The following is a 57671-nucleotide window of genomic DNA, read 5'->3' on the forward strand; positions in this document are numbered from 1 at the left end:
GGCGCGCGGCAGGGCATCAAGGACGATGCCGAGTTCATCATCCCGACGATGAACTGAGGCCGGTCCGGTTCTCGATTAATGCAGAAAGGCCGCGGTCAACCGCGGCTTTTCCCTTTTCGAGACGTCTATCTCCAGAGCCTGCCGTAGGGCAGCGCCAGCTTCTCGCCCGGTCCATAAACCGCCGCAAAGAGCAGGCCGGCCATGAACGAGAAGTGGTCGACGAAGAACCCGAACTCGGCCTGGTTGCCTTGCCAATGGGACGGGCCGTGGAAGGCGAAGCCGAGGAAGATTACGTATGCTGCGGCCAGCAGGGATGCTTCGCGGAAGAATGCGCCGCTGAGGAAGCAGGCGACCAGCGCCACTTCGAACAGCGCAGCAACCCAAGCCAGGAAAAGCGGGAACGGAAAACCGGCGGCGGCGATGTAATCGGCCGTGGTCTGCATGCCCGCAAACTTGAATGCGGCTGCCATGAGAAAGATGGCCGCAAATATGAGCCTCGCGATGATGACGGCGATGCTTTTGCCCATGAGTCCTCCTTTATCTACCTTGCCTGCAGCGGCCGAAGCTCTCGTGCCGCGCGGATCGGATGAAAGACGCGCGAGCCGGCGCGTTTCCGACATGAGACGACATTTGGCTTACCGCATCGCAGCCGCCTGCGCGTGCAGCCGCAAGAGCGCCATCAGCCTGTCGGCCTCGGTGGCGGCCGCATCTTCGTCGCGATCCAGGATCGCGCGGATGAGCGCCACATGGTTGCCGGCGGCTTCGGCAAGCCCCGTGCCGCTCTGAAAGCGATACCAGAAGCGGCGGCTGTGGGTCTGCAGCGGGGCAGCCAGGCGGGCGGCGAACTGGTTGTCCGCCGCAAGGGCCATGGCCTCGTCGAGAGACTTGTCGGCCTCGAGATAGCCGATCACGTCGTTGGCGAGAACCGCGCGGTGCATGGCAAGCGCCGTCGCCTGTAGCCGGGCCGCGATCTCCGGCGTGGCGAAGCGCGCCGCAGAGCGGGCCAGGATGATCTCCACCCCCCGCCGCACGTCGAGAACGCGCAGCCAATCGGCCGCGTGCAGCGGCGCGATTTCCAGACCCGCGCGCGGGCGCACCGAGATAAGCCCCTCCCAGGCCAGCCGCTGAATGGCTTCGCGGACCGGCGTACGGCCCAGCGACAGCTTTTCGATGAGGACGCGTTCGGTGATGACGCCGCCGGGCGCAAGCTCCAGCGTGACAATCATTTTTTCCAGCGCGTGATAGGCCCTCAGGCTGACCGGCTCGGCCACATCCGCGCGTTCGGCGATGGTGTCGTTGGTGTTCAAACTGTGCAGTTCCGATTGGGAATTTTTGATATATCAGAGCGGAAAGCCAATTGACAGCCGGATTTCTGGAGAGATATATCTGTGATATATCAGATGGAGAGCCCGTTATGTGGACCGGAGTATTCCCAGCCGTCACAACCAAATTCACCGAGGACGACGCCCTCGACCACGCCGAGATGGAGCGCTGCTTTGCGATTCAGATGGAGGCGGGGTGCGACGGCATCATCGTCGCCGGGTCGCTCGGCGAAGGGCCGATGCTCTCGACCGAGGAGAAGCTGGCCGTACTGAAGACCGCGCAGGGCGTGGCCAATGGCAAGCCGGTGCTGCTCACCATCAACGAGGCCGGCACCCGTGAGGGCGCCGAGGTCGCCAGGAAGGCCGCCGCAGCCGGCGCCGACGGACTGATGATCGTGCCGAGCCCGATCTACCACACCAATCCGCAGGAAACCGTTGCCACGCTCAAGGCGGTGGCTACCGCAGGCGGCCTGCCGGTGATGATCTACTCCAACCGCGTGGCCTATCGCGTCGACGTCACGGTCGACATCATGGAGGAGCTTGCCGCTGATCCACTGTTCGTCGCGGTCAAGGAATCCTCCGACGACATCCGCCGCTCGACCGAGATCATCAACCGCTTTGGCGACCGCTTCGACCTCTTCACCGGGGTCGACAACCTTGCTTTCGAGGCGCTCAGCGTGGGCGCAATCGGCTGGGTGGCCGGCCTGGTCACCGCCTTCCCGCGCGAGACGGTTGCCATCTACCAGCTGATGAAGCACGGCCGCCGCGAAGAGGCACTGGCGATTTACCGCTGGTTCCGCCCATTGCTCGATCTCGATGTCTCGACCTATCTGGTCCAGAACATCAAGCTTGCAGAGGTCCATGCCATCGGCACCAATGATCGCGTTCGCATGCCGCGCCAGCCGCTGACGGGCGAGCGCCGCAAGGCCGCCGAAAAGGTCATCAAGGATGCGCTGGCCGTGCGCCCCGCATTGCCGCAGTTCTGAGGTTCGTTCCAAAGGCCAATCATGTTCCCTCATCCGGCCACCGCATCGCCTGCTCCGCTCCCTGACGGGAAGGATAGGAGCTGTGCGACAAGCCGGGTGAAGGAAGGGCGGAGGCACGGCCGATGAGCGCTGAGGCGGCCCCCGACATCGCCATTATCGGCGCGGGCATCGTCGGCATTGCCGCCGCCGCCCATCTGGCGGAAGCCGGCCTTGCGGTTACGGTGTTCGACCGCAGCGGCGTGTGCGAGGAAACCAGTTCCGGCAACGCAGCCGCCTTCGCCTTCTCCGACGTCCTGCCGCTTGCGCACAAGGGCATGATCGCCCAGGTGCCGAAATGGCTGGCAGATCCGCTCGGTCTGCTCGCGATACCGCCGGCTTATTTTCCGCAGCTTCTGCCCTGGCTTTATCGTTTCTGGCGCGCCGGCGCGGCCGCCAACTACGAGAGTGCGCTCGCCGCGCAGGCCGGGTTGATGAAATTCGCCGAAGCCGCCTGGGCCGGCCTGATGGCGCGTTCCGGCACACGCGACATGCTGCGCGAGGACGGCTCGCTGGAACTCTATGAAAGCGAAGCCGAGTTTCAGGCATCGCTTCCGGGCTGGGCCGCGCGGGACCGCTTCGGCATCGAATATCAGCATGTGGCCAAGGACGAGTTGCCCGGCCTTCAGGCGGGCCTGTCGCCGCGGTTCGTGCGCGGCACATTCGTCCCCGGATGGAAGACGGTGGCCGATCCGAAACTGCTCGGCAAGGCGATCTGGCGTTACGCCGAGCAATGCGGCGCGAAATTCGTCCAGGGCGATGTGGCGCTTGCCCGACGGGCAAACGATCGCATTGCGATACAGTTGAAGCAGGGGCGCACCTTTCTGGCACGCAAAGTCGTCATTGCTGCGGGCGCATGGTCGCATCTTCTGGCGCAGCAGTTCGGCGACCGCATCCCGCTCGAGACCGAGCGCGGCTACAATACGACCCTGCCGGTCGGCGCCTTCGACGTAAGGCGCCAGCTCATTTTCTCCCGGCATAGCTTCGTCATCACGCCGCTTTCGACAGGCCTGCGGATTGGCGGCGCTGTCGAACTCGGTGGGCTCAAGCGGCCGCCCAATTTCGCGCGTTCGCAGGCGATGCTGCAAAAGGCGCAAGACTTCCTTCCCGGCCTCGACGCTGCAAACGGGCGCGAATGGATGGGCTACCGCCCCTCGCTGCCCGATTCGCTTCCGGTGATCGGCCGCGCACGCGGCCGGGACAACGTCTTCTATGCTTTCGGCCACGGCCATCTCGGGCTGACACAATCGGCAGCCACCGGCGCCCTGATCCGCGATCTCGTGCTCGGTCATGCGCCTGCAATCGATCTCTCGCCTTTTTCCGCACAACGCTTCTGAGGGCTTCACAATGGCGCGGCATACCTTCACCTGCATCGACGGCCACACCTGCGGCAACCCGGTTCGTCTCGTGGCCGGCGGGGGGCCGCTGCTGCAAGGCTCGACCATGATGGAGCGGCGGGCGCATTTCCTGGCCGAATATGACTGGATCCGCACCGGGCTGATGTTCGAGCCGCGCGGGCATGACGTCATGTCCGGCTCGATCCTCTATCCGCCGACGCGCGAGGATTGCGACGTCGCCATCCTGTTCATCGAAACCTCGGGCTGCCTGCCCATGTGCGGCCACGGCACCATCGGCACGGTGACGATGGCGATCGAGAACGGGCTGGTGAAGCCACGGACGCCTGGCGTGCTGAGGCTCGACACCCCGGCCGGGCTGGTGGTGGCGGAGTACAGACAGGTCGGCGAATATGTGGAGGAGGTTCGCATAACCAACGTGCCCTCCTTCCTCTACGCCGAAGGGCTGACTGTGGAGTGCCCGACGCTTGGCGAAATCCGGGTCGACGTCGCCTATGGCGGCAACTTCTACGCCATCGTCGAACCGCAGGAGAACTATAGCGACGTGGCCGACTACACCGCCGGAGACCTGATCGCCTGGAGCCCGGTGGTGCGCCAGCGGCTCAACGAGAAGTATTCTTTCGTGCATCCAGAGAATCCCGGCATCAACCGCCTTTCGCATATGCTGTGGACCGGTGCCCCCAGGCACGAGGAGGCCGACGCCCGCAACGCCGTATTCTACGGCGACAAGGCGATCGACCGCAGCCCCTGCGGCACCGGCACCTCGGCGCGCATGGCGCAACTTCACGCCAAGGGCAGGCTGAAGGCCGGCGACAGTTTCGTTCACGAGTCCATTATCGGCTCGTTGTTCAAGGGGCGGGTGGAACGCGAAACGGAGGTCAAGGGCAAGCCGGCCATCATTCCGTCCATCGGGGGCTGGGCCCGCATGACCGGGCTGAACACGATCTTCATCGACGATCGCGATCCCTTTGCGCACGGTTTTATCGTGAGCTGAGACTGGAGTTTTCGGCGGCGCGCGGCGGAAAAGAAAGGGGAAGCTCATTTACGCAAGAATTTGCTTGTATGCAGCTATCCCTCGCATGAAACTGCGATAAAATGGCAGCGGTATTCGTCAATTAAGCAAGGACATTGCGTTAGGCCAATGCTAGCTTCCGCGATAGTCCAGAAAACTGGGGCAGAAAACAAACAACCAGAACACAAAGCCAAGCCTTCCGACCGATCATAATAAGCAAGATCCAAATCGGTGATCGGCGGCATAACGGCTAGGGGAATTTCGATAGGGGATGCGCCTGTCAGGCGACATCCCAGGGGAGCCGCATCTACATGGAATATTTCATCCAGCAGCTTATCAACGGGCTGACGCTGGGATCGATCTATGGGCTGATCGCGATCGGCTACACGATGGTCTACGGCATCATCGGCATGATCAACTTCGCCCACGGCGACATCTTCATGGTTGGCGCCTTCACGGCCCTGATCGTGTTTCTCATATTGGTGGCCTTCTTCTACTCGGTGCCGGTAGTCGTCGCGTTGCTGATCATGATGATCGTGGCGATGCTGCTCACCAGCCTCTACAACTGGACGATCGAGAAGGTGGCCTACCGCCCGTTGCGCGGGTCTTTCCGGCTGGCGCCGCTCATCACCGCCATCGGCATGTCGATCGCGCTGTCCAACTTCGTGCAGGTCACGCAAGGCCCCCGCAACAAGCCCATTCCGCCCATGGTGTCGACCGTCTACACCATCGAGGGGATCAGCGTTTCGCTGAAGCAGATCATCATCGTGCTGGTGACCACCTCGCTGCTGGCGATCTTCTGGTATCTGGTCAACAAGACCTCGCTTGGCCGCGCCCAGCGCGCCTGCGAGCAGGACCGCAAGATGGCCGCACTTCTGGGCATCGATGTCGACCGCACCATCTCCATCACCTTCATCATGGGCGCCTGCCTGGCCGCCGTCGCCGGCACGCTGTTCCTGATGTATTACGGCGTCGTGGTCTTCTCCGACGGCTTCGTGCCGGGGGTGAAGGCGTTCACCGCAGCCGTTCTGGGCGGCATCGGCTCCATTCCGGGCGCCGTGATCGGCGGGCTGATGATCGGCTTCATCGAGTCGATGTGGTCCGCCTATTTCTCCATCGACTACAAGGACGTGGCGGCCTTCTCCATCCTGGCCATCGTGTTGATCTTCCTGCCCTCCGGAATTCTGGGCCGGCCGGAAGTGGAAAAGGTCTGAGATCATGGCTGAAGCAATTTCCGTGAGCCGGGAAGAAATCGGCAGGCCGTTTGCGCGTGCGTTTCGCGAGGCGATCTATGCGGGCCTGGTCTCGCTCGGGCTGTTCGTCCTGCTGATCGGCCTCAAGACCGACCAGAACATCCACAACGAACTCGTCCTGGTGCAGCGCTGGGGCGTCCTGGCCATCATCGTCGCGCTTACGATGGCCGGCCGCTTCCTCTTCGTGGCCTTCGTGGAGCCGGCCATCGAGCGCCGCAGCGCGGAGAAAAGCCGCGCTGCGACCAAGGTCGAGAAGGGCTTCGTGCGCCGCAACTTCTCCACCCTCGCCATCGTCGCATTGTTCTTCTACCCCGTGCTGATGGTGCTGCTGTTCGGCTTCCAGGGTTCGCTCAAATGGGTAGACAATTTCGGCATCCAGATCCTGATCTATGTGATGCTGGCCTGGGGCCTGAACATCGTCGTCGGCCTCGCCGGCCTCCTGGACCTGGGCTATGTCGCCTTCTACGCCGTCGGCGCCTATTCCTATGCGCTGCTTGGCAGTCAGTTCGGCTGGTCGTTCTGGGTGCTGCTGCCGATGGCCGGCATCATGGCCGCCTTCTGGGGCGTCATTCTCGGCTTCCCGGTGCTGCGGCTGCGCGGCGACTACCTGGCCATCGTCACGCTCGCCTTCGGTGAGATCATCCGCCTGGTGCTCATCAACTGGCGCGACGTGACCAATGGTTCGGCGGGCATTTCCGGCATCCCGAAGGTCAGCTTCTTCGGCCTGATGTCGTTCAATGTCAGCGACGAGAACTACATCGCCAAGGTGCTGAACATTGCCCAGTCGGGTGCCTACTATAAGATTTTCCTCTTCTATCTGATCCTGCTGCTGGCGCTGCTCACCGCTTTCGTCACCATAAGGCTGCGGCGCATGCCCGTCGGCCGGGCGTGGGAAGCGTTGCGCGAGGACGAGATCGCCTGCCGATCGCTCGGCATCAACACCACCACCACCAAGCTGTCGGCATTTGCCACGGGCGCCATGTTCGGCGGCTTCGCGGGTTCGTTCTTCGCTGCCCGGCAAGGCTTCGTCAGCCCCGAATCCTTCGTCTTCCTGGAATCGGCAATGATCCTGGCCATCGTGGTGCTTGGCGGCATGGGCTCGCTCACGGGCATCGCCGTTGCCGCCGTGGTCATGATCGGCGGCACGGAAATCCTGCGTGAGATGCAGTTCCTGAAGGTGGTTTTCGGCGAAGGCTTCACGCCGGAGCTCTACCGCATGCTGCTGTTCGGCTGCGCCATGGTCATCGTCATGCTGTGGAAGCCGCGGGGCTTCGTCGGCAGCCGTGAACCGAGCGCCTTCCTGCACGAACGAAAAGCCGTCTCGGCCTCCTTTACCAAGGAAGGGCACGGCTGATGGCTACGGGAACGAACATGAACAAGCCGATTCTTTCGGTCGAGCATCTTTCGATGAAATTCGGCGGACTGGTTGCCATCGGCGACCTGTCCTTCGAGGCCCGCCGCGGCGAGATCACAGCGCTGATCGGACCGAACGGCGCAGGAAAGACGACCGTCTTCAACTGCATCACCGGCTTCTACAAGCCGACGGAAGGCCTGATCCGCATGACCGGCCGCGACGGCAACGAGTTCCTGCTGGAACGCATGCCGGACTTCCGCATCACCGCCCATGCCAAGGTGGCGCGCACGTTCCAGAACATCCGCCTGTTCTCGGGCATGACGGTGCTGGAAAACCTGCTGGTTGCGCAGCACAACAAGCTCATGCGGGCTTCGGGCTTCACGGTGCTTGGCCTGCTCGGCATCGGCGGCTACCACAAGGCCTCCGCCGACGCCATCGACATGGCCAGATACTGGCTGGACAAGGCCGAACTGCTCGACCGTGCCGATGACCCGGCCGGCGATCTTCCCTATGGCGCGCAGCGCCGGCTGGAAATCGCGCGCGCCATGTGCACCGAACCGGAACTCCTGTGCCTCGATGAACCCGCGGCCGGCCTGAACCCCAGGGAATCGTTGGCGCTGAACACGCTGCTCAACGACATCAAGGAAAACAGCGGCACTTCGATCCTGCTGATCGAGCACGACATGTCCGTGGTCATGCAGATCTCCGACCACGTCGTGGTGCTGGAATATGGCCGCAAGATTTCCGACGGAAATCCGGACAAGGTGAAGAACGACCCGCGCGTCATCGCCGCCTATCTCGGCGTCGACGACGAGGAGGTCGAGGAAGTCCTGACAGTGGTTGGAGACGAGCACGTCATCCACGAACTGGATGGCGAACCGGACCCGGCGCATGGGCCGTCGGCGTCCTCGTCGATGATGGCCGGGCCGGTCAGCGATACGATCGGCCACAGCAATGGAGATGGTGAACTCGTCCGGGTGTCTGGCGAGGCATCCAAGGCGCTGCAGGTAGACAAGCGCAGCACCGACAAATCCGGCTCAGGCAAGGGCAAGAGGCGCACATGATTACGGCAAAACCCTTGCTCCAGGTCGAGGGCGTTCAGACCTATTACGGCAATATCCGTGCTCTGGCGGGTGTCAACGTCACGGTCAACGAGGGCGAGATCGTCGCCCTGATCGGCTCCAACGGCGCCGGCAAGTCGACGCTGATGATGACCATCTTCGGCAATCCGCGGGCTCGCGCCGGCAAGATCACCTTTGCCGGCACCGACATCACCGAACTGCCCACGCACGAAATCGCCCGTCTGCGTATCGCCCAGTCCCCCGAGGGACGGCGCATCTTTCCGCGCATGACGGTGATGGAAAACCTGCAGATGGGCGCCAGCCTCGACAAGCTGAAATATTTCGACGAGGACGTCGAAAAGGTTTTCGAGCTGTTTCCGCGCCTGAAGGAACGCGTGTCGCAACGCGGCGGCACGCTTTCGGGCGGCGAACAGCAGATGCTGTCGATCGCACGTGCTCTGATGGCGCGCCCGCGCCTTCTGCTGCTGGACGAGCCGTCGCTGGGACTGGCGCCGCTGATCGTGAAGCAGATTTTCGACGCCATACGCGTGCTCAACAAGACGCAGGGCCTCACGGTGTTCCTGGTCGAGCAAAACGCCTTCGGCGCCTTGCGGCTGGCGGATCGCGGCTATGTGATGGTGAACGGTGTCGTCACCATGAGCGGATCCGGCAAGGAGCTTCTGGCAGATCCGGAAGTGCGCGCGGCCTATCTCGAAGGCGGCAGGCACTAGCGGGGGCGATGAATGCGGCGATCGGGTCGCGTACGGGCTAAAACGCAGAACAGGGTCCAAAGGCCCGCGCGGAGGAGTTGAAATGCAGGGCATTCTCTATGAAGAAGCCTCGATCTGGCAGTTTTTTTTCGTGACCTGCCTGCTTGGCGGCTGGGCGGCCTGGATGACCGGCCGCGCCTGCGCGCAGACCTGGCGCAGCTTCGCTGCACTGGTGTTCTATCTGCTGCTGCTGGGCATAGCGGTGCGCTTCATCCATCACGCGCTGTTTGAGGGAACGATGTTTTCGCTGCAATACTATGCCGCGGACACGCTGGTCCTCATCATTCTCGGAGCCCTTGGCTTCCAGTACACGCGCACCAACCAGATGGTGACACAATATCACTGGCTTTACGAAAGAGCCTCCTTGCTGAGCTGGAGAAACAAGGCCTGATCTTCAAATAATAGCCCCGGTTCTTCTTTGAATCGGCGTGACAATAAGCCGGAAAATCGGCAAACTAATCTTTCTGCGATAGGGGTGGGCATCGCATGAAAGCATCATCCACGTCCGCCCGTCTAATGGGAGTGTTTCAATGAAAAAATCACTGTTGTCTGCAGTTGCACTGACTGCGCTGATGGCGTTCAGCGGAAGCGCCTGGGCAGACATCCTGCTCGGCGTCGGCGGTCCGATCACCGGCCCGAACGCGGCCTTCGGCGCGCAGCTTCAAAAGGGCGCCGAGCAGGCGGCCGCAGATATCAATGCCGCGGGCGGCATCAATGGCGAACAGATCAAGGTTTCGGTCGGCGACGACGTTTCCGACCCCAAGCAGGGCATCTCGGTTGCCAACAAGTTCGTTGCCGATGGCGTGAAGTTCGTCGTCGGTCACTTCAACTCGGGCGTCTCGATCCCGGCCTCGGAAGTCTATGCCGAAAACGGCATCCTGGAGGTCACGCCGGCCGCGACCAACCCGGTCTTCACCGAGCGTGGCCTGTGGAACACCATTCGCGTCTGCGGCCGCGACGACCAGCAGGGCGAGATTGCCGGCGCCTACATCGCCAAGAAGTTCCCCGACGCCAAGGTGGCTGTCATTCATGACAAGACCCCCTACGGCCAGGGCCTTGCCGACGAAACCAGAAAGGCGCTCGTTGCCGCCGGCCACAAAGACGTCATGTATGAAGGCGTCAACACCGGCGACAAGGACTTCTCGGCGCTGATCGCCAAGATGAAGGAAGCCGGCGTCACCATGATCTACTGGGGCGGCCTGCACACCGAAGCCGGCCTGATCATCCGCCAGGCGGCCGACCAGGGCCTGAAGGCGCCGCTGTTCTCGGGCGACGGCATCGTGTCGAACGAGCTCGCCTCGATCGCCGGCGATGCGGTGGCGGGCACCTACAACACCTTCGGTCCGGACCCGCGCAACAACCCGGCCGCCAAGGAAGTGGTCGAGAAGTTCCGCGCTGCCGGCTTCGAGCCCGAGGCCTACACGCTCTACTCCTATGCCGCCACGCAGGTCATCGCGCAGGCTGCGACCGCTGCCGGCTCGAACGACCCGCAGGAAGTTGCCAAGGCCATCAAGTCCAAGGGCCCCTTCAAGACGGTTCTGGGCGATCTCTCCTTCAACGAGAAGGGCGACCGTACCGACGCCGACTACGTGGTCTACCAGTGGAAGAAGGGCGACGACGGCAAGTACAACTACTTCCAGATCGACTAAGCTTTAAATCTAGAGCAAATGCCCGGCGCCTGCGCCGGGCATTTTTGTTTGCACCGCATCAATTGTGAGGCTAAGCAGACCGGCGCCCCTCTCCCAACGTCAATCGGAGAAAGTCCTTTGCCGATCAGCAAGATCCTCGTCGCCAACCGTTCAGAGATTGCCATTCGCGTGTTTCGCGCGGCCAATGAGCTCGGGCTCAAAACCGTCGCGATCTGGGCCGAGGAAGACAAATATTCGCTGCATCGGTTCAAAGCCGATGAATCCTACCAGGTCGGGCGCGGCCCCCATCTGGCCCGGGAATTGGGACCGATCGAGAGCTACCTGTCGATCGACGAAGTGATCCGGGTTGCCAAGCTTTCCGGCGCCGATGCGATCCATCCCGGCTACGGGCTGCTTTCGGAAAGCCCTGAATTTGCAGAGGCTTGCGCCGAAAATGGCATCGTCTTCATTGGGCCCAAGCCCGGAACCATGCGCCGTCTGGGCAACAAGGTCGCTGCCCGCCACCTTGCCATGGAAGTGGGCGTGCCGGTCGTCCCGGCAACCGATCCGCTGCCCGACGACATGGAAGCGGTCAAGAAGCTGGCTGCCGAGATCGGCTATCCGGTCATGCTCAAGGCCTCATGGGGCGGCGGCGGGCGCGGCATGCGCGCGATCCGCTCCGAAGCCGATCTCGCCCGTGAAGTCACGGAAGGCAAGCGGGAGGCGAAGGCCGCGTTCGGTAAGGACGAGGTCTATCTCGAGAAGTTGATCGAGCGGGCGCGCCATGTCGAGGTGCAGGTGCTGGGCGACACCCATGGCAACGTGGTGCACCTTTTCGAGCGCGACTGCTCCATCCAGCGCCGCAACCAGAAGGTGGTCGAGCGCGCCCCGGCGCCTTATCTCAGCGACGAGCTGCGGCAGGAGCTTTGCGGCCATGCGCTGAAGCTCGCCAAGGAAACCAACTATATCGGCGCCGGCACGGTCGAGTTCCTGCAGGATGCGGATACCGGAAAATTCTACTTCATCGAAGTCAATCCGCGCATCCAGGTCGAGCATACTGTCACCGAAGAGGTGACCGGCATCGACATCGTCAAGGCGCAGATCCATATCCTCGACGGCTTCGCGATCGGCAAGCCGGAATCCGGAGTGCCCAGCCAGTCGAAAATCCGGCTGAACGGCCACGCCCTGCAGTGCCGCATCACCACGGAAGACCCGGAGCACAATTTCATCCCGGACTATGGCCGCATCACCGCCTATCGCGGCGCGACCGGCTTCGGCATCCGCCTCGACGGCGGCACTGCCTATTCGGGCGCGGTGATCACCCGCTTCTACGATCCGCTTCTGGAGAAGGTGACCGCCTGGGCGCCGACAGCCGACGAGGCGATCGCGCGCATGCACCGTGCGCTTCGGGAGTTCCGCATTCGCGGCGTGGCGACCAATCTGACGTTCCTGGAAGCGATCATCACGCATCCGGGCTTCCGCGCAAACAGCTACACGACGCGGTTCATCGACTCGACGCCGGAGCTGTTTGCACAGGTCAAGCGCCAGGACCGCGCGACGAAGCTCCTGAACTATCTGGCCGACGTGACGGTCAACGGGCATCCGGAGACCCGCGGCCGCGCCAAGCCCAATCCGCACGCGGCTGCCCCTGTCATTCCCTGGTTCACCGGCCCCGTGCCGGACGGCACCAAGCAGCGTCTCGACGCGCTCGGACCTGAGAAATTCGCCGAGTGGATGCGCGGCGAAAAGCGGGTGCTCGTTACCGACACGACGATGCGCGACGCCCACCAGTCGCTGCTGGCGACGCGCGTGCGCACCTATGACATCGCTCGCATTGCCGGAACCTATGCCCGCGCTTTGCCGCAGTTGCTGTCGCTCGAATGCTGGGGCGGCGCGACCTTCGACGTGGCGATGCGCTTCCTGACCGAGGACCCTTGGGAGAGGCTGTCGCAGGTTCGCGAGGCTGCGCCCAACCTGCTGCTGCAGATGCTGCTGCGCGGCGCCAATGGCGTCGGTTATACCAACTACCCCGACAATGTCGTGCAGCATTTCGTGAGACAAGCGGCTGCCGGCGGCATCGACCTGTTCCGCGTGTTCGACTGCCTGAACTGGGTCGAGAACATGCGCGTCGCCATGGACGCCGTGCTGGCCGAAGGCAAGCTGTGCGAGGCGGCGATTTGCTACACCGGCGACATACTCGATCCGGCGCGGGCGAAGTATGACCTGAAATACTATGTCGGCCTCACAAATGAGCTGGAGGCCGCGGGCGCCCACATCATCGCGGTCAAGGACATGGCCGGGCTGCTCAAGCCGGCGGCGGCGCGCGTTCTGTTCAAGGCGCTGCGTGAGGCAACCGACCTGCCGATCCATTTCCACACCCATGATACGTCGGGCCTGTCGGCCGCCACGGTGCTTGCCGCGGTCGAAAGCGGCGTCGATGCCGTCGATGCCGCGATGGATGCCTTCTCCGGCAACACCTCGCAGCCCTGCCTTGGCTCCATCGTGCAGGCGCTGCGCGGCGACGAGCGCGACCCCGGCCTGGACCCCAACTGGATACGCCGCATCTCCTTCTACTGGGAGGCCGTGCGCAACCAGTACGCGGCCTTCGAGAGCGATCTGAAGGGGCCGGCTTCGGAGGTCTACCTGCACGAGATGCCGGGCGGCCAGTTCACCAACCTCAAGGAACAGGCCCGCTCGCTGGGGCTGGAGACGCGCTGGCACGAGGTCGCGCAGGCCTACCACGACGTGAACCTGATTGTCGGCGACATCGTCAAGGTTACGCCGTCGTCCAAGGTCGTGGGCGACATGGCGCTGATGATGGTGAGCCAGGATCTCACCGTCGCGGACGTCGAGGACCCGGAGAAGGACATCGCCTTCCCGGATTCGGTGGTATCGATGCTGCGCGGCGATCTCGGCCAGTCGCCGGGCGGTTGGCCGGCCGCACTGCAGAAGAAGGCGCTGAAGGGCGAAAAGCCCATCACCGTGCGCCCGGGCTCGCTGCTCAAGCCGGCCGATCTTGCAGCCAACCGCAAGGAGATCGAAGGAAAGCTCGGCCGTTCGATGAGCGAGTTCGAGTTCGCATCCTGGCTGATGTACCCCAAGGTGTACTCGGACTTCGCGGCGGCGCAGGAAAGCTATGGCCCGGTCAGCGTGCTGCCCACGCCGGCCTATTTCTACGGCATGGAGCCCGAGGACGAGATCTTCGTAGACATCGAAAAGGGCAAGACACTGGTGGTCCGCTGCCTGGCCATCGGCGACGTCGACGACAAGGGCATGGTCACGGTGTTCTTCGAGCTCAACGGCCAGCCGCGTCGCGTGAAGGTGCCGGACCGGGCGCATGGTACTTCCGCCGCCAGGGCGCGGCGCAAGGCCGAACCGGGTAACGACGCGCATGTCGGAGCGCCGATGCCGGGGGTTGTCTCGACGCTGGCGGTGGCTGCAGGACAGTCGGTCAAGGCAGGCGACGTGCTGCTTTCCATCGAGGCGATGAAGATGGAGACGGCGCTGCACGCCGAACGCGACGGCACCATTGCGGAAGTGCTGGTCAAGTCGGGAGACCAGATCGACGCCAAGGACCTTCTGGTGGTCTTCGGCTAACCTCCGTAACCTCACGGCGCCCAGGCCTGCTGCCGGGCGCCGTGACGACCGTGTGCTACCCGGAGGTTTCCCGGCGGTCCGAAATGACCGAAGTGAAGGCGGAGACCTCGGCGAAATGCGCGGGCCTGACCTTGCCGAACTTGCTTGCGTCGACCACGAGATGCGCCTCCAGCGCGCGTTCGATCGCCATCTGCTTGATGGGCACTTCGTGGAAATGCGAGCAGGTGATGCCGCGTGTCTCGTGCACGCCGCCGGCCGAGATGAAGGCCTTGTTGAGGTTGATGCGCTTCAGCGTCTCAAGCCCTTCCTCACTGGAGAACGAGGCTGCTTCGGGGTGATAGAGACCGCCCAGCATGATCAGCCGGGTGTTCCTGCGGTGGCAGAGAATTTCGGCCACGTTCATCGAATAGCAGATCGCCGTCAGCCGCATGTCTTCCGGGATACGTGCGGCCAGGTGCGGCGTGGTCGTGCCGCAATCGATGAAGATGGTGTCGTCTTCCTCGATGAGCTTCACCGCCTCGGCGCAAGCCGCCGCTTTCGCGGCCGCGTGGCTGTCGCTTTCCCGGGCCAGCGAGTAGTCGCCGCCCACGGGGCCATCGAGCGCGCCGACGATATAGCCGCCAAGGCAGGTGAAGCGATCCCGGGCCTCGGTGATGTCGCGACGGATCGTCATCTCGGAGACCCCGAGCTGCCCGGCAGCATCGCGCAGCCGCAGCACGCCCTCTTTCTCCAACACCGCGCCCAGCGCATCCAGGCGTTCGCTTCTGCGTCCCGTTCTGCTCACGTGGCCTCCATCCGGATCACGAATTGCGGGCATCCCGGCCAGTCGTCGCACCCGCATACGGATAGATGCGCTCTTGACAGTTCTCACGTCAACATGAAACGATCGAAACATAATGATGGAATTCTAACAAAATGAGCCGGCGCCCCTCCAGGCAGGCCCGGGTCGGCTCCAGAGGACGGGCACCATCCGTGACAAATCCGGATCATTCGACGCCGCAACGACTTGAAAACTTCCGGCGCAACGAGGGAACACCGTTGCGCACCGAAGCCTTCGAGGTGGTTCAGGTCAACCTTAGCGCGGTGGAGCGGCGCGCCGCGACGCTCCCCACCCGCCGCTCGGTGAAGAAGGAATATCAGGCGGCCTGGCTGATGAAGGCGCTGACCTGCATCGACCTGACCACCCTTGCCGGCGACGACACGCCCGGGCGCGTCCACCGGTTGTGCGCCAAGGCGATGCGCCCGCTAAGCGACGAACTGGTCGAGGGGCTGGGACTGACGGATGCGCCGCCCACCGTGGGCGCGGTCTGCGTCTATCCGAGCATGGTGCCGTCCGCCGTCAAGGCGCTTGCCGGCTCCGGCATCCCGGTAGCCTCCGTCGCCACGGGTTTTCCGGCTGGCCAGACACCGCTGCCGTTGCGTTTGGCCGAGATCCGCTATGCGGTGGAAGAGGGTGCCCAGGAGATCGACATCGTCATCAACCGGGCTCTCGTCTTCAGCCAAGATTGGCAGGCGCTCTATGACGAGGTGGCGGCGATGCGCGAGGCCTGCGGCGAGGCGCATCTGAAGGCCATCCTGGCCACCGGCGATCTCAAGACGCTGCGCAATGTCTACAAGGCCTCGATGGTGGCAATGCAGGCCGGCGCCGACTTCATCAAGACCTCGACCGGCAAGGAGGACGTCAACGCCACGCTGCCGGTCAGCCTCGTGATGCTGAGGGCGCTGCGTGACTATGGCGAGGAGACCGGCTTCAAGGTCGGTTTCAAGCCCGCCGGGGGCTTGAGGACCGCCAAGGATGCCATGAACTGGCTGTTCCTGATGAAGGAGGAGCTGGGCCGGCGCTGGCTGGAACCCGACCTCTTCCGCATCGGCGCAAGCTCGCTGCTGGGCGACATCGAGCGCCAGCTCGAGCACTTCGTCACCGGCCGCTACTCCGCCGCCTACCGGCACGCACTCGCCTGAAAGAGACACCCATGGCCCTCATCAAGGATATCCTGCAAACCATGGAATATGGCCCCTCGCCCGAAAGCAACGAACACGTCGTCGCCTGGCTCGGGCAGCATGAGGCGGGCTTCGGCCACTTCATCGACGGCAAGTTCACCGACCCGGCGGCGAGCGAAAGCTTTGAGGTGACCAGCCCGGCCAATGGCAAGGTGCTTGCCCGGGTGGCCCGGGGCACGGCCGAGGACGTCGACCGCGCCGTGGCAGCCGCCACACGCGCCTTCAAGAGCTGGTCGAAGCTGTCCGGACACGAGCGGGCGCGGCATCTCTATGCGCTCGCCCGCCATATCCAGAAGCGCGACCGCTTCCTGGCCGTGCTGGAAACCATGGACAACGGTAAGCCGATCCGCGAAAGCCGCGACATCGACATCCCGCTGGTCGCCCGCCACTTCTACCACCATGCCGGCTGGGCCGAGCTGATCGAAAGCGAGTTTCCCGGCTACCAGCCGGTCGGTGTTTGCGGCCAGGTCATCCCGTGGAATTTTCCGCTGCTGATGCTGGCCTGGAAGATCGCGCCGGCTCTGGCCGCCGGCAACACCGTGGTGCTGAAACCGGCCGAGCAGACGCCGCTGACGGCTCTGGCCTTCGCCGAGATCTGCCGCGAGGCCGGCCTGCCGGACGGCGTGGTCAACATCGTCACCGGCGAGGGCGACACGGGTGCGGCGCTGGTCGGGCATCCGGGGGTGGCGAAAGTGGCCTTCACCGGCTCGACCGAGGTCGGCCGCATCATCCGCCGCGCCACGGCCGGCTCGGGCAAGAAGCTGTCGCTGGAGCTCGGCGGCAAGTCGCCCTTCATCGTCTTCGACGACGCCGATCTCGACAGCGCAGTCGAGGGCCTGGTCGATGCGATCTGGTTCAACCAGGGCGAAGTCTGCTGCGCCGGGTCGCGCCTGCTGGTGCAGGAAGGCATTGCCGAAAAATTCTACGCCAAGCTGCGCGCCCGCATGGGAACGCTGCGCGTCGGCGACCCGCTCGACAAGTCCACCGACATCGGCGCGGTCGTCTCCACCGAGCAGCTGGAGCGCATCGGCGCGCTGGTGGCCAAGGGCAGGCAGGAAGGGGCGGAGGTGTTCCAGCCGTCGATCGCCATGCCGGCCAAGGGCTGCTTCTTCCCGCCGACGCTGATGACCGGCGTCGAACCGGCTTCGACGGTGGCGATGGTCGAAATCTTCGGGCCGGTGCTGGTGGCGATGACCTTCCGCACGCCGGACGAGGCGGTGGCGCTGGCCAACAACACCCGCTTCGGCCTAGCCGCCTCGATCTGGTCGGAAAACATCAACCGCAGCCTCGACATTGCCGCGCGCGTCAAGGCCGGCGTGGTGTGGATCAACGCCACCAACCTGTTTGATGCCGCCGCCGGCTTCGGCGGCTACCGCGAAAGCGGTTTCGGGCGCGAGGGCGGCCGGGAAGGGCTCTACGAATATCTGGTGCCCGCCCTCGGCAAGCCGGCCAAGGGTGCGGAGGCGACAAAAGCCCCGCTCAACCCCACGCCATCGGCCGCGACGGCCTTGGCGCCCGTCTCCGACGACGCGATCGACCGCACGGCCAAGCTCTATATCGGCGGCAAGCAGGCGCGGCCGGATTCCGGGTATAGCTATGCGGTGGTCAATCCCGCCGGCAAGACGGTGGGCCATGCCGGCCTCGGCAACCGCAAGGACATCCGCAACGCGGTGGAAGCGGCGGCGAAGGCAGGCAGCTGGGGCGCGGCGACGGCTCACAACCGGGCGCAGATCCTCTACTATATCGCCGAGAACCTGTCGGCCCGCGCGGCTGAGTTCGAGGCAAGGCTGCGCGCCATGACCGGCGCCTCGGCCAAGGACGCGGCGGAGGAAGTGGCGGCCTCGATCCGCCGGACCTTCTTCTATGCCGGCTTTGCCGACAAGCACGACGGCGCTGTCCACTCGACCAAGTCGCGGCATGTGACGCTGGCGATGAACGAGCCCTTCGGCATCATGGGCATCGTCTGCCCCGACAAGGCGCCGCTGCTCGGTTTCGTCTCGCTGGTGATGCCGGCGCTGGCCGCCGGCAACCGCGTCATCGCCGTGCCCTCGGCCCGCCATCCGCTGGCGGCGACCGATTTCTACCAGTTGCTCGACACCAGCGACGTGCCGGCGGGCGTGGTCAGCATCGTCACCGGCGAGACGGCGAGCCTGGCCAAGACGCTGGCCGAGCACGACGAGGTTGCAGCGCTTTGGGATTTCGGCTCGACAGGCGACGCGGCCACGATCGAGGCGGCGTCGGCCGGCAACCTCAAGCCGGTGTGGAGCGGGGCTCCGCGCGACTGGACGTCGGGCGACGGCCAGGGCCGGGAATTCCTGCGCCGGGCAACGCAGGTGAAGAACATCTGGGTGCCCTACGGCGAGTAGGGCCGAGGCCTTAGTGACTTGCAAATGGTGCGCGCCGGATATGGCCCGCACCATTTGATTTCGAGCTTTAAGTCGCGAATTCTGCTCCGGCGAATGACGCTTGCCTGCAGCGTCTCTCGTCGCCGGCCGTCGCGGCCGATTTCCTGCCATTGAAAAATGCGGCCATTGTAGCTCCCGCCGGGAACCAATTGCGGTTTGCGGCGTCAAACAGCCATATCCGCGTCACTTCGGGCGCGGGCCGAGCCGTAGAGGAGAGGCAAGATGGCTTCGCAGGACGATCGCGGCCCGGGTCCCGATCTCGGTGCCGGCGTGCCGATTTCGGCATTTGACGAAAAGTCGCTGATCCAGGGGCATGTCGACGGGGAGCCGGTGGTGCTTGCGCGCGTCGGCGACGAAGTGCTTGCCGTGAGCGCGACATGCACGCACTACGGGGCATCGCTGGGCGACGGCATTCTTGTGGGCGATACGGTTCGCTGCCCATGGCACCACGCGTGCTTCAGCTTGCGCACTGGCGAAGCGCTGGCGGCGCCGGCTTTCGACCCTGTTGGGTGCTGGAAGGTAGAACGCCACGGCGACCGGATCGTGGTGGGCGACAAGATCTCACCGGAACCTTCGGGGGCCCGGGATACGGCCGGTGACCCGCAGCGGATCGTCATCGTGGGCGGTGGCGCGGCCGGCTTCGCCGCTGCGGAAATGTTGCGTCGTCGCGGCTATGCGGGGCAATTGACGATGCTCAGCGCAGACGCCGACGCCCCCTATGACCGCCCCAACCTGTCGAAGGACTATCTCGCCGGAACGGCCGAGGAGGGATGGATTCCACTGCGCTCGCCGAAATACTACGCCAGGAAGCAGATCGACCTGCAGCTGGGCACAAGCGTGGAGCGCATCGACCCGGAGGCGCGCACGGTGATTGCGGCCGACGGGCGCAGCTTTCCCTTCGACCGGCTTCTCCTTGCGACCGGGGCTGAGCCAGTGCGGTTGCCAATACCCGGTGCGGACCGCGAAAACGTCTTCGTGTTGCGCTCGCTCGCCGACAGCCGCGCGATCATTGCAGCCGCGCAGAATGCCGGGAAGGTGGCGATAGTCGGCGCGAGCTTCATCGGGCTGGAGGTGGCCGCCGCCTTGCGAGAGCGCGGGCTGGAGGTGCACGTCGCCGCTCCGGAAGCCGCTCCTCTGGAAAAAGTGCTCGGTCCGCAGCTCGGCGCCTTCATCAGGTCGCTGCATGAAGAGCATGGGGTGCATTTCCACCTCGGAGCCACCGCCGCAAGCGTCGACGACCGATCGCTGAAGCTGAGCGACGGAAGCGAGATCGAGGCCGATTTCGTGGTGATGGGCGTTGGCGTGAAGCCGCGCATCGCCCTGGCCGCGAAGGCCGGCATTGCCGTCAACAGCGGTGTGCTGGTGGACGAATTCCTGCAGACGAGCGTGCCGGGAATTTATGCGGCCGGAGACATAGCCGAGTGGCAGGCCGATGGTGAAAGGCGGCGCGTCGAGCACTGGGTCCTGGCCGAGCGGCACGGCCAGGCCGCGGCGGAGAACATGCTGGGGCTACGCCAGCCCTTTTCGGCTCCGCCGTTTTTCTGGAGCGCGCATTACGACGTGACGATCCGCTATGTCGGCTATGCCCGGTCCTGGGACTCGATCGCGATCGACGGCAGCATCGAGCGCCGGGATTGCGTGGTCGAATACCGGAAGGCCGGGAAGACGGTGGCGATCGCCTCCATCGGCCGCGATATCCAGGCGCTGGAGTTCGAGGCCAGGATGGCCGAAACATCGAGCTGACCGTTGCGAATTGATGGCCCGGCGGGGGCCACCGCTCCTTCACGGCACCAGAACCGCCGCCCCGCTGAAGCGGCCCGCGCGAAGATCGGCAAGTGCAGTGTTCGCTTGCTCCAGCGCATAAGGGATGGTCCGGGTGTGCACGCCAGCCTGCTTCGCAACCGGGAAGAAGGTGTGGGCATCTTCCCGTGTCAGGTTTGCCACGGAAACAAGCTCCCGCTCCTGCCACAGAAGCGCATAGGGCATGGAGGGAATATCGCTCATGTGAATGCCCCCGCAGACGACGCGGCCGCCTTTCCTGACCGCCCGGAGAGCGGCCGGCACCAGATCGCCCACCGGAGCAAAGATGATTGCCGCATCCAACGGAGTGTCCGGCCGCGTGTCAGAGCCGCCGGCCCACACCGCGCCCAGGCCCAACGCAAACTTCTGAGCCTCGATGTCGCCGGGTCTCGTGAAGGCATATACTTCCCGCCCCTGCCAGACGCAGATCTGGGCAATGATATGCGCCGCCGCGCCAAAGCCGAAGAGCCCTATGCGCCGCCCCTCCCCGGCCCTCCTCAAAGACCGCCAGCCGATCAGGCCGGCGCAGAGCAGCGGCGCCAGCGAAACCGGATCGGCCTCCATGTCGAGATCGAAGGAAAATGCAGCGTCTGCCACGACATGGGTGGCAAAGCCGCCGTCGCGGGTATAGCCGGTGAACAGCGGTCGATCGCACAGGTTTTCTGAACCGGCGAGGCAATAGGGGCAGGCCCCGCAGCTGTGCCCAAGCCATGGCACGCCGACCCGGCGGCCGATGCGGGCTGGATCGACCCCATCTCCAACCGCATCGACGATCCCCACGATCTCGTGGCCTGGCACCAGCGGCAGCTTGGGGTCGGGCAGTTCCCCGTTAACCACGTGGAGGTCGGTGCGGCAGACGGCGCAGGCCTCGACCACCAGCCTGATCTCGCCTGGTCCCGGATAAGGATCTGGCCTTTCCTCGAGAACCAGGGGCTTGCCGATTGCTTCCAGCACCATTGCTCGCATGGTCGTCTCCAGCGCAGAGACTTCGGCCGCATCCCGCCGAGCCGTGGCCGCAGCGCGGACTTGCGCCCTACGAGGTCATTTGACCACGCTCCGCACCTGTCTGGCAATCTTGCCGATCATGGCCGCCCGCGTGACGCGGCTTCAGGCGGCGGGCGGCAGGTCAGTCTGGTTGCCGGTTCCGTCGCGCCCGGAACAGCTCTCGCCCGGCGCGGTCGTCAAGCTGGCGTCTTCGGCGCGGTCGCGATAGAGCGCCGCCCTGGCCAGCATCATCAGCGTCACGGGCGTCGTCGCGGTCACGAAGACGGCTATGAGCACTTCGTGCAGTACCAGACGGCTTTCAAGGATGGAGAAGAAGACCATCGAGGCGATCAATATGCTGCCTGCGCCCCAGGTGGTGCCGAGCGTCGGGGCGTGAACACGCTGGTAGAAACTGCGCAGCCGCACCAGTCCCACTATGCCGAGCAGCGTCAACGCGGAACCGGCAAGCACAAGGAATGCGACGAGAAGCGCGGCCCAGGCCGGCAGGTCTGCAATTTCCGTCATTCGATGACCTCGCCCCGCATGAGAAACTTTGCCAGGGCCACCGTGGACACAAAACCCAGAAGCGCGATGATTAGGGCCGCTTCGAAATAAAGCGTGCTTCCGGTGCGCATGCCCAGCACGACCAGCAGAAGCATGCCGGCAATGTAGAAGGCGTCGAAGGCGAGGATCCTGTCCTGCGCGCGCGGACCGCGAACGATGCGCGAGGCGGCGATTGCCATGGCGACGCCAAGCAGGATCTGTGCGACCAGCAGCGACCAGACGAGAATGATGGCGCTCATTCGAATATCTCCAGCAAAGGCCGCTCATAGCGGTTCTTGATCAGCCCCACCCAGTCCTCGTCGCCGAGATCCAGGATATGCAGAAGGAGCGTATTGCGGGTGGAATCGTATTCGACCCATGCCGTACCCGGCGTGCTGGTGACAATGCAGGCAAGCACGGCCAGCCCGGTGGGATCGCGAAGCGTCAGCGGTATAGTCACGAAGCCTGATATCTCGCGTCCGCCGGTGCCGCGCAGGATCAGGCTCGCAACCGCGATGTTGGAGCGCAGAATGTCGATGAACACCACCCAGACCAGGCCGGGGATCGCGCTCCATCGGCGCAGCCGCGGCTTTTTCGGTTCCAGGGCTGCCATGGCACCGGACGCTGCAACGGCAATGACGCTGCCGAGCAGAAGCTGGCCGGTGGAAAAGCCGTTCAGCAAAAGCCACATCGCCAGCAGCGACAAGGTCAGAAGCGGGTATGGGAGCAGCTGCCTCATCATTCCGCCGCTCCCGGCCCGGCTCGGGGCGCCCGCAGAACCTCGCCGATATATTGCTGCGGAGCATGCAGCGAGTGGGCCGTGGCCTCAAGGTAACGCATGACAGGCCCGCCCTGTATCGTCATCATCAATGCGAGCAGAAGGAGGAAGGCTACCGGGACCACCTCGATGACGAGGACGCGCGGAACAACCGCCTCGATCGGCGCCCAGAACATGCGTATCCCAAAACGCGACATCGCCAGAAGCGCCGCGAGACCGGAAAGCACCACAAGGGTCGTCAATATCCACGCGGGGGCGGAGATTCCCGCCGCCCCTCCGGTATCGAGGATAGCCGACAGCAATGCCAGCTTGGCGATGAAGCCGGACAACGGGGGCAGGCCGGCCAGCAGCAGGCCGCAAATGGCGAAGCAGACGCCAAGGATGGCCAAAGCGCCGGGGAAGGCCACGCCCACCCGGTCCTCAACGGCCTCCTCGTCCTCGTCTCCGAAGGCCTCGGCGGTGACCGCCAGAATGTCTGCGGCTGGGTTTTGCTCCCTTTCGATCAGTTCGATGAGGAGGAAAAGCGCGCCGACAGTGACGGTGGAGCTGACCAGATAGAACAGGGCGCCGGCGGTGACGTCCACCGCAGACATGCCCACGGCCGCCAGCAGCGTTCCCGACGAAATCAGCACGCTGAAGCTGGCAAGCCGCGCCATCGCCTGGGAGGCCAGCACGCCGACCGTGCCGAAGACGATCGTCGCCATGCCTCCCACGATCAGCAGATTGCTGCCGAAGCCGGCGGAATCTCCGGCCTGGACACCGAACAGGAGGAGCGACAGCCGCAGGAGCACATATATGCCGACCTTGCTGAGCAGCGTAAAAATGGCCGCTACCGGTGCAGCCGCGACAGAATATGCATTCGGCAGCCAGTAGCTCAGCGGCCACATGCCTGCCTTCACAAGGAACGCGACGCCAAGTATCGCCGCGCCGGCCTCGAGCAGGGTACGATCGCGGCCGGAAAGCTCGCCGATCCTCACAGCAAGATCGGCCATGTTCAGCGTACCCGTGACCCCATAAATGAGGCTCACGCCGATCAGGAACAGGAAGGAGGCGGCGAGATTGACGGCAACATAGTGCATGCCGGCCTTTACGCGCGCAGGCCCGGAGCCGTGCAGCACGAGGCCATAGGAGGCCGCCAGCATCACCTCGAAGAAGACGAACAGATTGAAGAGGTCGCCGGTCAGGAAGGCTCCGTTCACCCCCATCAGCAGGAACTGGAACAGCGTATGGAAATGGGCTCCGGCCTTGTGCCAGCGCGCCAGCGCGAAAACCAGCGATGCCAAGGCCAGAAGGCTGGTCACCATCAGCATCAGCGCGGACAAACGATCCAGCACGAGAACGATACCGAAGGGCGCGGGCCAATTGCCCAGCAGATAGACGGAAGCCTCGGAGGTGTCGGCAAGGCGCACCAGCTTGACTGCCACGACGACCAGCAGGAGCGTCGAAGCCAGATTGATGATCGACTTCAGAAAATGACGCCGCTCGTCGTAGAGCATGAGCAGCGCGCCGGCCACCAGCGGCAGCAGCACGGGCATGATGACCAGATGGTCGGACCAGCCGGTCATTCCGGTTCCCTCCCGTCGACATGGTCGGTGCCGGTAAAGCCGCGCGCCGCCAGCAGGATCACCAGAAACAAGGCCGTCGTGGCAAAGCCGATGACGATTGCCGTCAGAACCAGCGCCTGCGGCACCGGGTCCGCATAGTCGGCCAGGCTGCCGCTCTGTCCGTTCAGAACGGGAGCGGCGCCGCCCCGCAGTCGGCCCATTCCGAAGATGAACAGGTTCACTGCATAGGAGATGAGCGACAGGCCCACGATGACCTGGTAGGTGCGCGGCCGCAGAAGCAGCCAGACGCCCGAACCTGCCAGGGCGGCGATGCTGAGCGAGAGGACAAGCTCCATCAGGCGTCCTCCCCTTCCACTTCCACGGCGGCTCGGGCCGAACGCAGGCTTCTGATCGACTGGTGCGCGAGCGCGATCAGCATGAGCACCGTGGCGCCGACCACGATGCCGAAAACGCCCAGGTCGAAAAGCATGGCAGTGGCGAATGGCACCGCGCCAGCCAGGGGCAGCTCGACATACTGAGAATGCGACGTCAGGAAAGGATAGTCGAACAACCAGGAACCCATGCCGGTGAGTGCCGCCAGAAGCAGCCCTAGGCCGATCCAGCTCACCGGCAGGATGCGAAGCCGTTCCTCAAGCCATCTTGCTCCGGCGGCCATGTATTGCAGGATGAAGGCGGCGGCCATCGCTATTCCCGCCACAAAGCCGCCGCCCGGAAGGTCATGCCCGCGCATGAACAGGTAGACGGCCAGCACGATGACGACCGGGAATGCCCATTGCATGAGCACGGCTGGCACCAGGAGATAGTCGCCAACCGTGTCGCCGAGCTCGCGGTCGGGCGCGGCCTCGTCGAAGGCATTCTGCATGCGCTGCTGCTCTGGCGCGGCCACGCTATCGGCAGCCGGCCGGAAACGGCGCAGCAGTGCAAAAACCGTCAGGGCGACAACCGCCAGCACGGTGATTTCCCCCAGAGTGTCGAAACCGCGGAAGTCCACGAGAATGACGTTGACCACGTTCTTGCCGCCGCCTTCCAGGTAGGCGTTCTCCAGGAAATAGCTCGCCACGGTCTCGGCCGCGAAAGGGCTAGTCATGGCGGCAAAGGCCAGAAGTCCGACCCCGCCGCCCGCCAAAACGGCGATGACGAAGTCGCGGTATCTGCGCAGGCGTATGCCGAGCGCGACGGCCCCGCGCTCCTTTTCCTCAAGACGCTTGGGAAGCCAGCGCAATCCGAGCAAAAGCAGCACCGTCGTGACGATTTCGACCAGCAACTGGGTCAGGGCCAGGTCCGGTGCCGAGAACCAGGCGAAGGTGATGCAGGTGGAAAGCCCCGCCCCGCCCAGAAGGATGAGGGCTGCCAGCCTGTGGTATTTGGCCTTGTAGGCAGCGCCGATCGCGCAGAAGATGCCGCTGGCCCAGATCAGCACGAACACTGGATCGATGGCGTCCAGGACGGGCAGACCCGGCCTGAAGCCGTTGAGATAGAGCGGAACCAGCGCTGCCAGGAAGGCCACGACCACGAGCACGCGAAGCTGCGGCTGCAGACGCCGCGTTCCCAACACCGTTTCGAGCGACCGGGCCCACTTCCAGGAAAGGGTGACCAGCACGCGTTCAAAGACACGTCGTCCTTCGAGGCGGCGAAGAAATGGCGGCCCCTCCTCGCTCTCGTTCAGATACGAGTTCAGCAACAGATAGAGCACCACGCCGCCCACGAGCGCGATCGCGCTCATCAGAAGCGGCAGGTTGAAACCATGCCAGACCGACAGGCTGTAGGCCGGAGTGTCCGGCCCCAGAACTGAAGTCACCGCGACGTGAAGAAAGGGACCGACCGTCATGGCAGGAATGATGCCGACGACGAGGCAGGCCAGGACCAGGAACTGGATGGGAAAGCGCATCCAGAAAGGCGGCTCATGCGGCGTACGCTCGAGATCCTTGGGAGGCGGACCGAAAAACACCGTATGGATGAAGCGCAGGGAATAGGTAACGGCGAAAGCCCCGGCCAGAACGGCTACGTAGGGAGCGGCCGTGTCCAGAACCGACTTCGCGTGCGTCTCGATGGCTTCGGCGAAGAACATTTCCTTCGAGAGAAAGCCGTTGAGCAGCGGCACGCCGGCCATGGCCGCGCTTGCCACCATGGCGAGCGTCGCGGTGATGGGCATGAAGCGGAAGAGCCCACTCAGCCGGCGCATGTCGCGCGTGCCTGTCTCGTGGTCGATGATGCCGGCAGCCATGAACAGCGAAGCCTTGAAGGTCGCGTGGTTCATCATGTGGAAGATGGCGGCGACCGCCCCGAGCGGGCTGCCGAGACTGAGAAGCATGGTGATCAGGCCGAGATGGCTGATGGTGGAATAGGCGAGCAACCCCTTCAGATCGTGCTGGAAGATGGCAAAGAACGCCCCCACCAGCAGCGATGCCATTCCGGCGAAACCGACGATCCAGAACCATTCCGGCGTGCCCGACAGAACCGGCCACAGCCGCGCCATCAGGAACACGCCCGCCTTCACCATCGTGGCCGAGTGAAGATAGGCCGAGACCGGTGTCGGTGCCGCCATCGCGTTGGGCAGCCAGAAATGGAAGGGAAACTGGGCGCTTTTCGTCAGCGCGCCCAGCAGGATGAGCAACAGTGCGGGAAGATAAAGCTCGTGCGAGCGGATCAGGTCGCCCGAAGAGAGAACGCGGTCGAGATCATAGCTTCCCACGATGTGGCCGATCAGCAGAACACCTACAAGAAGCGCCATGCCGCCGATTGCGGTGACCGTGAGCGCCATGCGCGCGCCATCGCGCGCGCTGGAATTGTGATGCCAGTAGCCGATGAGCAGGAAGGAAAAGATGCTGGTCAGTTCCCAGAAGACGACCAGCAGGACCAGATTGCCGGAGATCACCAGTCCGAGCATCGCGCCCATGAAGGCAAGCAGGAACGCGAAGAACCGCGGCACGGGATCCTGCGGCGACATGTAGTAGCGCGCATAAAGCACCACCAGGAAGCCGAAGCCGCTTACCAGCACGCTGAACAGCCAGGCGAAACCGTCCATCCGCAGCACGAAGTTGAGCCCGAGGGTAGGCAGCCACTCCGTTTCGCTACGGATGACACCCCGCTCGACGATGGCGGGATAGGCTATCGAGGCCAGAAGCAGGCACGCCAACGCCACCCCGCCAGCCAGCCAGGCCTCGGAATTTCGTGCGTTGGGGCGAAAGGTGGCCGCGAGAATGCTTCCGGCGAAAGGAAGAACGACAATGAGAATCAGCAATATGTCGTCGTTCATCGTCCTCAGGCGGTTTCCCAATCAAATCAAATGCGTCGGATGGAAACCACCCCGCTATATTATTGGGGACCCGGGACAGCCCGCGCAAGGGAATTGGCCGGAAAAGTTGAAATCTTTTCCCGGCCGGCACTTTCCTCACGCGAAAAGCGATCTCCGAACCCCGAAATTTGCTGTCGTGCGCAGTCTCGAAGCGGCAGAGCCCGGCGGTTTCCCGCCGGGCCCTTTCGTTGGATCGGTCGAACGAATCAGAACGAGCGCTGGAAGCGGACCATGCCGCCGAAGCCGTCGCGGATCTTCGTGCCGTCGTCGGTGTGGACGGAGTTCCACGCCACTTCCGGGGTGATCTTGAAGCCCGGAACGATGGTGTAAGCGACGTTGGCAACGACCGCGAGGTCCTTGTTCTCGGCGTAGGAGACCTGCGCGTTGAGCGCGGCCTGCTTGCTCATCTTCACGCTGCCGCCGCCCCAGACGGCCCAGTTGCCGCCCCAGGACTTGTAGAAGCTGCGGGAGATGTTCTTGTCGGTGCCATAGCCGCCCATGACGAAGAGCGAGACGCTGTCGGACGCCTTGACGTCGAGGCGAACCTTGCCGGCCCACTCGTTCCAGACCGAATCATAGCCGACGACGCCCGAGAAGCCGCCCCAGCCCTGCGTGTAGGCAGCGCCGGCAACCACGTGCGGGACGTAGGAATCGAGCGTGTAGAGAACGCCATTGCCTTCCTCGAGGGCGACGGAAGCCGAGAAGCCGTTGTCACCAGTGTAGGTATAGGCAATCTGATGCGTGTCGTAGGGGCCGAAGGGCACCAGATCGTCTTCCATGACGCCGCCCGCATAGCCGGTCAGCGTCGAGAACATCGAGTCGGTCTTGCCGATGCGGAAGCCGCCGAGTTCGATGAACGCATGGTTGATGGCGAAGCCGGTGTTGGTCGTCGTCCAGTTTCCACCGGAAACCTCCACGCCATCGATCTTGATCTTATCGGCGGTGGCGGTGTCCCAGTTGTAGTTGATGTGCATGTAGCCGCGCAGGGTGCCGAGTTCGGTTTCCGAACGGGCGTCGAGCTGCATGGCAGCGCGGGCGCGCTTGTAGTAGGTGTCATGCGTGCGAATGTCGGCGAGGGCACGGTCGCCCTGGATGACTTCGAGGGTGTCGCGCTTGCTGGTGACGTCGACCAGGCCGCGGTTGCCACCGTTGCCTGCGCGAATGTCGTAGCGGATGTAGCCGCCGACCTTCAGGCAGGTTTCCGTGCCGGGAATGTAGTAGAAGCCGGCGCCGTAGACGTCGCAGATGCGGACGTATTCCATCGGCTCGGGCTCAGCAACGACAACAGCGTCGGCGGCGTAGGCAGCAGGAACCGCGATCATCATCGCGGCTGAGCCGAGGAGAAGGCTCTTGATGTTCATGTATTGACTCCAGTCAAAAGTTAATCAACGGGTCTGGGCACTTTTGCTGGAGACCAGCCTTCCCTGCCCCCATCCCCACCGCCGCTCTAGCGACGCCGCGTGACGCTTGCGTATCGGGAACATGACAGAGAGATGACAAACCGGGAGATCGGGAATCTGGGCCTGCACTGTGGCACATCAGCATCAGTGGCGGTGAACTGCATATAGGCGGGGCGCCAGGCAGCGGCCCACTGGCTTCACGGACATGCCTTTCTCCACGTGGGGCGCCTCGGTGCCGCTACCGGTAGTCGTGATGGTGTTCGAGGGATTGCGGCCGTCAATGCCCGGCAGCAGTAACGGGCATTGGCTCCAGGCCTGATCTGCCTGCCGGCAACCCACGGAAATTTAATAGCATTTTATTTACCATCCCAACTCATCGCAGCCGCTGTTGCTGCTTTGCTACAGACTCTCTTCAACCGAGCCGTGTAGGTGGAGGTCATCTTGAGTTTGAGTGTGAATGCAAAGGTATTGGAAAAATGAACTTCAAGCACATCGCCGGCGCCACCGCAGTTGCCATGCTTCTTTCGAGCAGCGCCTTTGCTGCTGACGCGTTCTCCTACGAGCCGTCGGCACCGGAAGCGGTGACGCCGATCTTCAGCTGGACCGGCGCCTATCTCGGCCTGAATGCGGGCTATGCTGGTGGAAAGGCCAAGCATCACTTCTCCGGCACGGACGTCGTCGAGGGAGATTGGGCCGATTCGGTCAACCTCAATGCCAATGGTTTCGCCGGCGGCGCGCAGATCGGCTACAACTACCAGATCGACCAGGTCATTCTCGGCGTCGAGGCTGATTTCCAGGGCTCCAATGTAAAGGCCGAGTTCGCTGCGACCGCCCTTGATGACAACGAACTGATGGCTGTCCGCATGGGCACCAAGCTCAATTGGTACGGCACCGTGCGCGCCCGCCTGGGCGTCACCGCCACCGACCGTTTCCTGGCCTATGCCACCGGCGGTCTCGCCTATGGCCGCACCACCAGCTACATCAACGGTAATGCCTTCGACGAAGCCATCAGCGAAAGCGTGAAGAAGACCAAGGCCGGCTGGACGATCGGTGCTGGCGCGGAATACGCGATCACCGACAATGTCACCTTCAAGACCGAGTATCTCTACACCGATCTCGGCAAGACCAATCTCTTCAACGGCGAAATCGAAGACGGAACCGCCAACATCAACCGGAAGTTCAGCTTCCACACGGTGCGCGCCGGCATCAACTACAAGTTCTGACCAGAACTTTCATTTGCTTCGAAGGGGCCTCGGCATCGCCGGGGCCTTTTCTTTTGCCGCACAAAAAACCGCCGCCCCTTGCGAGGCGGCGGCTCATGTCCGTGCGTCCGGGAGCGTAGCTCCCGGCGGTCAGGCTGCGTCAGATCTTACCGTCGAGTCCCAGCTGGTGGTACTTGTGCATGATCTTGTCCTGGTTCTCCAGGAGCCAGTCGATCGAGGGCTCGTTGGACATCGCCTTGCGAATGGCTTCGGTCGTGCCCTTCCGGTGCAGGTCGAACAGGATCTTGTGGTCGAGGTTCTGGTCGTCGACCACGCTCGGCGCCAGCCAGACCGAACAGATGATGCCGAGATCGTTGGCCTTCTCCTTCGGGATGAAGCCTGCGCGCACAGCGTCGAGAACGCCGTTGGCGATCGCGAACTGCACCGTACCCATGAGGATATTGGTGTAGCGCGAGCTCTTCACCGTAACCTTGGACACGCAAAGCGTGACCGGGCGCACCATGATGTCGGTGTTGAGCAGCGCGAAGACGCGGGTATGGCCCGCAACCTGATCGCCGGTCAGGGTTGCAAGGGCGGTACCGACGGGACCGTCGAGTTCGCCGATCACCACTTCGGGTTCGGACGCAGTGCCCGGAGGGCCTCCGGCGACCAGCGCTTCGCCGGTTCGCATAACGATACGATTGCTCATTCCAACTCCTCATTCAGTCAAAGCAGGGGGGTTATCGCGGTTCACTTCGACCGCCGACGGCCGCATCATGGCCATGCATGGTCAACAAGGCGTTAAGCCGGGCGTCTGGTGGTTCCGCCAGAGCATGGCAGGAAGTTTCCCGCCAGAGAACCGAAAATTCCGCGTCTATTGCAAAGCGACGGAAATTGGTGATTCAATGAATTCGTGCAGTAACAGGCCAAGGATTACGCGACCATGGCAACTGTGGAATCTGAACGCTTTGCAGCAACGCTGACGGCACTGCGCGGCCTGATAATGATCGCGGCGGCAATTGTTGCCTTCATGTTTCCGGAACAGACCGTGACTTTCCTGGTCCTGGCAGGGGGTGGCCTTCTGCTCGTCGACGGAGCCCTGGGCATCGCCACGCTTTCCTACTCCGGCCCCAGGGACACTGCCTTCTGGTTTACGCTCGTTCGCAATGCCCTCTCCATCATCGCGGGCCTGCTGGTGCTCTCGGGCTCTTTCCTGCTCACGATCTTCACCCTGAGTTTCCTGGCCGGGCTCGTGGGAACAGTGGCAGTTCTCGTCGGCATCATGGAAATTCTGTCCACAATGGTCGTCGGTCGCGCCCGCCGTGCGCGGCTTTGGCCGGTCCTGTTGGGCGGCGGTCTCTACATCGTGTTCGGACTGGCGCTGGCTTTCATCCCGCTCTCCAGCGCAGTCACCCTTGTCCGCGTCATCATGGTCTTGCTGGTGCTATACGGACTCAGCCTTTTCGTCCGGGCGTGGCGTCTGCGCGCCCACGAGTATTAAAGCCTGCAATTCCGAGCTGCACGCTTCGGCTTTCCGCCCAGGCAGCCCGGCGGCTTGCAAACGTCAAATTCTGTGTGTTCAGGCATTGCCCAAGGATCAGCGATCCGGCACATTCGCCCGGCAAGGAGAGGATGATCCATGGATTCTGTCGAGAAATTCGCCCTGTCGATAATGCTGCTTTTCGGCGCCCTTATCATCGGCGGGCTGATGGCCATCGGCATCGCGTGGAACGACAAGCCGGCATTCCTTTATGCCCTGGGCTCCGCGGTCGTCGTATGGGGTTCGTCATTTGCGGTGCTTTTTGGCAAACCCACGATCTACGGCGCCCTGCTGGTCGTCGCCATTCTTCTGATAGGGGCTTCGATAGGCGCCATCGTCACCTGAGGCCGATCCGGTTGGCTGACTGGGCTCAATCGGCCTCGCTGAGGCGATAGCCGACGCCGGTTTCAGTGCGAATGTAGCATGGCTGGCTCGGATCGGGCTCGATCTTCTGACGCAGCTGACGCACATAGACCCTGAGATACTGCACGTCCTGCACCTCACCCCACACCTGCTTCATCAGGAAATTGTGGGTCAGAACCTTTCCGGCATGCTGCACAAGCACCCTCAGTATGTCGTATTCCTTCGGCGACAGCTTCACCTCGCGCCCCTCGACCTTGACGATGCGCCGCACGAGGTCGACGCAGAGCCCGCCGGTCTGGAACACCGGCTTCTCGCCCTGTTGCTGCAGCCTGTGCCTCAGCGCCAGACGAATGCGGGCGATAAGCTCGTTCACCCCGAACGGCTTGGTCATGTAGTCGTCGGCACCGAGGTCCAGCGCTTCCACGATGCCGGCTTCGTCGGTGCGGCTGGAGAGGATGATGATCGGCACCGCGCAGCCGGCGGCCCGCCATTGCCTGAGAAGCTCCTGCCCCGACACATCCGGCAGCCCAAGGTCGAGCACCACCAGGTCGGGGGCTTCATTCGCCATTTCTGCAAGGGCGGCCCTGGCGTTCGGCGCCTCGGCGACGGCATAGCCCTGCGTGGAAAGGCCGGAACGCAGCAGTCTGCGGATGGGCTGCTCGTCGTCCACGACAAGCACCCTGATATGAGAGGCGGGCGTCAAGCGACTTCTCCGGGCAATTTCATGCGGATGGTGAAGACCGCGCCCTTGCGGTCGGTGCGGTTGCCCGCTGCGATGGTTCCGCCCATGGCTTCGACAAAGCCACGGCAGATGGCAAGGCCAAGGCCGGTCCCGGCCGGCACGCTGTCGCGTTTGCGCGCCCGCGTAAACTTGCCGAATATGTCTTCCAGCTCATCCGGGGGAATGCCGCTGCCCTCGTCCAGAACCTGCAGGGTCAGGGTGTTCGAAGCGAGGAAGGCCTGGACGCGAATGCGCGACCCCGCTACCGAATATTTCACGGCATTGTCGAACAGGTTGAACAGGACCTGTTCGAACAGAACCGGGTCCACGCGCAGCATCGGCAGATCGGCCGGCAGGTCGACCTCGATCTTGTGCCCGGAAAGTATCTTCCTGGCGCGGCGAAGCGCGCTGCCCACGATCTCGCTGATGTCGTGGAGCCCGAAATTGGGCGTCACTGCACCGGACTCCAGTCGCGTCATGTCCAGGAGGTTGGCGATGAACCGGTTCAGCCGCTCTGCCTCGTCCAGCACGGTGCCCAGCAGCTCTTCCTTGGCCGGCGCCTCCAGCGCGGAGGAAAACTCCTTCAGCATCCCGGCCGCCCCCATGATTGCCGCAAGAGGTGTCTTCAGGTCGTGCGAAATGGAGGTCAACAGCGCCGAACGCAACCGATCTGCCTCGACGGCCAGACGCGCATTGTCCAGGTCCTCGACCAGATGGACGCGCTCTATGGCAAGCGCCGACTGATCCGTCAGCGCGTCCATCAGCCTGCGCCTCTCGGGCGTCAACAGGGGGCCGCGGCGATCATCATCGATGCCGACGACGCCGATGACGCCGCGCACCGTGCGCATGGGCAGGAAGAGCCGCTTGGCACCCGGCAGGGTATCGGCGCCCCGACCGGCGGGCCGGTCATTTTCCCAGGTCCATTTGGCTGCCGCCAGATCGGCTTCGTCGAGCGTGTCCTCGGGCGGATATCCTGCCTTCACCACGATTTGCCCGTGCTCCGGCAGGAGCAGCACCACGCGGACCCTCAGCATGGACGCAATCTGAAAGGCCGTCGCCCAAAGCACATCGTCCAAAGTCGCGGTTCCAGCCAGCTTCTTGCTGAAGAGGTATAGGTTTTCCGTCATGCGGGCGCGCTGGCGGGCCGCCATCGCCTGGGTCCGCACGCGCGAGGTCAGGTTGCTGGCGATGACCGATACGATCAGGAAGAAGATGAATGTGACGATGCTTTCCGGATCGCCGATGGTGAAGGTGTAGAGCGGCGGCAGGAAAAAGAAATTGAAAGCCAGCGCACTGGCAATGCTGGTGAAGATGCCCGGCGCCAGGCCGTAACGCAGCGCGCTGACCAGCACCCCCATGAGAAACACGACCGCGATATTGGCGACGTCGAGCGACTGGTGCAGCGCCTCGCCCAGCAGCAAAGCCACGCCCACGATTGCCGCGCTTGCGATGTAGGGCTGCAGCGACAATCCTCCGGCGGAGCCGAGCTCCACCGTGCCGCGCGGCGGCTTCGGCTCAGGCGTGCGGCCTGAGATCACATGCACGCTTACGTCGCCGGCTATGCGGATGAGGTCGTGGGTGACGGAGCCCTGAAGCCATTCTCGCCAGCGCGCCTTGTGGGAGCTCCCCACCACGATATGAGTGACATTGCGCTCGCGCGCATAGCGCATGACATCTTCCGCGACAGCACGGCCGGGCAGCGTGACGGCCTCTGCCCCGAGAGTTTCGGCCAGCCGCATGGAAGCAGCCAATTGATCGCGTGCGCTTTCCGACAGGCGTGCCGAGCGCAGCGTCTCGATGTTGATAACCGACCATGGCGCACGCAGGCGTTCGGCCAACCGCCGGCCATAGCGCACGATTGCCAGGGAGCGCGGCGCCTCGTCGACGCAGACCAGAACCCGGTCGCCTGCGGCCCAGGGGCCCTCGATGGCGTTTTCGCGCATATGGCTGACGAGTTGTTCATCCACCCGCTGCGCGGTGCACCTCAGCGCAAGTTCGCGCAGCGCAGTCAGGTTGCCTGGCCTGAAATAGTTCTCAATGGCGTTTCGCGCCGTCTCCGGCACATAGACCTTGCCCTGCTTCAGCCTCTCGATCAGATCGCCCGGCGTGAGGTCCACCACCTCGATCTCGTCGGCACGGTCGATGATGGAGTCGGGAACCGTCTCGCGCACCCGCACGCGGGTGATCTGCGCGACGATGTCGTTCAGGCTTTCGACGTGCTGGATGTTGACGGTGGTGTAGACGTCTATGCCTGCGGCCAGCAGTTCCTCTATGTCGAGGTAACGCTTCGGGTGACGGCTGCCCGGCGCATTGGTGTGAGCCAGTTCGTCGACCAGGACCAATGCCGGCCGCCGCTCCAGGATTGCATCGAGGTCCATCTCCTCGAGCATCCTGCCGAGATAAGACACCTTCTGGCGCGGGATGATCTCGAAGCCCTGGAGAAGCGCCTCTGTCTCCTTGCGGCCGTGTGTCTCCACGATACCGATCACGACGTCCACGCCTTCCGCCAGGCGGGCTCGCGCCGAAAGCAGCATCTCGAACGTCTTGCCCACGCCCGGAGCAGCACCGAGGAAAATGCGCAGCTTGCCGCGCGCCTCCCGCTCGGCGGCTTCCAGAAGCGCCTCCGGAGACGGACGCTTGTCGGTATCGTCGACCATCCAGATTACTCTGTTTCGGGCGTAAAGCGGTTTCTCGTTCCCTGCGGCAAGGGGCCCGGAGACAAAAATGCTACTTCTTCGACAAAGCGTCGAGTGCCCGGTTGAGCGCCAGCACGTTGACATGCGGCTCGCCTATGATCCCGAAGAACGGCTTTTCAACGTGATTGGCAACGAGCTCACGCAGCACGTCCTCCGAGAACTGCCTGGCCTTGGCGACGCGCGGCACCTGGAACAACGCGGCCTCGGGCGAGATATCGGGGTCAAGCCCGCTGCCACTCGTGGTCACGAGATCCATCGGCACCTGCTGGCCGGGATTTTCGGCCTTCAGTCGTTCGACATCGTTGCGTACCCGCCCGATCAAGGCCGAATTGGACGGACCGAGGTTGGACCCGCCCGAGTTCGCCGCATTGTAGGGCGCAGGCACCGTTTTCGAGGGGTCGGCCGGATCAGGCGCGACAGTGGCCGAAGGGCGGCCATGGAAATAGCGCTCGCTGGTGAAGTTCTGCCCGATCAGCGCGGAGCCCACCACTTTTCCATTTTCCATAACCAGGCTGCCGGCGGCCTGACGTGGGAACAGCATGCCCGCAAGTCCGGTCATTGCGAGCGGATAGAGAAGGCCGGTAATTGCCGTGAATGCGACGATCATGACGAGCGCGGGTCGAAATTGCCGGAGCATCGCAGCGTTCCTTACGCGAGGCCGAGTGCCGATACGATCATGTCGATCAGCTTGATGCCGATGAAGGGCACGACAATGCCCCCAATCCCGTAGATGAGCAGGTTTCGGCGCAGCAGCGCGGCGGCTCCGACCGCGCGATATCTGACGCCGCGCAAGGCAAGCGGTATCAACCCGACGATGATCAGCGCATTGAATATGATCGCCGAAAGTATGGCCGATTGCGGCGTCGCCAGGTTCATGACGTTGAGAACCTGCAGTTGCGGATAGAACGCCACGAACATGGCCGGGATGATCGCGAAATACTTGGCGATGTCGTTGGCGATGGAGAAGGTCGTCAGCGCGCCGCGCGTCATCAGCAACTGCTTGCCGATCTCCACGATCTCGATGAGCTTGGTCGGATCGGAATCGAGATCGACCATGTTGCCGGCCTCGCGCGCGGCAACCGTTCCGGTGTTCATGGCCACCCCGACGTCTGCCTGGGCAAGGGCTGGCGCGTCGTTGGTGCCATCGCCGCACATGGCCACCAGCTTGCCCTTGGCCTGCTCGTCGCGAATGAGCTGCAGCTTGTTTTCAGGCGTGGCCTGGGCAAGAAAATCGTCCACGCCTGCTTCCGCCGCGATCGCTGCGGCGGTCATCGGGTTGTCGCCGGTGATCATCACCGTACGGATGCCCATTCGCCGCAGCTCGGCGAAGCGCTCGCGAATGCCACCCTTGATGATGTCCTTGAGATAGATGACGCCCAGCAACCGGCCATCTCGCGCAACCGCCAGCGGCGTGCCGCCCACCTTGGCGATGTCCTCGGCGATAGCGCGCATCTCTCCGATGCTTGCGCCGGAAGCTCGCGTCAGCACCTCGGAGGGGCGGCTGACCAGCAGCGCATCGGGACCTGACTTTGCGATATAGGCAAGGATCGCATCGACTGCTCCCTTGCGAATGGAGCCGTTGTCGAGATTGACGCCGCTCATCCGCGTCTGGGCGGAAAAGGGCACGAAATGCGCATGCAGGCTTCGCATGTCGCGTTCGCGGATGCCGTATTTTTCCTTCGCCAGAACGACGATCGAACGTCCCTCGGGCGTCTCGTCGGCCAGCGAGGCAAGCTGTGCGGCATCGGCAAGCTCGCGCTCGTCAATGCCAGCCAGCGCGCGAAATTCCGTCGCCTGCCGGTTGCCGAGCGTGATCGTGCCGGTCTTGTCGAGCAGGAGCGTATCGACGTCGCCCGCCGCCTCCACGGCGCGCCCCGACATGGCAAGCACGTTGAAACGCACGAGGCGGTCCATTCCGGCAATGCCGATGGCAGATAGCAATGCGCCGATGGTCGTCGGTATCAGCGTCACGAACAACGCCACCAGCACCACCACCGGTATCGTGCCGCCGGCATAAGCGGCAAAGCTCGGTATCGTCACGGTGGCCATGACGAAGATCAGGGTCATGCCGGCCAGCAAAATGTTAAGCGCGATCTCGTTTGGCGTCTTCTGGCGCTGGGCGCCTTCCACCAGTGCAATCATGCGGTCGAGGAAGGTCGATCCGGCCGCTGCGGTGATGCGCACCCTGATCCAATCGGAAAGCACCTGCGTGCCCCCCGTCACGGCGGAACGATCACCGCCCGACTCGCGGATGACAGGTGCCGATTCGCCGGTGATTGCAGCTTCGTTGACCGAGGCGACGCCCTCGACCACCTCGCCATCGGAAGGGATGATATCGCCGGCCTCAACCAGCACGACGTCGCCCATTTTGAGGCTGGCGCCCGGTACCAGCGTAAAGGCAAGGCGGTCCTGGCCGGTGAGCAGCTTGGCGCGTGTTTCCGTGCGCGTGCGACGCAGGGAATCGGCCTGCGCCTTGCCCCGGCCCTCCGCGACCGCTTCGGCGAGATTGGCGAAAAGCACCGTGAACCACAGCCAAACGATGATCTGGAACGAAAAGGCCAGATGGCTGGCGCCGCCGGCGATGTCGCGAAGGAAAAGCACCGTCGTAAGCAACGAAACCACCGCCACGACGAACATCACCGGGTTGCGCACCAGCGAGCGGGGATCGAACTTCTTGAACGCGGCCACAGCAGCAGGCGCCAGAATGGCAGCGTCCAGGAGGCTGACCGGCTTGATGTGACTCATCGTCGTTTTCCCCGGTTAAAACACCTTGCCGGCCACGAGCTCCAGATGCTCGGCGATGGGCCCGAGCGCCAGAGCCGGCAGGAATGTCAGCCCCCCGACGATCACGATCACCCCTACCAGCAGGCCGACAAACAGCGTGCCGTCGGTCGGGAACGTGCCGGCGGAGGCTGGGACGATCTTCTTGGCTGCCAGCGATCCGGCGATGGCCATGGCCGGAACAATCACGAGAAAGCGTCCCATGAGCACGGCGATGCCGATGGTGAGATTGTACCAGAGCGTATTGCCGTTCAGGCCGGCGAAGGCCGAGCCGTTGTTGGCGGTTGCCGAAGTGTAGGCATAGAGCACTTCGGAAAAACCGTGCGGCCCGGGATTGGCGATCGAAGCCAGGGCCGATGGCAGCACGATGCCTATGGCCGTGAACCCGAGCATCGCCATCGGCAGGCAGAGCATGGCCAGCATGGCCATCTTCACCTCCTTCGCCTCGATCTTCTTGCCCAGATATTCCGGTGTGCGACCAACCATCAGCCCGGCGACGAAGATTGCGACGATGACGAAGACGAGGATGCCATAGAGGCCGGCGCCGACGCCGCCCACGATAACCTCTCCGAGCTGCATGTTGACCAGCGGGATCATGCCGCCCAGGGCGGTGAAGCTGTCATGCATTGCGTTGACCGCGCCGCAGGAGGCCGCGGTGGTAACCACTGCGAACAGCGACGACAGGGCAATGCCGAACCGCACCTCCTTGCCTTCCATGTTGCCCCCTTCAAGCCCCAGCGAAGCGAGCAAGGGGTTTCCCCTGGCTTCGGCCCAATAGGCTACGATCACGCCGGCAATGAAAAGAACCGCCATGGCGGCCAAAATCGCCCAGCCCTGCCGTTGATCGCCAACCATGCGGCCGAAGACGTTGGTCAGGGCGGCACCGATCGCAAAGATGGTCACCATCTGCACAAAATTGCTCAGCGCATCCGGGTTTTCGAACGGATGCGCGGAATTGGCATTGAAGAAGCCGCCGCCATTGGTGCCAAGCATCTTGATCGCGAGTTGCGAGGCCACGGGTCCCACGGCAATGGTCTGGTGTGCCCCTTCCAGCGTCGTCGCCTGAACATAGGCGGCTAGAGTCTGCGGCACCCCGCGAAAGACGTAAAAGAGGGTCAACAGTATGCAAAGCGGCAGCAGCACGTAAAGAGTGGAGCGGACAAGATCGACCCAGAAGTTGCCGACCGTCTTGACCGACGCCCGCGAGAAGCCGCGTATCAACGCCAAGGCAAGCGCCATGCCCGTGGCCGCCGAGGCAAAGTTCTGCACCGTCAGCCCCGCCATCTGGACCAGATAGGACATGGTGGTCTCGCCGCTATAGTTCTGCCAGTTGGTGTTGGTGACGAAGCTGGCCGCCGTATTGAAGGCCAATGCCGGATCGACCGCATCCATACCGGCAGGATTGAACGGCAGGTGGGCCTGCAGTCGTTGAAGCGCGTAAAGCAGCAGGACGCCCAGCAGGTTGAACATCAGCATGCCGGCAACATAGGCCGTCCAGTGCTGTTCCTCGTTCTCATCGGTGCCGGCGAGCCGGTAGAGGGCTCGTTCGCTCGGCCGCAGCAGGAAGGAGAGAAACGTTCTCTCGCCTTGATAGACCCTCGTCATATAGCCGCCGAGCGGCGTTACCAGCAGACCGACTGCGCCGCAAAAGATCAGGATCTGGATCCAGCCATTGAAAGTCATGGTTTCAACCTTTGCGGCGTTCACCGCAGGTCATCAGAAGCGCTCGGGACGAAGCAAAGCGAGAACGAGGTAGACCACCAGCATCAACGTAACGATGCCGCCAAGGATGTAATCCGCGCCCATGTCAGCATTACCTCGCAGTTTCATTCGTCCTTCCTGGATCGCATACGCGGCAAACCTCACAGGCGATCGCAAGCCAGTGTGTATGCGTAGAGCAAGGCAAAAGAGATGATGCTTATTGCCAAAACAATCAGGTCCCACATCTTCGGTGCATCCCGCAGTATCGTGAGCCGGTCCTAGCTTTGACATAGGCCGCATAAAGGTTCGAGACAGGTCCAACGGCCTCGAAATAGGATTTTCATAAGGGTCGAGACCGAAAACGCGCCGGAAACGCCAGCACGATGAGGTTGGATATCGGCTTTGGCCGGGGCGGGCCGCCAAGGTCGCAAAGAAAAAGCCCCCGGCTCTTTCGAACCGAGGGCTTTGTTTTCAGCCGTCTGCCTGTTTGTCAGAGCGCGGCTTCGAGCGTGGTCAGCTGGCTCAGCAACGCCTCGGCGCGGGTACGTGCCTCGTCGGTCTTGGCATCGGAGGCGTCCTCGCGCGCATCCTTGATGCGCTGGGAAAGATCCGCGCGGTCGATGCTGGCAACCGGAACCGCCGATTCAGCCAGCAGCGTGCAGGCGCTCGGCATCACGTCGGCAAAACCGCCAAACACGACATAGCGCTCGTCGGCGCCGGCTCGCGTCTTAACGGTCACGACGCCCGGCTTGATCGTGGTCATCACCGGCGCATGATTAGCCATGATCGTCATCTCGCCTTCCGTGGCGGGGATGACGACCGACTGAACCTCTTCCGAGACAAGCAGGCGCTCGGGCGAGACCAGTTCGAATTTGAAAGCTTCAGCCATGATGTCTCACAAAGATCGGGAACTGGTTGAGCGCGGCCTCGAAAACGCTGTCGGTCTGCGAGGCCAGCTCGATGGTGCGGGCTGAAGCCCGCACCTGTTGCCTGTTAGCCTTATGCCGCTTCCGCAGCCAGGCGCTGGGCCTTCTCGATGGCCATCTCGATCGAGCCGACCATGTAGAACGCCGCTTCCGGCAGGTGGTCGTATTCGCCTTCGACCAGACCCTTGAAGCTGCGGATGGTGTCTTCCAGCGGGACCAGCTGGCCCGGGGTGCCGGTGAACACTTCGGCCACGAAGAAGGGCTGCGACAGGAAGCGCTCGACCTTGCGGGCGCGGGCCACCGTCAGCTTGTCCTCTTCCGACAGCTCGTCCATGCCCAGGATGGCGATGATGTCCTGCAGCGACTTGTAGCGCTGAAGGATCTCCTGCACGCGACGGGCAACCTGGTAGTGCTCTTCGCCGACGATCATCGGGTCGAGCATGCGCGAGGTGGAGTCGAGCGGGTCGACGGCCGGGTAGATGCCCTTTTCCGAGATCGCGCGGTTAAGCACGGTCGTCGCGTCCAAGTGGGCGAACGAGGTCGCCGGCGCCGGGTCGGTCAAGTCGTCGGCCGGCACGTAGATGGCCTGCACCGAGGTGATCGAGCCCTTGGTCGTGGTCGTGATGCGCTCCTGCATCTGGCCCATGTCGGTGGCCAGCGTCGGCTGGTAGCCCACGGCCGAAGGAATACGGCCGAGAAGCGCCGACACTTCCGAACCCGCCTGGGTGAAGCGGAAGATGTTGTCCACGAAGAACAGCACGTCCTGGCCCTGGTCGCGGAAGTGCTCGGCGATGGTCAGGCCGGAGAGCGCGACGCGGGCGCGCGCACCGGGCGGCTCGTTCATCTGGCCGAACACCAGGGCGCACTTGGAACCTTCGGTCGAGCCGTTGTTCTCGTGCGGGTCCTTGTTCACGCCCGATTCGATCATTTCGTGGTAGAGGTCGTTGCCCTCGCGGGTACGCTCGCCCACGCCGGCGAACACGGAGTAACCGCCGTGCGCCTTGGCGACGTTGTTGATCAGCTCCTGGATCAGAACGGTCTTGCCGACGCCGGCGCCGCCGAACAGGCCGATCTTACCACCGCGGGCATAAGGGGCGAGAAGGTCGACGACCTTGATGCCGGTGACGAGGATCTGCGCTTCCGTCGACTGCTCGACGTAAGCAGGCGCCTCCTGGTGAATGGCGCGGCGGGACTTGGTCTTGACCGGGCCGGCTTCGTCGACCGGCTCGCCGATGACGTTCATGATGCGGCCGAGCGTCTCGTCGCCGACCGGAACCGTGATCGGGCCGCCGGTGTCGGAAACCGCCTGGCCGCGAACGAGGCCTTCGGTGGTGTCCATGGCGATGCAGCGGACGGTGTTCTCGCCCAGGTGCTGCGCCACTTCGAGGATGAGGCGATGACCGCCGTTGTCGGTTTCGAGCGCGTTCAGGATGGGCGGCAGCTCACCGTCGAACTGGACGTCGACGACGGCGCCGATGACCTGAGCGACGCGGCCTGCAGCCGCACCCTTGTTCGCCGCTGCCGACGACGCCTTTGCAGCAGCCGTCTTGGCAGTTGCTGCCTTCTTTGCCGCCGGGGCCTTTTCGGCCGCCGGAGCCGTTTTAGGTGTAGCTGCTTTAGCCATGCTGTAACCTCTTGGTCCGTTTCCGTTTCCACATGAGCCGCCGGAGGCTAGCCCCCGGGCTCACGTGCTAGAGCGCTTCCGCGCCCGAAATGATTTCGATGAGTTCCTTGGTGATCTGCGCCTGGCGCTGACGGTTGTAGGTGATCGTCAGCCTGTTGATCATGTCACCGGCGTTGCGCGTCGCATTGTCCATGGCGCTCATCTTGGCGCCCATTTCACCGGCCGCATTTTCGAGCAGAGCGCGGAAGATCTGCACGGAAATATTGCGCGGGATCAGATCGCCCAGGATTTCGCCCGGCTCCGGCTCGTATTCGTAGATCGCCGAGGCCGAAGCATCCGTCTCCGCTGCCGGAGCAGCGGCCGGGATGATCTGCAGAGCGGTTGGAACCTGGCTGATAACCGACTTGAACTCGGAATAGATCAGCGTGCAGACGTCGAACTCGCCCTGGTTGAACTGCCCGATCACCTTCTTGGCGATGGCGTCGGCATTTGCGAAGCCGATCGTCTTGACCTCGCGCAGCTCGATGCGATCGACGATCAGCTCGCTGAAGTCGCGCCGAAGAATGTCGTAGCCCTTCTTGCCGACGGTGATGATCTTCACCGTCTTGCCGTTCGCGCGGAGCCGGCGGATATGCTCGCGAGCCAGACGGGAAATCTGGCTATTGAAGCCACCGCACAGACCACGCTCGGCCGTGCAGACGACGAGCAGGTGCACGTCGTCCTTGCCGGTGCCGGTCATCAATGCCGGTGCATCGCCATCGTTGCCGATCGCCTGCGTAATGTTGGCCAGAACAGCACTCATGCGCTGCGAATAGGGTCTGGCCGCTTCCGCAGCCTCCTGCGCGCGGCGAAGCTTCGCCGCGGCAACCATCTGCATCGCCTTGGTGATCTTCTGCGTCGCCTTGACCGAGGCGATACGGTTACGGAGGTCTTTTAACGAGGCCATGCCTTATCCGTCAGCGTTAGGCGAAGTTTTTCGCGTAAGCGTCGATGTGAGCCTTGAGCTTGGCCTTGAGGTCGTCGCTCAGCGCCTTCTCCTTGCGGATGCCTTCGAGGACGTCCTTGCCCTCGGCGTGCATGTACGCAAGCAAGCCCTGCTCGAACTTGCCAACCTGGTTGACCGCAAGCCTGTCGAGGTAACCGTTGACGCCGGCGAAGATCACCGTGACCTGCTCTTCCGTCTTCAACGGAGAGAACTGCGGCTGCTTCAGCAGCTCGGTCAGGCGGGCACCGCGGTTGAGCAGGCGCTGTGTGGAGGCGTCGAGGTCCGAACCGAACTGCGCAAACGCCGCCATTTCGCGGTACTGCGCGAGTTCGCCCTTGATCGAGCCCGCAACCTGCTTCATCGCCTTGACCTGGGCAGCCGAGCCGACGCGCGACACCGACAGACCGACGTTAACGGCCGGACGGATACCCTGGAAGAACAGGTTCGTTTCCAGGAAGATCTGGCCGTCGGTGATCGAGATCACGTTGGTCGGAATATAGGCCGAGACGTCGTTGGCCTGGGTTTCGATGACCGGCAGCGCCGTCAGAGAACCATTGCCATTCTCGTCGTTGAGCTTGGCAGCGCGCTCGAGCAGACGCGAGTGCAGGTAGAACACGTCGCCCGGGTAGGCTTCGCGGCCGGGCGGACGACGGAGCAGCAGCGACATCTGGCGATAGGCCACGGCCTGCTTGGACAGGTCGTCATAGCCGATCAGCGCGTGCTGGCCGTTGTCGCGGAAATACTCGCCCATGGCGCAGCCGGCGAACGGAGCCAGGAACTGCATCGGGGCCGGATCGGAAGCGGTGGCGGCGATGACGATCGAGTATTCGAGCGCGCCGCGCTCTTCGAGCACCTTCACGAACTGCGCGACGGTCGAACGCTTCTGGCCGACAGCCACGTAGACGCAGAACAGCTTTTCGGAATCCGGGCCGCTGTCGTGGATGGCCTTCTGGTTCAGGATGGTGTCGAGGATGATCGCGGTCTTGCCGGTCTGACGGTCACCGATGACCAGCTCGCGCTGGCCGCGGCCGATCGGGATCAGCGCGTCGATGGCCTTGAGGCCGGTCGACATCGGCTCGTGCACCGACTTGCGGGGGATGATGCCGGGGGCCTTGACGTCGACGCGGCGACGCTCGGCTGCCTTGATCGGGCCCTTGCCATCGATCGGGTTGCCGAGAGCGTCGACGACGCGGCCAAGCAGGCCCGGACCAACCGGAACGTCAACGATAGCGCCAGTCCGCTTGACGGTGTCGCCTTCCTTGATGTCGCGGTCGTTACCGAAAATGACGACGCCGACGTTGTCGCTTTCTAGATTCAGCGCCATGCCGCGGATGCCGCCCGGGAACTCGACCATCTCGCCCGCCTGGACGTTGTCGAGACCGTAGACGCGAGCAATGCCGTCACCGACGGACAGAACCTGTCCGACCTCGGAGACTTCGGCCTCACTGCCGAAATTCTTGATCTGGTCTTTTAGAATTGCGGATATTTCCGCGGCGCGGATGTCCATCAGCCGACCTCTTTCAGTGCAAGCTTGAGCGAATTGAGTTTGGTTTTGAGCGACGTATCGATCTGACGCGAACCCAGCTTCACGACGAGTCCGCCGAGAAGCGAGGGATCAACGGTGACTTCGACCGACACATCCTTGCCAGCGACGCCCTTGAGCGCGGCCTTAAGTTCGTTCTGCTGGGCTGCCGTCAACGCATGCGCCGACGCGATCTCGGCGGTGACCTCGCCCCGCTGCTCGGCAGCGATGCGACGGAATGCCTTGATCATGGCGGGAATGGAGAACAGCCGGCGATTTCTCGCCACGACACGGAGGAAGTTGCCAACGAGACCGGTGATCTTGGCCTTGTCGGCGATCGCCTCGATGGCCTTGTACTGCTCGTCGGCGGAAAAGACCGGGCTGTTGGTCATGCGCCGCAGGTCATCGCTGCCTGCAAGCAAGGCCTCGAAGCGAGCGAGGTCCGCATCGACCTTGTCGACCTGCTTTGCGTCGGCCGCCAGTTCATACAGCGAGGCCGCGTAACGTTCTGCAACTGCGGAGATCGGCGAGCTAGACTGTGCCACGGTCCGTCTTTTCTCTTCTCTGACAGGCCGGAAGATTCCTGGCGCGAGTCAATAACTCTGGCTAAATCTTTGACCTTACTGCGGTTTAATGACCAAAAGAGCGCCGCTGGTGCACCCTCCGATCAAAAGTCGAATGCCGTCTAGCACAGGCCTTCCAGAGTCGCAACACGTGGAAGATGCGGGTATCGGGCAGATTTGTCGCATCCCCGCACCACCGAACGACCGGAAAGATCATTTAGCCGGAAAAACCGAAGGCGAAAGCCAGCGGCAATCCCGCCAAAACCAGCGCCAGGAACAACCAAACCCAATTATAAAGCTTGTTTCCCTGGTCCGAAAGCATGGAGATGATGCGCCCGAATGCCGTGAACAGCCATGAGAAGCCGAGCGCCAGATAAAGGAGCGGCTGCGCGAGCAGGATGCAGCACATGCCAAGGCCGAGATAGAATCCCGCCATGGTCGCGCGCGCCTCTGCAACCGCCTCCTGCCGGGTTTCCACCGGCTGCAAGCGCAAGATTCGCAACGAAACCCTCGGCGCAAACAGCAGCACAAGGCCGAAAAGCACCGTCACGGCGGCCGACGACCATGCCCACCATTCACCCGGCGTCATCGGCCAGGGAAACGCGAATTCCATAAACCCCTCCAGAATCGCTGTGTTTTGAGTGGGCATTTTACCCGGCAACTGCCGGTCCGCCAGATGGAAAGCACGCCAACGAAGTGACCCTCACTCCCTCTCGCGCGTTCTATCTCCCTTTTTGGCCAGGCCCTCCCCCGCACGCAGCGACTGCGCGATTCTTTTCTTTGGCTCCATCTCCTCGGCCAGAACGCGCAGGACAACGACGGTCTCTCCGTCGGAAGGGTCGAGGCTATAATACAGAACATGCGCGGCGCCCTTGTGGCGCCCGGCAGCGAGTTGGAGATGAAAGGACCTGACGCCGGCCCGTAGATCGTCCCGGCGCTGCGACGAGGCGCGAAACGGTTCTTCCGCGATCATCGCAATGCCGCGCTGGACGATCTCCGTGTAGTGCTTGAGCTGGTTTTCCCCGAAAAGCCGGTAGGTTTCCCGAAATAGTGCGGCGATGTCTCCGTCTGCGGCTTTTGTGAGCCGAAACTTCAAGCTTTCCTCTCACGACGGACGGCCCGGGCGATGTCATCGACCGAACGGTGGGAAAACTCGCCTTGCTCCATTTCGCGGTATCCTCGCTCGATCTCGGCACGTAGCAGGCCGAGTTTTATCTCATGCTGTTCCTTTTCGTGGCGCATGATGCGGAGGGCGTCCCTGACCACCTCACTAGCGGAGACATAATCTCCGCTCGAAACCTCGGCCTCCACGAAGTCCGCCATTTCCGCGGTCAAGCTCACATTCATCGTCGGCATGGCGCTGGCCTCCTGACCTTGGAATCTATGACCGCCAACGAGCTTTGTCAAAATTTGCCAATCACAGGAAACTCTGCGGATCGATGTCGACCTGTACCCTGATCGAGCCGCGGACCTTGGGTCCAGCCGCCAGCATGGCACGGATAAAGCCCTGCATGTCGCAGCGCCGTTCACCGTGCGCCAGGAGGCGGAAGCGATGGCGGCCGGCTACCAGCGACAGCGGTGCCTCGGCCGGGCCGAGAACGCTGATGTCCTTGGCCGCCGGCGCGGCGCGGCGCAGCAGTCGGGCATGGGCTTCGGCTTCCGCCCGCGTGTCGGCGCTGACGATGATGCCGGCAAGGCGGCCGAATGGGGGCAGCGCGGCACGCTCGCGCTCGGCGATCTCGCGATCGTAAAACGCTTCAGAATCGCCCGAGACGATCGCCTGCATGACCGGATGGCCGGGCTGGTAGGTCTGAAGCAGGCCCAGACTCTTCTTGCCGGTGCGGCCGGCGCGGCCGGTGACCTGGCTCAAGAGCTGGAAAGTCCGCTCGGCGGCGCGCGGATCGCCATTGGCGAGGCCGAGATCGGCATCGACCACGCCGACCAGCGTCATGTTGGGGAAATTGTGTCCCTTCGCCACCAGCTGCGTGCCGATGACGATGTCGGCCTCGCCATTGGCGATGGCTTCCAGCTCCAGTCTGAGGCGCTTCACTCCGCCAAGCATGTCGGAGGACAGGACGATGGTGCGCGCTTCGGGAAAATGCCCAACAACCTCCTCGGCGATTCGCTCCACCCCCGGCCCACAGGCGACGAGATGGTCGAGCGTGCCGCATTCCGGGCAGGCTTCCGGCCGCTTTTCGTTGTGGCCGCAGTGGTGGCAGACGATCTGGCCGCGGAATCGATGCTCCACCAGCCATGCCGAGCAGGACGGGCACTGGAAACGATGGCCGCAGACCCGGCAGAGCGTCAGGGGCGCATAGCCGCGCCGGTTGAGGAACAGAAGCGACTGCTCGCCCCTCTCCAGCGTCTTCTGCATCTGCTCCAGCAACACGGGTGACAAAAACCCGCCTCGCGCCGGCGGGGCGCGGCGCATGTCCACCGCCTTGATGTCGGGAAGGGCAGCCTCGGCGAATCGCGCTGCCAGCACGGAACGCTCATATCGCCCCTGCTCGGCGTTGACCCGGCTTTCGACGGAAGGCGTGGCCGAGGCCAGCACCACCGGGAACCGGCCGAGATGGCCGCGCACCACCGCCATGTCGCGGGCATTGTAGAAAACGCGGTCCTCCTGCTTGTAGGCAGGGTCGTGCTCTTCGTCGACGACGATCAGCCCAAGCTCCTTGAAGGGCAGGAACAGCGCCGAACGCGCGCCCGCCACCACCCGCACGCTGCCTTCCGCAACCTGGCGCCAGACGCGTTCGCGCTTGCGGGGGGCAAGGTCGGAGTGCCATTCGCCGGGCTTTGCGCCGAATCGGTTCTGGAAGCGCTCGAGAAAGGCCTGGGTCAGCGCAATTTCCGGCAGCAGAATCAGTACCTGCTTGCCCTTTTCGAGAGCTGCGGCAACCGCCTCGAAATAGACCTCTGTCTTGCCCGACCCGGTGACGCCGTCGAGCAGCGTCACATTGAACGCGTCGGCCGCAACCTTGTCCCGCAACGTCGCGGCGGCTGCCTCCTGGTCGTTTGTCAGATCTGCCTTGGCGTAGTCGGGGTCCGGGGGAGCCACCACCGGGCGCGGCGGAATCATTACCGTTTCGAACACGCCCTGCGCCTTCAGCCCATCGATGACGGTGGACGACACACCGGCAGCATGCGCCAGGCCCGAGCGCGTCCAGGCCAGGCCGTCGGACGCCATTTCCAGCACACGCCGGCGCGCATCGGTCACGCGGTCGGGCTCCATGCCGGTAAGCTGCAGCCCTTCCACCCAGGGCTCCGGATCGAAGGCTTCGGGAGCGCGCAGGATCATGCGCGCCACCATGCCGGGCGGCGACAGCGTATAGGCCGCGATCCAGTCGACGAAGCGGCGCATGGATTCGTCGACCGGGGGACAGTCGAAGACGTGCGAGATCGTCCTGAGCTTGCGCGCGTCCACCGCCTCGCCCGGCCCGTCCCAGACGATGCCCGCAACCTCGCGCGGGCCCAGCGGCACGCGCACGATGGACCCCGGCACCACGGTCGTTCCGGCCGGCACCGCATAGCTGTAGGGGCGTTCGGCCGGCATCGGCACCAGCACCGGCACGATCGCCACCGGCTTTTGCGACGCCACGGTTTCGGGCGAATCTTGTTTCATGACGGGTGACCTTGCCTCGACTTTACGTTAGAGCAAAGGCCGAACAGAAATGCGCTTCCCAAGACGCAAAATTTGCCAAGGAGACATACCCCCATGAAGTTCTTCGTCGATACGGCCGACGTCAAGGAAATCCGAGAGCTCAATGAACTCGGCCTGCTCGACGGCGTCACCACCAATCCGTCGCTGATCCTCAAGTCCGGCCGCAACATCGCCGAAGTGACCAAGGAAATCTGCGACATCGTCGAGGGCCCGGTTTCGGCCGAAGTGGCTGCGACCGAATATGCCGAGATGATGAAGGAGGCGGAGGTTCTCTCCAAGATCGCCGACAACATCTGCATCAAGGTGCCGCTGACGCTCGACGGACTCAAGGCCTGCAAATCTCTGACCTCCGACGGCCGCCTGGTGAACGTCACGCTTTGCTTCTCCGCCAATCAGGCGCTGCTGGCCGCCAAGGCCGGCGCCACCTTCATCTCGCCTTTCATCGGCCGCCTCGACGACATGGGCTTCGACGGCATGGAAGTGATCGCCGAAATTCGTCAGGTCTATGACAATTACGGTTTCGACACCGAAATCCTGGCGGCCTCGATCCGCACCGTCGAACACGTCAAGCGCGCCGCGCTCATCGGCGCCGATGTTGCCACCATCCCGCCGGCAACGCTGAAGGCGCTGGTCAAGCACCCGCTGACCGACAAGGGCCTGGAAATGTTCCTGGCCGACTGGGCCAAGACCGGCCAGAAGATCGCCTGATAGCTTGGGCGCCGGCTGGCCGAGGCCGGTCGGCGCTTGACCGACATGCATCCGCAAGCGGATGCATTGAAAACCCGAGAGCCCTTTGCATGTCCGGAAAGGACGCGCAAAGGGCTCTCTTTTTGGTGGGTGTTCGGTCCTGGCGGTCTCAAATGCCCGCGCCACAACGGCACCGGCATCGCCCTCTGTCAGATCCTGGTGAGATCCTGGGCAATCGCCAGCCGCAGAACCTCCGCCAGTTCGCGCGCCGCCCGGTCCTCGGCATCACGCTCGGCGCGCAGGGCCGCAAAGGACTGTCGCGGAATGTCGAAAGACGACGTGATGCTGCGCTTGCCCAGCCCGACCACCCTGCCCGTGGCTATTTCCCGCAGGACGTAGTTCGAGGTCAGCGTCATCGTGCCGGCAGTCGGCTCGTCCTCGGTCGGACGCTGGACGACGGCAGCCGCAGCCTTGCGCTGGGTGACATCGAGATCCAGCGAGTAAAGCGGGGTCGCCGGCTGGCCAGCGCCGCCATTGAGGCCGAAGATAAGCTTGTTGCGCACCTGCTGCGCATAGCGGGTCTGCACCGGCTTGACGGCGACCGTGCTCAAGCCCGCAGAAGTCGCCCCGATAGCTGCGCCTTCCGGCGTCGGCGCCACCGAATAGAGCGGCCGGACGGTGCAGGCCGAAGCAGTTGCAACGGCAAGCAACACACCGATGGCCAGGAGACTGCGTGGCAGGGGGGGCCTGGAGTTGCGCGTCTGGTCAGGCAACGACATTGACGATCCTTTGCGGCACGACGATCACCTTGCGCGGCGTCTTTCCTTCCAGCGCCTTCTGGACCGACTCCAGCTCCAGCACTGCCTTTTCGACCGCAGCTTGGTCTGCGTCGCGGGCAATTGTCAAATCCGCACGCTTCTTTCCGTTGACCTGCACCGGGTAGGTGAAGTCGTTGTCCACCACCAATGCCGGTTCGAACTGCGGCCAGGAGCGTTCCGCGACCAGATCCTTGCCGCCGAGCGCTGCCCAGCATTCCTCGGCCAGGTGCGGCATGAAGGGCGCGATGAGATGCACGAGGATTTCAGATGCCTCGCGCGCCGCAGCCTTCAGCGCGTCGTCGCCCTTGCCTTCGGCGATCTCGCCCACCGGCCCCGCAAGGGCATTGGTGAGTTCGTAGATGCGCGCGATGGCGCGGTTGAAGGCAAGCTTCTCGACATCCTCGCCGACCGCCTTGAGCGCCTTGTGCGCGGCCTTCGAAACCGAGCTGGCAGCACCGTCGCGCGCCGGAGCCGGCTGGACGCCGGCAAGCGCCTCGGCTGCCATGGAAATCACGCGCCAGACGCGCTGCACGAAGCGATGCGCGCCGGCCGCGCCGTCGTCTGTCCACTCCACGTCGCGCTCCGGCGGCGAGTCCGACAGCATGAACCAGCGCGCGGTGTCGGCGCCGTAGCCGTCGGTGATCTCTTCCGGGCTCACCGTGTTCTTCTTCGACTTCGACATCTTCTCGAGCGTGCCGATGGTAGCCGGCTTACCCGTGGCGATCTCGACGGCGTGGCGTGTCGTCCCGTCGGTCTCCAGCCGCACCTCGGTCGGCGACAGCCAGCGGCCGTCCTCGGCCTTGTAGGTCTCGTGCACCACCATGCCCTGCGTGAACAGGCCCTTGAACGGTTCGGCGAGGTCCAGATGGCCCGTGTCGCGCATGGCACGGGTGAAGAAGCGCGAATAGAGCAGGTGCAGGATCGCGTGCTCGATGCCGCCGATATACTGGTCGACCGGCAGCCATTCATTTGCAGCCTTGGGGTCGGTCGGCTCGTTTTCCCACGGCGCGGTGAAGCGGGCGAAATACCAGGACGAGTCGACGAAAGTGTCCATCGTGTCGGTTTCGCGGCGCGCGTCCTTGCCGCAGTTCGGGCACTTCACATGGCGCCAGCTGGCATGACGGTCGAGCGGATTGCCCGGCTTTTCGAAGTCGATGTCGTCCGGCAGCTTCACCGGCAGGTCGGCGCGCGGCACCGGCACCGTGCCGCAATCCTCGCAGTGGATCATCGGGATAGGGCAGCCCCAGTAGCGCTGGCGCGAGATGCCCCAGTCGCGCAGGCGGAAATTCACCTTGCGCTCGCCCACGACGTGGTTGCCGATGGACTTCTCGCCCAGGCGCTTCGCAACCTCTTCAAAAGCCTGCTTGGGCTTCATGCCGTCCAGGAAGCGCGAATTGATCATCACGCCGTCGTCGGTATAGGCTTCCTCGGTGACCTGGAAGGTCGCCGCATCCGCGCCTTCCGGCATCACCACCGGGATCGCCGGCAGGCCGTATTTGTTGGCGAAGTCGAGGTCGCGCTGGTCGCCCGAGGGGCAGCCGAAGATCGCGCCCGTGCCGTAGTCCATCAGCACGAAATTCGCCACATAGACCGGCAGCGTCCAGCTGTCGTCGAAGGGGTGGACGACACGGATGCCGGTGTCAAAACCCTTCTTCTCGGCGGTTTCGAGAACTGCCACCGAGGTGCCCATGTGATGCACGTCCTCGATGAAGGCGGCAAGCTCGGGGTTTTTCTCGGCGGCCTTCTTGGCCAGCGGGTGGTCGGCGGCAACCGCCATGAAGGAGGCGCCGAAGATCGTATCGGGGCGGGTGGTGTAGACTTCCAGCTCGGTCTCGCCATTGGGCGCGGTGCCTTCGGCGATCGCCCAGCGGATCAGCATGCCTTCCGAGCGGCCGATCCAGTTCGACTGCATGGTGCGAACCTTCTCGGGCCAGTCGTCCAGGCCTTCCAGGGAATCCAGCAGGTCCTGCGCATAGTCGGTGATCTTGAAGAACCACTGCGTCAGCTCGCGCTGCTCGACCAGCGCGCCCGAGCGCCAGCCGCGCCCGTCGATGACCTGCTCGTTGGCGAGCACCGTCATGTCGACGGGGTCCCAGTTGACCTTTGACGACTTGCGCGTGACCAGCCCCTTCTCGACCATGTCGAGGAACAGCATCTGCTGGCGGTGGTAGTAGTCGACGTCGCAGGTGGCGAACTCGCGCGACCAGTCGATCGACAGGCCCATCACCTTCAGCTGCGCGCGCATGGTGGCGATGTTGTCGTAGGTCCAGTCCTTGGGATGGACCTTGTTCTGCATGGCGGCGTTCTCGGCCGGCATGCCGAAGGCATCCCAGCCCATCGGGTGCAGCACGTTGAAGCCCTTGGCGCGCTTGTAGCGGGCCACCACGTCGCCCATCGTGTAGTTGCGGGTGTGACCGATATGGATGCGCCCCGACGGATAGGGGAACATCTCCAGCACGTAGTATTTCGGGCGCGGGTCGTCGTTCTTCGCTTCGAAGAGCTTCTTGGCGTCCCAGGCCTTCTGCCATTTGGGCTCGGTCGCGCGCGGATTGTATCGTTCGGTTGCCATCGGATGTTTTTCACTTAAAAGCGTGCATGGAACCGGGGCGAAAACCCGCGGTTCAGGAAATCGTTGTCGGGTGTTCATCATGGATTCCCGGACCCGTCAACTCCGGCAGGGCCGGAGCCGGGCAAAAAGCAGCAGGGCCAGGGCATGGAAAAGTCGGTGGAACAGCTTCTCGAGGTCAAGCGAAAGATTGCCGCCGCCGAGCGCGAGGCGGAGCGCCCGGATGGCTCAGCAACGCTTGTGGCCGTCTCCAAGACCTTCGATGCCGACGCCATCCACCCCGTGCTCGAAGCGGGCCAGCGTGTGTTCGGCGAGAACCGCGTGCAGGAAGCGCAAGGCAAGTGGCCGGCGCTGAAGCAGGAATTCCCGGATATCGAACTGCACCTCATAGGCCCGCTGCAATCCAACAAGGCCAAGGAAGCCGTCGCCCTGTTCGACGTCATCGAAACCGTCGACCGCGAGAAGATCGCCGCAGAGCTGGCCAAGGAGATTGTCAGGCAGGGCCGCGCGCCAAAGCTCTACGTCCAGGTCAACACCGGCTCGGAGCCGCAGAAGGCCGGCATCGAGCCGCGCCAAGCGGTGGAATTCGTCAAGCGCTGCCGTGACGTTCACAATCTCGCGATCGAAGGCCTGATGTGCATCCCGCCGGCGGAGGAAAACCCCGGCCCGCACTTCGCGCTGCTCGAAAAGCTGGCGCGGGAGGCCGGGGTCGAGAAGCTGTCCATGGGTATGTCTGGCGACTACGACATCGCCGTCGCATTCGGCGCCACCAGCGTGCGCGTCGGCTCGGCGATTTTCGGCGCCAGGTAACTCCCGTGGCGGCGGGCCGCGCCAGCCTTGCCATACTGGACGAACAAACAAAAAGGCCGGAGTAACCTCCGGCCTCTTTCATTTGCGCCCCGTTGAAGCTCAGTCGACGGAGACGATCTTGCCGTCTTCCCACTTGAACAGCGAGAAGCTCGGCGAGCTGAGGTCGCCGTTTTCGCCATAGGTCAGCTTGCCGATGGCAGTGGCAATCGGCTCGCCCGACTTGATCGCAGCGGCGACCGCTGCCGTATCGTCGGCCTTGCCGGCCTTTTCGATGCCCGCCTTGAGAACCTCGACCGCCGCATAGGCGTTGAGCGTGAAGGCTTCCGGCGGAACGCCCTTGTCCTTCAGCACCTGCACGGCTTCGGCCGAATCCGGGTTCTTCAGCGCATCGGTGGCGTTGGTGAACAGCGTGCCGGCAGCCGCCTGGTTGCCGATCGCCCAGTATTCGGTGTTGGAGAGGCCTTCGCCGCCGATGATCTGCGCCGTCACGCCGGCGTCGGCGAGCTGGCGGGCAAGCAGGCCGCCTTCGGGGTGGTAACCGCCGAAATAGATGACCTCGGCGCCGTCCTTCTTCAGACGACCCACAATGGCCGAGAAGTCCTTCTCGCCCGCGGTAAGCCCTTCATAAAGCACTTCGTTGACGCCGCCGGCATTGAGAACGGACTTGAAGGAGTCGGCAAGCCCCTTGCCGTAGGTTCCCTTGTCGTGGATGACGGCGATCTTCTTGTCCTTCATGTGCTCGAGGACGTATTTGGCCGCCACCTCGGCCTGCTGGTCGTCGCGGCCGCAGGTGCGCAGCACATTGGCCAGGCCACGGTTGGTCAGATCCGGCGCGGTGGCGGTCGGCGTCACCATCAGCACGCCGTTTTCGGCGAAGACGTCCGAAGCGGGCATCGCAACGCCCGACGTCACCGGGCCGACGACATAGTGTACGCCGTCACCCACCAAATTGTTCGCGGCCGACACGCCCTGCTTGGGATCGCCGGCATCGTCGGCCAGCTTGAGCACGACCTTTTCGCCGAGAATGCCGCCATTCTTGTTGATCGTGTCCACGGCCGCCTCGGCGCCGTTCTTCACCTGGTCGCCATAGGCGGCGACGGGACCGGTCAAAGGCGCCACCAGGCCGATCACGACATCCGCACGCGCGGACGACGCCGCAACGACCAGGGACGCGGCGAATGCAACGCCGGCAAGCAGTTTCTTTGTATTCACGTCAATCCTCCTCCGAATAACCTCAGAAAACCCTCAGGAATACTGGGCTCGACCAAGTCTGTATTCGCGCATAGCCATTCGCCGTCGCATTGGCAATCAGCCACGCCCGACAGGTCACAGGCTCATAGCCTAGCCCAGCATGGCCGCACCAACAATGGCGCTACCGGCGCCAGCGTGTTTCCTCTACGTCAATGCATCACCCGGGCTTCACGCCATGCGCTCGGGAGAGACCCTTTTTGCCTTGCGGGTGTAGTAATGCGACACGCGGGGATGGTGGCCGAGCGACGGCGGCCGATAGCCATTGCCCTCAAAGCGCTTTTCGATTTCATGGCACAATGCTGCCCGGTCGACCGCCTCGGCCATGATGGACCGGGTGCCGGGGGTCCAGAACCTGCCGAAACCCGTCCGCTCGTCATGGGTCCGGCCAAGTACCTTGCCATCGGCTGTCACGGGGATGGGAATCTGAAGCCCGACGAGGCTGCGCAGGCGGCCCAGCATCCATGCCAGCGCCAGATCGGCCAGCCGATTGTCATCGCCATAGCCGCCGCCGACATCGGAATGCACGCCCGGGAACCAGCATTGTTCGATGATCTGGCCGGAACCGCTGGCGTCGTCCCACAAGACGGGAGCGAAGACCTTGCGGTTCTCGTCGATCGACAAGGCGTGGAGCCCGACAGGAACGCGGGTGGACAATTCCGTGTCGTGGAACTCGTGCCGATAGGGGTTCACCACGTTCATGATGCCGGGCAACCCCAGCGCCTTGACGGTATCGAAGACGCCGATCACATCAGGCGCCACCGGGGCAGCACCATATTTGCTGGCAAAAGCTTTCCCGGCCGATTTCCGCTGCGCCGCATCCCTGATCTTGTAGGCCGCGACCGCCTCCTCGGCGATCTGCCGGCGGCGGGCGGCGTCTTGGCTGTTCCTGTCTTGCGAAAGCCGGACACCGCCCTCCAGGGTCGCAATGCCGCATGTCGAAAGCACGCCGCCAAGGCACCGCACGGTATAGGCGCCGCGGCTGAAGCCGAAGAAACCGATCCTCATGCCGGGCTCCCAGCGCTCCATCAACGCTTCGTAGCACTCGACGATATTGGCCGTGATGCCCCAGCCGGTTGCCTTGCTCCACAGGTTGCGCAGCTTGCGGGTCAGGGAGTCGGCTCCGGCAGCCAGCGCCTCGTCGTCGTCCGCAGGCTCCGGAGGGGCGCCAAGACCCGCGTCATAAAACACTTCGAAGCCCGGCAGTCCTTCCGCGGCGAGAAACATGCGAAACACATTTGTGTTCAGGGCAGAGGCATCGTCCCTCACGCCACGCTGGCCTGTGCCATCGGAGAAGATCAGGCACCATTTTTCGTCAGACATGAGCACCCCCGAAAAAGAACCCAATGGAAGCTTACTAACAACACCTCCATTCAGCAATGGAATCTGCTGCCAAGCAGCAATATTGCTCGCGGCTCAAGTGTGCCATTTATGAAAAACGCGATCTATTGATCGCAAAACCGGGACCAATTCTTACATCAATCAATGCGGCAGCAGGAATTCGCCGTCGACGTTGCGCCATTCGTTCGGGGCAATGAGCCGCCTGTGCACGTAACGGACCGAATGCAGGGGCCCCTCGAGCCTCTCCTCCCAGAAGCGGATGAACCGGAACAATCCAGGGAACTCGGGCGCCAGGTCGTAATCCTGCCAGACGAATGTCTGCAGCAGATGCGGATGATCGGGCATGTGGTAGAGAAACTGCGCCGTTGTGAGCCCATAGCCGTTGAGCATGAGTTCCAGTTCGGAAATATCCTGCATGGCCTTTCACCCGCCTCCTTCCGATTTATCCCACTATAGCGGATCATACGGCTGGATGTTCCAACGTCAACGTGAACGCGCCCCGCGCCAAAGGGTTTCAGGCGTCAAATCAATAACTTGGCAGCACTCGTAAAGAAGAGTGCCAGTGCGGGGCGGACGAGTGCCGGAGCTTGCGTTTTCCTCGACGCCGGGCATTCTCCGGGTCTAATATTGTTACTATTGGCGGAATGATATTAATTGAGCCCGAACATGGAGCGCGCCACCGCGCGGTCGGTGCGCGAGAATCGTGGGGAGTGAAAATGTCCGATACCAATGTCTACCGCGTTCAGCCCGGGTGGAAGAAGAACGCGCTGC

At 63.4% G+C, this 57671-nt stretch carries 51 protein-coding genes (1 of these 51 running past the window's edge); 19 read left to right on the plus strand and 32 right to left on the minus strand.

Annotated elements, in window-relative coordinates:
• Positions 1–125: 125 nt before the first annotated feature.
• Entirely contained in the window at positions 126–527 is a 402-nt protein-coding gene (locus tag ABLE86_RS20410) for a DoxX family protein (RefSeq protein ID WP_348780825.1), read from the minus strand.
• A gap of 108 nt (positions 528–635) precedes the next feature.
• Positions 636–1307, minus strand: a complete 672-nt coding sequence (locus ABLE86_RS20415; RefSeq protein WP_348780826.1) for a GntR family transcriptional regulator — start codon at positions 1305–1307, stop codon at positions 636–638.
• Positions 1308–1414: 107 nt separating this feature from the next.
• Between ABLE86_RS20415 and ABLE86_RS20420 the strand changes: the two genes are divergently transcribed.
• The 10 genes from ABLE86_RS20420 (at position 1415) to pyc (ending at position 14374) form a co-directional block, all read left to right on the plus strand.
• On the plus strand, positions 1415–2308 hold the full coding sequence (locus tag ABLE86_RS20420; RefSeq protein WP_348780827.1) for a dihydrodipicolinate synthase family protein: 894 nt from the start codon (positions 1415–1417) through the stop codon (positions 2306–2308).
• Positions 2309–2430: 122 nt separating this feature from the next.
• Positions 2431–3681: an FAD-dependent oxidoreductase gene (locus tag ABLE86_RS20425; RefSeq protein ID WP_348780828.1), complete on the plus strand. Its 1251-nt coding sequence runs from the start codon at positions 2431–2433 to the stop codon at positions 3679–3681.
• Between the two features lie 10 nt (positions 3682–3691).
• Complete coding sequence (locus ABLE86_RS20430) at positions 3692–4693, plus strand: 4-hydroxyproline epimerase (protein WP_348780829.1); 1002 nt, start codon at positions 3692–3694, stop codon at positions 4691–4693.
• Positions 4694–5022: 329 nt separating this feature from the next.
• On the plus strand, positions 5023–5925 hold the full coding sequence (locus ABLE86_RS20435) for a branched-chain amino acid ABC transporter permease LivH (protein WP_348780830.1): 903 nt from the start codon (positions 5023–5025) through the stop codon (positions 5923–5925).
• A 4-nt stretch (positions 5926–5929) separates the two neighbouring features.
• Complete coding sequence (gene livM, locus ABLE86_RS20440; protein ID WP_348780831.1) at positions 5930–7318, plus strand: high-affinity branched-chain amino acid ABC transporter permease LivM; 1389 nt, start codon at positions 5930–5932, stop codon at positions 7316–7318.
• 17 nt (positions 7319–7335) lie between these two features.
• Entirely contained in the window at positions 7336–8382 is a 1047-nt protein-coding gene (locus ABLE86_RS20445; RefSeq protein ID WP_348780832.1) for an ABC transporter ATP-binding protein, read from the plus strand.
• Positions 8379–9110, plus strand: coding sequence for an ABC transporter ATP-binding protein (locus ABLE86_RS20450; protein ID WP_348780833.1), 732 nt, complete (start codon positions 8379–8381; stop codon positions 9108–9110). The genes ABLE86_RS20445 and ABLE86_RS20450 overlap by 4 nt, the downstream gene beginning before the upstream one ends.
• An 82-nt stretch (positions 9111–9192) precedes the next feature.
• Entirely contained in the window at positions 9193–9540 is a 348-nt protein-coding gene (locus ABLE86_RS20455) for a DUF6867 family protein (RefSeq protein ID WP_348780834.1), read from the plus strand.
• A 139-nt stretch (positions 9541–9679) separates the two neighbouring features.
• On the plus strand, positions 9680–10798 hold the full coding sequence (locus ABLE86_RS20460) for a branched-chain amino acid ABC transporter substrate-binding protein (protein ID WP_348780835.1): 1119 nt from the start codon (positions 9680–9682) through the stop codon (positions 10796–10798).
• 117 nt (positions 10799–10915) lie between these two features.
• Positions 10916–14374 (plus strand): pyruvate carboxylase, encoded by a 3459-nt coding sequence (gene pyc / locus ABLE86_RS20465; protein WP_348780836.1) that lies wholly within the window; start codon positions 10916–10918, stop codon positions 14372–14374.
• Between the two features lie 55 nt (positions 14375–14429).
• Here the strand turns inward: pyc and ABLE86_RS20470 are convergent, their stop codons facing one another.
• Positions 14430–15158, minus strand: a complete 729-nt coding sequence (locus ABLE86_RS20470) for a DeoR/GlpR family DNA-binding transcription regulator (RefSeq protein ID WP_348780837.1) — start codon at positions 15156–15158, stop codon at positions 14430–14432.
• A gap of 188 nt (positions 15159–15346) precedes the next feature.
• Between ABLE86_RS20470 and deoC the strand changes: the two genes are divergently transcribed.
• The 3 genes from deoC (at position 15347) to ABLE86_RS20485 (ending at position 20523) form a co-directional block, all read left to right on the plus strand.
• Positions 15347–16336, plus strand: a complete 990-nt coding sequence (gene deoC / locus ABLE86_RS20475) for a deoxyribose-phosphate aldolase (protein ID WP_348780838.1) — start codon at positions 15347–15349, stop codon at positions 16334–16336.
• An 11-nt stretch (positions 16337–16347) separates the two neighbouring features.
• Positions 16348–18741: an aldehyde dehydrogenase family protein gene (locus ABLE86_RS20480; RefSeq protein ID WP_348780839.1), complete on the plus strand. Its 2394-nt coding sequence runs from the start codon at positions 16348–16350 to the stop codon at positions 18739–18741.
• 261 nt (positions 18742–19002) lie between these two features.
• Positions 19003–20523, plus strand: a complete 1521-nt coding sequence (locus tag ABLE86_RS20485) for an FAD-dependent oxidoreductase (protein WP_348780840.1) — start codon at positions 19003–19005, stop codon at positions 20521–20523.
• A 39-nt stretch (positions 20524–20562) separates the two neighbouring features.
• Here the strand turns inward: ABLE86_RS20485 and ABLE86_RS20490 are convergent, their stop codons facing one another.
• The 8 genes from ABLE86_RS20490 to ABLE86_RS20525 all read right to left on the minus strand — a co-directional run bounded on the left by ABLE86_RS20490 (position 20563) and on the right by ABLE86_RS20525 (position 29106).
• Positions 20563–21546, minus strand: a complete 984-nt coding sequence (locus tag ABLE86_RS20490; protein WP_348780841.1) for a zinc-dependent alcohol dehydrogenase family protein — start codon at positions 21544–21546, stop codon at positions 20563–20565.
• A gap of 141 nt (positions 21547–21687) precedes the next feature.
• The gene (mnhG, locus tag ABLE86_RS20495) at positions 21688–22089 is read right to left on the minus strand and encodes a monovalent cation/H(+) antiporter subunit G (RefSeq protein WP_348780842.1); all 402 of its coding nucleotides are present in this window, start codon (positions 22087–22089) and stop codon (positions 21688–21690) included.
• Positions 22086–22367 (minus strand): K+/H+ antiporter subunit F, encoded by a 282-nt coding sequence (locus ABLE86_RS20500; protein ID WP_348780843.1) that lies wholly within the window; start codon positions 22365–22367, stop codon positions 22086–22088. The genes mnhG and ABLE86_RS20500 overlap by 4 nt, the downstream gene beginning before the upstream one ends.
• Positions 22364–22849, minus strand: a complete 486-nt coding sequence (locus tag ABLE86_RS20505; protein ID WP_348780844.1) for a Na+/H+ antiporter subunit E — start codon at positions 22847–22849, stop codon at positions 22364–22366. The genes ABLE86_RS20500 and ABLE86_RS20505 overlap by 4 nt, the downstream gene beginning before the upstream one ends.
• Positions 22846–24450, minus strand: a complete 1605-nt coding sequence (locus tag ABLE86_RS20510; protein WP_348780845.1) for a monovalent cation/H+ antiporter subunit D — start codon at positions 24448–24450, stop codon at positions 22846–22848. The genes ABLE86_RS20505 and ABLE86_RS20510 overlap by 4 nt, the downstream gene beginning before the upstream one ends.
• Positions 24447–24785 carry a Na+/H+ antiporter subunit C gene (locus ABLE86_RS20515; protein ID WP_348780846.1) on the minus strand — a complete coding sequence of 113 codons (339 nt, stop codon included), beginning with the start codon at positions 24783–24785 and terminating at the stop codon, positions 24447–24449. The genes ABLE86_RS20510 and ABLE86_RS20515 overlap by 4 nt, the downstream gene beginning before the upstream one ends.
• Complete coding sequence (locus tag ABLE86_RS20520; RefSeq protein ID WP_348780847.1) at positions 24785–27706, minus strand: monovalent cation/H+ antiporter subunit A; 2922 nt, start codon at positions 27704–27706, stop codon at positions 24785–24787. The genes ABLE86_RS20515 and ABLE86_RS20520 overlap by 1 nt, the downstream gene beginning before the upstream one ends.
• Before the next feature lie 245 nt (positions 27707–27951).
• Positions 27952–29106: a porin gene (locus ABLE86_RS20525; RefSeq protein ID WP_348780848.1), complete on the minus strand. Its 1155-nt coding sequence runs from the start codon at positions 29104–29106 to the stop codon at positions 27952–27954.
• A gap of 515 nt (positions 29107–29621) precedes the next feature.
• Here ABLE86_RS20525 and ABLE86_RS20530 point away from each other — a divergent pair.
• A complete protein-coding gene (locus ABLE86_RS20530; RefSeq protein WP_348780849.1) occupies positions 29622–30368 on the plus strand; it encodes an outer membrane protein in 747 nt (248 codons plus the stop codon).
• Between the two features lie 139 nt (positions 30369–30507).
• On the opposite strand, the gene ABLE86_RS20535 is transcribed toward ABLE86_RS20530, so the two are convergent.
• Positions 30508–31056, minus strand: a complete 549-nt coding sequence (locus ABLE86_RS20535; protein WP_348780850.1) for a formaldehyde-activating enzyme — start codon at positions 31054–31056, stop codon at positions 30508–30510.
• A gap of 234 nt (positions 31057–31290) precedes the next feature.
• Between ABLE86_RS20535 and ABLE86_RS20540 the strand changes: the two genes are divergently transcribed.
• Both ABLE86_RS20540 and ABLE86_RS20545 read left to right on the plus strand, forming a co-directional pair.
• A complete protein-coding gene (locus ABLE86_RS20540; protein WP_348780851.1) occupies positions 31291–31848 on the plus strand; it encodes a DUF308 domain-containing protein in 558 nt (185 codons plus the stop codon).
• Positions 31849–31986: 138 nt separating this feature from the next.
• Entirely contained in the window at positions 31987–32232 is a 246-nt protein-coding gene (locus ABLE86_RS20545) for a hypothetical protein (RefSeq protein WP_348780852.1), read from the plus strand.
• A 25-nt stretch (positions 32233–32257) separates the two neighbouring features.
• Here ABLE86_RS20545 and ABLE86_RS20550 read toward each other — a convergent pair whose 3' ends face one another.
• The 15 genes from ABLE86_RS20550 to ABLE86_RS20620 all read right to left on the minus strand — a co-directional run bounded on the left by ABLE86_RS20550 (position 32258) and on the right by ABLE86_RS20620 (position 49391).
• Positions 32258–32953, minus strand: a complete 696-nt coding sequence (locus ABLE86_RS20550) for a response regulator transcription factor (RefSeq protein ID WP_348780853.1) — start codon at positions 32951–32953, stop codon at positions 32258–32260.
• Complete coding sequence (locus ABLE86_RS20555; protein WP_348780854.1) at positions 32950–35628, minus strand: sensor histidine kinase KdpD; 2679 nt, start codon at positions 35626–35628, stop codon at positions 32950–32952. Before ABLE86_RS20555 ends, ABLE86_RS20550 begins: the two co-directional genes overlap by 4 nt.
• Positions 35629–35698: 70 nt before the next feature.
• Entirely contained in the window at positions 35699–36304 is a 606-nt protein-coding gene (locus tag ABLE86_RS20560) for a K(+)-transporting ATPase subunit C (protein ID WP_348780855.1), read from the minus strand.
• 11 nt (positions 36305–36315) lie between these two features.
• On the minus strand, positions 36316–38412 hold the full coding sequence (gene kdpB, locus ABLE86_RS20565; protein ID WP_348780856.1) for a potassium-transporting ATPase subunit KdpB: 2097 nt from the start codon (positions 38410–38412) through the stop codon (positions 36316–36318).
• Positions 38413–38427: 15 nt separating this feature from the next.
• On the minus strand, positions 38428–40131 hold the full coding sequence (kdpA, locus tag ABLE86_RS20570; protein ID WP_348780857.1) for a potassium-transporting ATPase subunit KdpA: 1704 nt from the start codon (positions 40129–40131) through the stop codon (positions 38428–38430).
• Positions 40132–40164: 33 nt separating this feature from the next.
• Complete coding sequence (kdpF, locus tag ABLE86_RS20575) at positions 40165–40278, minus strand: K(+)-transporting ATPase subunit F (protein ID WP_348780858.1); 114 nt, start codon at positions 40276–40278, stop codon at positions 40165–40167.
• Between the two features lie 361 nt (positions 40279–40639).
• Positions 40640–41038: a F0F1 ATP synthase subunit epsilon gene (locus ABLE86_RS20580; RefSeq protein ID WP_348780859.1), complete on the minus strand. Its 399-nt coding sequence runs from the start codon at positions 41036–41038 to the stop codon at positions 40640–40642.
• Between the two features lie 110 nt (positions 41039–41148).
• Entirely contained in the window at positions 41149–42699 is a 1551-nt protein-coding gene (gene atpD / locus ABLE86_RS20585) for a F0F1 ATP synthase subunit beta (protein ID WP_348780860.1), read from the minus strand.
• A 67-nt stretch (positions 42700–42766) separates the two neighbouring features.
• On the minus strand, positions 42767–43645 hold the full coding sequence (locus tag ABLE86_RS20590; RefSeq protein WP_348780861.1) for a F0F1 ATP synthase subunit gamma: 879 nt from the start codon (positions 43643–43645) through the stop codon (positions 42767–42769).
• 16 nt (positions 43646–43661) lie between these two features.
• A complete protein-coding gene (atpA, locus tag ABLE86_RS20595) occupies positions 43662–45191 on the minus strand; it encodes a F0F1 ATP synthase subunit alpha (RefSeq protein WP_348780862.1) in 1530 nt (509 codons plus the stop codon).
• A complete protein-coding gene (locus tag ABLE86_RS20600; RefSeq protein WP_348780863.1) occupies positions 45191–45751 on the minus strand; it encodes a F0F1 ATP synthase subunit delta in 561 nt (186 codons plus the stop codon). Before ABLE86_RS20600 ends, atpA begins: the two co-directional genes overlap by 1 nt.
• A gap of 235 nt (positions 45752–45986) precedes the next feature.
• Positions 45987–46382 carry a DUF4345 family protein gene (locus ABLE86_RS20605; RefSeq protein WP_348780864.1) on the minus strand — a complete coding sequence of 132 codons (396 nt, stop codon included), beginning with the start codon at positions 46380–46382 and terminating at the stop codon, positions 45987–45989.
• 90 nt (positions 46383–46472) lie between these two features.
• On the minus strand, positions 46473–46865 hold the full coding sequence (locus ABLE86_RS20610) for a type II toxin-antitoxin system RelE/ParE family toxin (RefSeq protein ID WP_348780865.1): 393 nt from the start codon (positions 46863–46865) through the stop codon (positions 46473–46475).
• Complete coding sequence (locus ABLE86_RS20615) at positions 46862–47125, minus strand: type II toxin-antitoxin system ParD family antitoxin (protein ID WP_348780866.1); 264 nt, start codon at positions 47123–47125, stop codon at positions 46862–46864. The genes ABLE86_RS20610 and ABLE86_RS20615 overlap by 4 nt, the downstream gene beginning before the upstream one ends.
• A gap of 61 nt (positions 47126–47186) precedes the next feature.
• A complete protein-coding gene (locus tag ABLE86_RS20620; RefSeq protein ID WP_348780867.1) occupies positions 47187–49391 on the minus strand; it encodes a primosomal protein N' in 2205 nt (734 codons plus the stop codon).
• 93 nt (positions 49392–49484) lie between these two features.
• On the opposite strand from ABLE86_RS20620, the gene fsa reads away from it, so the two are divergent.
• Positions 49485–50138, plus strand: a complete 654-nt coding sequence (gene fsa / locus ABLE86_RS20625; RefSeq protein WP_348780868.1) for a fructose-6-phosphate aldolase — start codon at positions 49485–49487, stop codon at positions 50136–50138.
• Between the two features lie 188 nt (positions 50139–50326).
• Here the strand turns inward: fsa and lptE are convergent, their stop codons facing one another.
• Complete coding sequence (lptE, locus tag ABLE86_RS20630) at positions 50327–50896, minus strand: LPS assembly lipoprotein LptE (RefSeq protein WP_348780869.1); 570 nt, start codon at positions 50894–50896, stop codon at positions 50327–50329.
• Positions 50883–53504: a leucine--tRNA ligase gene (leuS, locus tag ABLE86_RS20635; RefSeq protein ID WP_348780870.1), complete on the minus strand. Its 2622-nt coding sequence runs from the start codon at positions 53502–53504 to the stop codon at positions 50883–50885. The genes lptE and leuS overlap by 14 nt, the downstream gene beginning before the upstream one ends.
• 144 nt (positions 53505–53648) lie before the next feature.
• Between leuS and ABLE86_RS20640 the strand changes: the two genes are divergently transcribed.
• The gene (locus ABLE86_RS20640; protein WP_348780871.1) at positions 53649–54311 is read left to right on the plus strand and encodes a YggS family pyridoxal phosphate-dependent enzyme; all 663 of its coding nucleotides are present in this window, start codon (positions 53649–53651) and stop codon (positions 54309–54311) included.
• Positions 54312–54410: 99 nt separating this feature from the next.
• Here ABLE86_RS20640 and ABLE86_RS20645 read toward each other — a convergent pair whose 3' ends face one another.
• The 3 genes from ABLE86_RS20645 to ABLE86_RS20655 all read right to left on the minus strand — a co-directional run bounded on the left by ABLE86_RS20645 (position 54411) and on the right by ABLE86_RS20655 (position 57317).
• The gene (locus tag ABLE86_RS20645) at positions 54411–55508 is read right to left on the minus strand and encodes an ABC transporter substrate-binding protein (protein WP_348780885.1); all 1098 of its coding nucleotides are present in this window, start codon (positions 55506–55508) and stop codon (positions 54411–54413) included.
• Positions 55509–55730: 222 nt separating this feature from the next.
• Positions 55731–56882, minus strand: a complete 1152-nt coding sequence (locus ABLE86_RS20650; RefSeq protein ID WP_348780872.1) for a DUF2235 domain-containing protein — start codon at positions 56880–56882, stop codon at positions 55731–55733.
• 159 nt (positions 56883–57041) lie between these two features.
• Positions 57042–57317, minus strand: coding sequence for an aspartate-semialdehyde dehydrogenase (locus tag ABLE86_RS20655; RefSeq protein WP_348780873.1), 276 nt, complete (start codon positions 57315–57317; stop codon positions 57042–57044).
• 299 nt (positions 57318–57616) lie between these two features.
• Here ABLE86_RS20655 and acs point away from each other — a divergent pair, with 299 nt between their 5' ends.
• Positions 57617–57671, plus strand: partial view of an acetate--CoA ligase gene (gene acs / locus ABLE86_RS20660; protein ID WP_348780874.1) — the start only. 1901 nt of this gene lie beyond the right edge of the window; the window shows 55 of its 1956 coding nt (coding positions 1–55); the start codon lies at positions 57617–57619; its stop codon lies beyond the right edge, outside the window.

The organism is Mesorhizobium sp. KR2-14, from assembly GCF_040049255.1.
GTDB lineage: Bacteria > Pseudomonadota > Alphaproteobacteria > Rhizobiales > Rhizobiaceae > Pseudaminobacter.

Bases quoted from the DNA above. Each gene is read 5' to 3' on its own strand.
- kdpB (WP_348780856.1), bottom strand. From the start codon at position 38,412: ATGAGTCACATCAAGCCGGTCAGCCTCCTGGACGCTGCCATTCTGGCG.
- ABLE86_RS20515 (WP_348780846.1), bottom strand. From the start codon at position 24,785: ATGGAGCTTGTCCTCTCGCTCAGCATCGCCGCCCTGGCAGGTTCGGGC.
- ABLE86_RS20420 (WP_348780827.1), top strand. From the start codon at position 1,415: ATGTGGACCGGAGTATTCCCAGCCGTCACAACCAAATTCACCGAGGAC.
- ABLE86_RS20455 (WP_348780834.1), top strand. From the start codon at position 9,193: ATGCAGGGCATTCTCTATGAAGAAGCCTCGATCTGGCAGTTTTTTTTC.
- ABLE86_RS20560 (WP_348780855.1), bottom strand. From the start codon at position 36,304: ATGCTCCGGCAATTTCGACCCGCGCTCGTCATGATCGTCGCATTCACG.
- ABLE86_RS20590 (WP_348780861.1), bottom strand. From the start codon at position 43,645: ATGGCCTCGTTAAAAGACCTCCGTAACCGTATCGCCTCGGTCAAGGCG.
- ABLE86_RS20525 (WP_348780848.1), bottom strand. From the start codon at position 29,106: ATGAACATCAAGAGCCTTCTCCTCGGCTCAGCCGCGATGATGATCGCG.
- ABLE86_RS20650 (WP_348780872.1), bottom strand. From the start codon at position 56,882: ATGTCTGACGAAAAATGGTGCCTGATCTTCTCCGATGGCACAGGCCAG.
- ABLE86_RS20545 (WP_348780852.1), top strand. From the start codon at position 31,987: ATGGATTCTGTCGAGAAATTCGCCCTGTCGATAATGCTGCTTTTCGGC.
- ABLE86_RS20540 (WP_348780851.1), top strand. From the start codon at position 31,291: ATGGCAACTGTGGAATCTGAACGCTTTGCAGCAACGCTGACGGCACTG.
- atpD (WP_348780860.1), bottom strand. From the start codon at position 42,699: ATGGCTAAAGCAGCTACACCTAAAACGGCTCCGGCGGCCGAAAAGGCC.
- ABLE86_RS20485 (WP_348780840.1), top strand. From the start codon at position 19,003: ATGGCTTCGCAGGACGATCGCGGCCCGGGTCCCGATCTCGGTGCCGGC.
- ABLE86_RS20535 (WP_348780850.1), bottom strand. From the start codon at position 31,056: ATGAGCAATCGTATCGTTATGCGAACCGGCGAAGCGCTGGTCGCCGGA.
- ABLE86_RS20640 (WP_348780871.1), top strand. From the start codon at position 53,649: ATGGAAAAGTCGGTGGAACAGCTTCTCGAGGTCAAGCGAAAGATTGCC.
- ABLE86_RS20435 (WP_348780830.1), top strand. From the start codon at position 5,023: ATGGAATATTTCATCCAGCAGCTTATCAACGGGCTGACGCTGGGATCG.
- ABLE86_RS20500 (WP_348780843.1), bottom strand. From the start codon at position 22,367: ATGAGCGCCATCATTCTCGTCTGGTCGCTGCTGGTCGCACAGATCCTG.
- fsa (WP_348780868.1), top strand. From the start codon at position 49,485: ATGAAGTTCTTCGTCGATACGGCCGACGTCAAGGAAATCCGAGAGCTC.
- ABLE86_RS20605 (WP_348780864.1), bottom strand. From the start codon at position 46,382: ATGGAATTCGCGTTTCCCTGGCCGATGACGCCGGGTGAATGGTGGGCA.
- ABLE86_RS20505 (WP_348780844.1), bottom strand. From the start codon at position 22,849: ATGATGAGGCAGCTGCTCCCATACCCGCTTCTGACCTTGTCGCTGCTG.
- atpA (WP_348780862.1), bottom strand. From the start codon at position 45,191: ATGGACATCCGCGCCGCGGAAATATCCGCAATTCTAAAAGACCAGATC.
- kdpF (WP_348780858.1), bottom strand. From the start codon at position 40,278: ATGAAACTGCGAGGTAATGCTGACATGGGCGCGGATTACATCCTTGGC.
- ABLE86_RS20460 (WP_348780835.1), top strand. From the start codon at position 9,680: ATGAAAAAATCACTGTTGTCTGCAGTTGCACTGACTGCGCTGATGGCG.
- ABLE86_RS20530 (WP_348780849.1), top strand. From the start codon at position 29,622: ATGAACTTCAAGCACATCGCCGGCGCCACCGCAGTTGCCATGCTTCTT.
- ABLE86_RS20620 (WP_348780867.1), bottom strand. From the start codon at position 49,391: ATGAAACAAGATTCGCCCGAAACCGTGGCGTCGCAAAAGCCGGTGGCG.
- livM (WP_348780831.1), top strand. From the start codon at position 5,930: ATGGCTGAAGCAATTTCCGTGAGCCGGGAAGAAATCGGCAGGCCGTTT.
- ABLE86_RS20445 (WP_348780832.1), top strand. From the start codon at position 7,336: ATGAACAAGCCGATTCTTTCGGTCGAGCATCTTTCGATGAAATTCGGC.
- ABLE86_RS20510 (WP_348780845.1), bottom strand. From the start codon at position 24,450: ATGACCGGCTGGTCCGACCATCTGGTCATCATGCCCGTGCTGCTGCCG.
- ABLE86_RS20580 (WP_348780859.1), bottom strand. From the start codon at position 41,038: ATGGCTGAAGCTTTCAAATTCGAACTGGTCTCGCCCGAGCGCCTGCTT.
- ABLE86_RS20425 (WP_348780828.1), top strand. From the start codon at position 2,431: ATGAGCGCTGAGGCGGCCCCCGACATCGCCATTATCGGCGCGGGCATC.
- ABLE86_RS20555 (WP_348780854.1), bottom strand. From the start codon at position 35,628: ATGGTCGACGATACCGACAAGCGTCCGTCTCCGGAGGCGCTTCTGGAA.
- kdpA (WP_348780857.1), bottom strand. From the start codon at position 40,131: ATGACTTTCAATGGCTGGATCCAGATCCTGATCTTTTGCGGCGCAGTC.
- ABLE86_RS20410 (WP_348780825.1), bottom strand. From the start codon at position 527: ATGGGCAAAAGCATCGCCGTCATCATCGCGAGGCTCATATTTGCGGCC.
- ABLE86_RS20450 (WP_348780833.1), top strand. From the start codon at position 8,379: ATGATTACGGCAAAACCCTTGCTCCAGGTCGAGGGCGTTCAGACCTAT.
- ABLE86_RS20520 (WP_348780847.1), bottom strand. From the start codon at position 27,706: ATGAACGACGACATATTGCTGATTCTCATTGTCGTTCTTCCTTTCGCC.
- ABLE86_RS20430 (WP_348780829.1), top strand. From the start codon at position 3,692: ATGGCGCGGCATACCTTCACCTGCATCGACGGCCACACCTGCGGCAAC.
- ABLE86_RS20490 (WP_348780841.1), bottom strand. From the start codon at position 21,546: ATGCGAGCAATGGTGCTGGAAGCAATCGGCAAGCCCCTGGTTCTCGAG.
- ABLE86_RS20615 (WP_348780866.1), bottom strand. From the start codon at position 47,125: ATGCCGACGATGAATGTGAGCTTGACCGCGGAAATGGCGGACTTCGTG.
- lptE (WP_348780869.1), bottom strand. From the start codon at position 50,896: ATGTCGTTGCCTGACCAGACGCGCAACTCCAGGCCCCCCCTGCCACGC.
- ABLE86_RS20480 (WP_348780839.1), top strand. From the start codon at position 16,348: ATGGCCCTCATCAAGGATATCCTGCAAACCATGGAATATGGCCCCTCG.
- leuS (WP_348780870.1), bottom strand. From the start codon at position 53,504: ATGGCAACCGAACGATACAATCCGCGCGCGACCGAGCCCAAATGGCAG.
- mnhG (WP_348780842.1), bottom strand. From the start codon at position 22,089: ATGACGGAAATTGCAGACCTGCCGGCCTGGGCCGCGCTTCTCGTCGCA.
- ABLE86_RS20655 (WP_348780873.1), bottom strand. From the start codon at position 57,317: ATGCAGGATATTTCCGAACTGGAACTCATGCTCAACGGCTATGGGCTC.